Origin of the sequence: Dongia sp., from assembly GCF_041909655.1 — a bacterium.
Taxonomy (GTDB): Bacteria; Pseudomonadota; Alphaproteobacteria; order Dongiales; family Dongiaceae; genus Dongia.
Genome location: NZ_JAYRDA010000007.1, coordinates 137,285 through 193,925, shown reverse-complemented (window position 1 = coordinate 193,925; position 56,641 = coordinate 137,285). Strand labels below are relative to the sequence as shown.

51 protein-coding genes, 1 pseudogene and 1 riboswitch (1 of these 53 only partly in view) are annotated in these 56,641 nt (G+C 63.1%); of the genes and pseudogenes, 16 read left to right on the top strand and 36 right to left on the bottom strand.

Features of this window, described 5'->3' with window-relative positions:
* From ACE3PR_RS15970 to ACE3PR_RS15960, 3 genes are all read right to left on the bottom strand, one after another.
* On the bottom strand, window positions 1–762 hold the 5' portion of the coding sequence (locus ACE3PR_RS15970; RefSeq protein WP_374373893.1) for an ABC transporter permease. It extends 9 nt beyond the left edge of the window; only the first 762 of its 771 coding nucleotides appear in the window; it begins with the start codon at window positions 760–762; the stop codon falls past the left edge of the window.
* Window positions 759–1,607: an ABC transporter permease gene (locus ACE3PR_RS15965; RefSeq protein ID WP_374373891.1), complete on the bottom strand. Its 849-nt coding sequence runs from the start codon at window positions 1,605–1,607 to the stop codon at window positions 759–761. The genes ACE3PR_RS15970 and ACE3PR_RS15965 overlap by 4 nt, the downstream gene beginning before the upstream one ends.
* 111 nt (window positions 1,608–1,718) lie before the next feature.
* The gene (locus tag ACE3PR_RS15960; RefSeq protein ID WP_374373889.1) at window positions 1,719–2,762 is read right to left on the bottom strand and encodes a spermidine/putrescine ABC transporter substrate-binding protein; all 1,044 of its coding nucleotides are present in this window, start codon (window positions 2,760–2,762) and stop codon (window positions 1,719–1,721) included.
* Between the two features lie 197 nt (window positions 2,763–2,959).
* Between ACE3PR_RS15960 and ACE3PR_RS15955 the strand changes: the two genes are divergently transcribed.
* From ACE3PR_RS15955 to ACE3PR_RS15940, 4 genes are all read left to right on the top strand, one after another.
* Window positions 2,960–3,601 carry a cupin domain-containing protein gene (locus tag ACE3PR_RS15955; RefSeq protein ID WP_374373887.1) on the top strand — a complete coding sequence of 214 codons (642 nt, stop codon included), beginning with the start codon at window positions 2,960–2,962 and terminating at the stop codon, window positions 3,599–3,601.
* A 156-nt stretch (window positions 3,602–3,757) separates the two neighbouring features.
* Complete coding sequence (locus ACE3PR_RS15950; protein ID WP_374373884.1) at window positions 3,758–5,002, top strand: flavin monoamine oxidase family protein; 1,245 nt, start codon at window positions 3,758–3,760, stop codon at window positions 5,000–5,002.
* A gap of 96 nt (window positions 5,003–5,098) precedes the next feature.
* Window positions 5,099–5,479, top strand: coding sequence for a cupin domain-containing protein (locus ACE3PR_RS15945; protein WP_374373882.1), 381 nt, complete (start codon window positions 5,099–5,101; stop codon window positions 5,477–5,479).
* 115 nt (window positions 5,480–5,594) lie between these two features.
* A complete protein-coding gene (locus ACE3PR_RS15940) occupies window positions 5,595–7,838 on the top strand; it encodes a CHASE2 domain-containing protein (RefSeq protein ID WP_374373880.1) in 2,244 nt (747 codons plus the stop codon).
* A gap of 6 nt (window positions 7,839–7,844) precedes the next feature.
* Here ACE3PR_RS15940 and phoB read toward each other — a convergent pair whose 3' ends face one another.
* From phoB to ACE3PR_RS15910, 6 genes and pseudogenes are all read right to left on the bottom strand, one after another.
* Window positions 7,845–8,549 (bottom strand): phosphate regulon transcriptional regulator PhoB, encoded by a 705-nt coding sequence (phoB, locus tag ACE3PR_RS15935; protein ID WP_374373876.1) that lies wholly within the window; start codon window positions 8,547–8,549, stop codon window positions 7,845–7,847.
* 52 nt (window positions 8,550–8,601) lie between these two features.
* Window positions 8,602–9,315, bottom strand: a complete 714-nt coding sequence (gene phoU / locus ACE3PR_RS15930; RefSeq protein ID WP_374373874.1) for a phosphate signaling complex protein PhoU — start codon at window positions 9,313–9,315, stop codon at window positions 8,602–8,604.
* A 14-nt stretch (window positions 9,316–9,329) separates the two neighbouring features.
* Window positions 9,330–10,106 (bottom strand): phosphate ABC transporter ATP-binding protein PstB, encoded by a 777-nt coding sequence (pstB, locus tag ACE3PR_RS15925; protein ID WP_374373872.1) that lies wholly within the window; start codon window positions 10,104–10,106, stop codon window positions 9,330–9,332.
* Between the two features lie 11 nt (window positions 10,107–10,117).
* On the bottom strand, window positions 10,118–11,449 hold the full coding sequence (gene pstA, locus ACE3PR_RS15920; RefSeq protein WP_374373870.1) for a phosphate ABC transporter permease PstA: 1,332 nt from the start codon (window positions 11,447–11,449) through the stop codon (window positions 10,118–10,120).
* The gene (gene pstC, locus ACE3PR_RS15915; protein ID WP_374374018.1) at window positions 11,442–12,674 is read right to left on the bottom strand and encodes a phosphate ABC transporter permease subunit PstC; all 1,233 of its coding nucleotides are present in this window, start codon (window positions 12,672–12,674) and stop codon (window positions 11,442–11,444) included. Before pstC ends, pstA begins: the two co-directional genes overlap by 8 nt.
* Before the next feature lie 159 nt (window positions 12,675–12,833).
* Window positions 12,834–13,805 (bottom strand): annotated as a pseudogene (locus tag ACE3PR_RS15910) (substrate-binding domain-containing protein); the annotation flags it as partial.
* A gap of 182 nt (window positions 13,806–13,987) precedes the next feature.
* Here ACE3PR_RS15910 and ACE3PR_RS15905 point away from each other — a divergent pair.
* On the top strand, window positions 13,988–14,353 hold the full coding sequence (locus ACE3PR_RS15905) for a histidine triad nucleotide-binding protein (RefSeq protein ID WP_374373868.1): 366 nt from the start codon (window positions 13,988–13,990) through the stop codon (window positions 14,351–14,353).
* Window positions 14,354–14,484: 131 nt separating this feature from the next.
* On the top strand, window positions 14,485–15,087 hold the full coding sequence (locus tag ACE3PR_RS15900; protein ID WP_374373862.1) for a glutathione S-transferase family protein: 603 nt from the start codon (window positions 14,485–14,487) through the stop codon (window positions 15,085–15,087).
* Here the strand turns inward: ACE3PR_RS15900 and ACE3PR_RS15895 are convergent.
* From ACE3PR_RS15895 to ACE3PR_RS15835, 13 genes are all read right to left on the bottom strand, one after another.
* Window positions 15,077–15,601, bottom strand: coding sequence for a hypothetical protein (locus ACE3PR_RS15895; protein ID WP_374373860.1), 525 nt, complete (start codon window positions 15,599–15,601; stop codon window positions 15,077–15,079). The two genes, ACE3PR_RS15900 and ACE3PR_RS15895, sit on opposite strands and share 11 nt — an antisense overlap.
* Window positions 15,602–15,603: 2 nt before the next feature.
* Window positions 15,604–15,960: a hypothetical protein gene (locus tag ACE3PR_RS15890; protein WP_374373858.1), complete on the bottom strand. Its 357-nt coding sequence runs from the start codon at window positions 15,958–15,960 to the stop codon at window positions 15,604–15,606.
* A gap of 78 nt (window positions 15,961–16,038) precedes the next feature.
* Window positions 16,039–17,229: an ABC transporter permease gene (locus ACE3PR_RS15885; protein ID WP_374373856.1), complete on the bottom strand. Its 1,191-nt coding sequence runs from the start codon at window positions 17,227–17,229 to the stop codon at window positions 16,039–16,041.
* Entirely contained in the window at window positions 17,226–18,257 is a 1,032-nt protein-coding gene (locus ACE3PR_RS15880; protein ID WP_374373854.1) for an ABC transporter permease, read from the bottom strand. The genes ACE3PR_RS15885 and ACE3PR_RS15880 overlap by 4 nt, the downstream gene beginning before the upstream one ends.
* A 17-nt stretch (window positions 18,258–18,274) precedes the next feature.
* Window positions 18,275–20,224: an ABC transporter substrate-binding protein gene (locus ACE3PR_RS15875; protein ID WP_374373851.1), complete on the bottom strand. Its 1,950-nt coding sequence runs from the start codon at window positions 20,222–20,224 to the stop codon at window positions 18,275–18,277.
* Window positions 20,221–22,125 carry a dipeptide ABC transporter ATP-binding protein gene (locus ACE3PR_RS15870; protein ID WP_374373848.1) on the bottom strand — a complete coding sequence of 635 codons (1,905 nt, stop codon included), beginning with the start codon at window positions 22,123–22,125 and terminating at the stop codon, window positions 20,221–20,223. Before ACE3PR_RS15870 ends, ACE3PR_RS15875 begins: the two co-directional genes overlap by 4 nt.
* Window positions 22,122–22,628 (bottom strand): hypothetical protein, encoded by a 507-nt coding sequence (locus ACE3PR_RS15865; protein ID WP_374373846.1) that lies wholly within the window; start codon window positions 22,626–22,628, stop codon window positions 22,122–22,124. Before ACE3PR_RS15865 ends, ACE3PR_RS15870 begins: the two co-directional genes overlap by 4 nt.
* A 7-nt stretch (window positions 22,629–22,635) precedes the next feature.
* On the bottom strand, window positions 22,636–23,424 hold the full coding sequence (locus tag ACE3PR_RS15860) for a polysaccharide deacetylase family protein (protein ID WP_374373844.1): 789 nt from the start codon (window positions 23,422–23,424) through the stop codon (window positions 22,636–22,638).
* Entirely contained in the window at window positions 23,417–24,568 is a 1,152-nt protein-coding gene (locus ACE3PR_RS15855) for a glycosyltransferase family protein (protein WP_374373842.1), read from the bottom strand. The genes ACE3PR_RS15860 and ACE3PR_RS15855 overlap by 8 nt, the downstream gene beginning before the upstream one ends.
* Window positions 24,561–25,172: a histidine phosphatase family protein gene (locus ACE3PR_RS15850; RefSeq protein WP_374373840.1), complete on the bottom strand. Its 612-nt coding sequence runs from the start codon at window positions 25,170–25,172 to the stop codon at window positions 24,561–24,563. The genes ACE3PR_RS15855 and ACE3PR_RS15850 overlap by 8 nt, the downstream gene beginning before the upstream one ends.
* Entirely contained in the window at window positions 25,169–26,314 is a 1,146-nt protein-coding gene (locus ACE3PR_RS15845) for a glycosyltransferase family 4 protein (protein ID WP_374373838.1), read from the bottom strand. Before ACE3PR_RS15845 ends, ACE3PR_RS15850 begins: the two co-directional genes overlap by 4 nt.
* Before the next feature lie 16 nt (window positions 26,315–26,330).
* On the bottom strand, window positions 26,331–27,335 hold the full coding sequence (locus tag ACE3PR_RS15840) for a Gfo/Idh/MocA family protein (protein WP_374373836.1): 1,005 nt from the start codon (window positions 27,333–27,335) through the stop codon (window positions 26,331–26,333).
* A 169-nt stretch (window positions 27,336–27,504) separates the two neighbouring features.
* The gene (locus ACE3PR_RS15835; protein WP_374373833.1) at window positions 27,505–28,374 is read right to left on the bottom strand and encodes a LysR substrate-binding domain-containing protein; all 870 of its coding nucleotides are present in this window, start codon (window positions 28,372–28,374) and stop codon (window positions 27,505–27,507) included.
* Window positions 28,375–28,480: 106 nt separating this feature from the next.
* Here ACE3PR_RS15835 and ACE3PR_RS15830 point away from each other — a divergent pair, with 106 nt between their 5' ends.
* Window positions 28,481–29,596 (top strand): aromatic ring-hydroxylating dioxygenase subunit alpha, encoded by a 1,116-nt coding sequence (locus ACE3PR_RS15830; RefSeq protein WP_374373831.1) that lies wholly within the window; start codon window positions 28,481–28,483, stop codon window positions 29,594–29,596.
* Window positions 29,597–29,745: 149 nt separating this feature from the next.
* Window positions 29,746–32,358: a DNA mismatch repair protein MutS gene (gene mutS, locus ACE3PR_RS15825; protein WP_374374015.1), complete on the top strand. Its 2,613-nt coding sequence runs from the start codon at window positions 29,746–29,748 to the stop codon at window positions 32,356–32,358.
* A 784-nt stretch (window positions 32,359–33,142) separates the two neighbouring features.
* Here mutS and ACE3PR_RS15820 read toward each other — a convergent pair.
* Window positions 33,143–33,541 (bottom strand): type II toxin-antitoxin system VapC family toxin, encoded by a 399-nt coding sequence (locus ACE3PR_RS15820; protein WP_374373829.1) that lies wholly within the window; start codon window positions 33,539–33,541, stop codon window positions 33,143–33,145.
* 4 nt (window positions 33,542–33,545) lie between these two features.
* The gene (locus ACE3PR_RS15815) at window positions 33,546–33,779 is read right to left on the bottom strand and encodes an antitoxin (RefSeq protein ID WP_374373827.1); all 234 of its coding nucleotides are present in this window, start codon (window positions 33,777–33,779) and stop codon (window positions 33,546–33,548) included.
* A 372-nt stretch (window positions 33,780–34,151) separates the two neighbouring features.
* Between ACE3PR_RS15815 and cysP the strand changes: the two genes are divergently transcribed.
* The 6 genes from cysP (at window position 34,152) to ACE3PR_RS15785 (ending at window position 40,054) form a co-directional block, all read left to right on the top strand.
* A complete protein-coding gene (gene cysP / locus ACE3PR_RS15810) occupies window positions 34,152–35,177 on the top strand; it encodes a thiosulfate ABC transporter substrate-binding protein CysP (protein ID WP_374373825.1) in 1,026 nt (341 codons plus the stop codon).
* A 10-nt stretch (window positions 35,178–35,187) separates the two neighbouring features.
* Window positions 35,188–36,063, top strand: coding sequence for a sulfate ABC transporter permease subunit CysT (gene cysT / locus ACE3PR_RS15805; protein WP_374373823.1), 876 nt, complete (start codon window positions 35,188–35,190; stop codon window positions 36,061–36,063).
* Window positions 36,060–36,911 carry a sulfate ABC transporter permease subunit CysW gene (cysW, locus tag ACE3PR_RS15800; protein ID WP_374373821.1) on the top strand — a complete coding sequence of 284 codons (852 nt, stop codon included), beginning with the start codon at window positions 36,060–36,062 and terminating at the stop codon, window positions 36,909–36,911. The genes cysT and cysW overlap by 4 nt, the downstream gene beginning before the upstream one ends.
* 173 nt (window positions 36,912–37,084) lie before the next feature.
* Window positions 37,085–38,068, top strand: coding sequence for a Bug family tripartite tricarboxylate transporter substrate binding protein (locus ACE3PR_RS15795; protein WP_374373819.1), 984 nt, complete (start codon window positions 37,085–37,087; stop codon window positions 38,066–38,068).
* Window positions 38,065–38,565, top strand: a complete 501-nt coding sequence (locus ACE3PR_RS15790; RefSeq protein ID WP_374373816.1) for a tripartite tricarboxylate transporter TctB family protein — start codon at window positions 38,065–38,067, stop codon at window positions 38,563–38,565. Before ACE3PR_RS15795 ends, ACE3PR_RS15790 begins: the two co-directional genes overlap by 4 nt.
* A gap of 4 nt (window positions 38,566–38,569) precedes the next feature.
* A complete protein-coding gene (locus tag ACE3PR_RS15785; protein ID WP_374373813.1) occupies window positions 38,570–40,054 on the top strand; it encodes a tripartite tricarboxylate transporter permease in 1,485 nt (494 codons plus the stop codon).
* Window positions 40,055–40,056: 2 nt separating this feature from the next.
* On the opposite strand, the gene ACE3PR_RS15780 is transcribed toward ACE3PR_RS15785, so the two are convergent.
* The 6 genes from ACE3PR_RS15780 to ACE3PR_RS15755 all read right to left on the bottom strand — a co-directional run bounded on the left by ACE3PR_RS15780 (window position 40,057) and on the right by ACE3PR_RS15755 (window position 45,786).
* Window positions 40,057–40,629 carry a hypothetical protein gene (locus ACE3PR_RS15780; protein WP_374373810.1) on the bottom strand — a complete coding sequence of 191 codons (573 nt, stop codon included), beginning with the start codon at window positions 40,627–40,629 and terminating at the stop codon, window positions 40,057–40,059.
* 59 nt (window positions 40,630–40,688) lie between these two features.
* Window positions 40,689–41,519, bottom strand: a complete 831-nt coding sequence (locus ACE3PR_RS15775; RefSeq protein ID WP_374373807.1) for an ABC transporter permease — start codon at window positions 41,517–41,519, stop codon at window positions 40,689–40,691.
* On the bottom strand, window positions 41,519–42,391 hold the full coding sequence (locus tag ACE3PR_RS15770) for an ABC transporter permease (RefSeq protein ID WP_374373804.1): 873 nt from the start codon (window positions 42,389–42,391) through the stop codon (window positions 41,519–41,521). Before ACE3PR_RS15770 ends, ACE3PR_RS15775 begins: the two co-directional genes overlap by 1 nt.
* Window positions 42,388–43,488, bottom strand: a complete 1,101-nt coding sequence (locus ACE3PR_RS15765) for an ABC transporter ATP-binding protein (RefSeq protein ID WP_374373801.1) — start codon at window positions 43,486–43,488, stop codon at window positions 42,388–42,390. Before ACE3PR_RS15765 ends, ACE3PR_RS15770 begins: the two co-directional genes overlap by 4 nt.
* Window positions 43,489–43,670: 182 nt before the next feature.
* On the bottom strand, window positions 43,671–44,861 hold the full coding sequence (locus ACE3PR_RS15760; RefSeq protein ID WP_374373799.1) for a PotD/PotF family extracellular solute-binding protein: 1,191 nt from the start codon (window positions 44,859–44,861) through the stop codon (window positions 43,671–43,673).
* Between the two features lie 142 nt (window positions 44,862–45,003).
* Window positions 45,004–45,786 carry a LuxR C-terminal-related transcriptional regulator gene (locus tag ACE3PR_RS15755; RefSeq protein WP_374373797.1) on the bottom strand — a complete coding sequence of 261 codons (783 nt, stop codon included), beginning with the start codon at window positions 45,784–45,786 and terminating at the stop codon, window positions 45,004–45,006.
* A gap of 189 nt (window positions 45,787–45,975) precedes the next feature.
* Here ACE3PR_RS15755 and ACE3PR_RS15750 point away from each other — a divergent pair, with 189 nt between their 5' ends.
* Window positions 45,976–47,010: a zinc-dependent alcohol dehydrogenase gene (locus ACE3PR_RS15750; RefSeq protein ID WP_374373795.1), complete on the top strand. Its 1,035-nt coding sequence runs from the start codon at window positions 45,976–45,978 to the stop codon at window positions 47,008–47,010.
* 251 nt (window positions 47,011–47,261) lie between these two features.
* Here ACE3PR_RS15750 and ACE3PR_RS15745 read toward each other — a convergent pair whose 3' ends face one another.
* From ACE3PR_RS15745 to cobU, 5 genes are read right to left on the bottom strand one after another with little or no spacing between them, the layout of a single operon-like run.
* On the bottom strand, window positions 47,262–48,725 hold the full coding sequence (locus ACE3PR_RS15745; protein ID WP_374373793.1) for a cobyric acid synthase: 1,464 nt from the start codon (window positions 48,723–48,725) through the stop codon (window positions 47,262–47,264).
* Between the two features lie 15 nt (window positions 48,726–48,740).
* Entirely contained in the window at window positions 48,741–49,361 is a 621-nt protein-coding gene (gene cobO, locus ACE3PR_RS15740; RefSeq protein WP_374373790.1) for a cob(I)yrinic acid a,c-diamide adenosyltransferase, read from the bottom strand.
* Window positions 49,358–53,095: a cobaltochelatase subunit CobN gene (gene cobN / locus ACE3PR_RS15735; protein WP_374373788.1), complete on the bottom strand. Its 3,738-nt coding sequence runs from the start codon at window positions 53,093–53,095 to the stop codon at window positions 49,358–49,360. Before cobN ends, cobO begins: the two co-directional genes overlap by 4 nt.
* A gap of 3 nt (window positions 53,096–53,098) precedes the next feature.
* On the bottom strand, window positions 53,099–54,151 hold the full coding sequence (gene cobW / locus ACE3PR_RS15730; protein ID WP_374373786.1) for a cobalamin biosynthesis protein CobW: 1,053 nt from the start codon (window positions 54,149–54,151) through the stop codon (window positions 53,099–53,101).
* Between the two features lie 24 nt (window positions 54,152–54,175).
* Entirely contained in the window at window positions 54,176–54,739 is a 564-nt protein-coding gene (gene cobU, locus ACE3PR_RS15725) for a bifunctional adenosylcobinamide kinase/adenosylcobinamide-phosphate guanylyltransferase (protein ID WP_374373783.1), read from the bottom strand.
* 30 nt (window positions 54,740–54,769) lie between these two features.
* Window positions 54,770–55,018, bottom strand: a riboswitch (cobalamin riboswitch).
* 207 nt (window positions 55,019–55,225) lie between these two features.
* On the opposite strand from cobU, the gene ACE3PR_RS15720 reads away from it, so the two are divergent.
* Window positions 55,226–56,380, top strand: coding sequence for a sensor histidine kinase (locus ACE3PR_RS15720; protein ID WP_374373781.1), 1,155 nt, complete (start codon window positions 55,226–55,228; stop codon window positions 56,378–56,380).
* A gap of 57 nt (window positions 56,381–56,437) precedes the next feature.
* On the opposite strand, the gene ACE3PR_RS15715 is transcribed toward ACE3PR_RS15720, so the two are convergent.
* Window positions 56,438–56,641 (bottom strand): hypothetical protein (locus tag ACE3PR_RS15715; RefSeq protein WP_374373779.1); only part of this gene is annotated, 204 nt, incomplete at its 5' end.

The following is a 56,641-nucleotide window of genomic DNA, read 5'->3' as shown; positions in this document are numbered from 1 at the left end:
CACCTCACGATTCAAGCGCTGCGACAGGAAGATGAGAAAGAACGAGACGAGCAGCACGATGGTGGCCACCGCATTGACGTCCGGCGTCACGCCGAATCGGATCATGGCATAAATCTGCATGGGAAAGGTGATGGAGGAGGCGCTGGGGCCGGCGGTGAAATAGGAGATGATGAATTCGTCGAAGGAGAGCGTGAAACCGAGCAAGGCCGCCGCGATGACGCCGGGGGCGATCACCGGCAGAGTGACGCGGCGAAAGGTGGTGATTTCGCTGGCACCGAGATCGATCGAGGCCTCGATGATCGAGCGGTCGAAATGCTTGAAACGAGTCCGCACGACCACGCAGACGAAGGAAATCATGAAGGCCGTATGGCTGAGGATCACCGAATGCGCACCCAGGGTCAGCTTGATCAGCGAATAGAAACTGAGGAGCGATATCGCCATGACGATGTCGGGAATGATCATCGGCGCCGAGATCAATGCCTCGGTCACGATGCGCGGCCGGCGCTCTTCCAGCCCCATGGCGAGCAGGGTGCCGATTACGGTCGAGATGATTGTGGCCACCGCCGCGATGAAGAGCGAATTGCCGACCGCCGAGAGGATCTTCTCATTGGCCAGCAGCTTTCCGTACCATTCGAAGGAGAAGCCGGTCCAGACCGTGGGCAGACCCGCCTTGTTGAAGGAAAGCCCGACCAGCACCAGGATCGGCACATAGAGGAACACATAGACCAGGACCAGATGTGCGCCCAGCCAGCGGCGGATCATGACTGTTCCTCCCGCTCGCGCCGGTTGATGAGGATCGCCTGGCCGGTGAGGAGCGCCATCATGATGAAGATGACGATGGCGGCGATGGCCGAACCGAAGGGCCAGTCGCGGGCGGTGAGGAATTGATCGTAGATGAGATTCCCCAGCATGGTGCGCTTGCCGCCGCCCAGGAGATCGGGTGTCACGAAATTGCCGACCGAGAGCACGAAGACGAAGACCGACCCCGCCGCGATGCCGGGAAGCGTCAGCGGCAAGGTGATGCGGCGGAAGGTGGTGAAGGCGCTCCCCCCCAGATCGGTGGATGCTTCGCGCAGATCCGGCCCCAGTTTCGAGATCGAGCTGAACAGCGCCAGAATCATGAACGGCATATAGCCATAGGTGAGGCCGACGATGATGGCAAAATCGTTGTAGAGCAGCGGCAGCGGCGCATCGATAATGCCGGCACCCATCAGCATCCGGTTGATGAGGCCCTCATTGTTGAGCATCACCATCCAGGCATAGGTGCGGATGAGGTAATTGCTCCAGAGCGGCAGCATCACCAGGATGAGGAGCGCCATCTGCCGGCGCTTGGGGCTGAGGGCGATGCAATAGGCGGCGGGATAACCGATCAGCAGCGAAAGCAGCGTGGTGATGCCGGCGACCCGGGCTGAGTTCCAGAAGACCGCGGCATAAAGCGGGTCGGCGGCGCGGAGATAATTCTCGAGCGTGAAGATATAATCGATGCCGCCGTAAACGCCGCGCTCAAAGACGCTGTTGGCGAGAATCAGCAGGCAGGGGATCACCAGCAGCAGAACGATCCAGGCAATGCCCGGACCGGTCAGGATGATGCGTCGCGAAAGAACCATGATGATCCCAAATCAAGCACAGGTATGGCGGAACCGACGCGCCGCGCGTCCGGGCCCCGTCCCCACAGGCCCCATAACGGGCGCGCAGGTTCCGCCAAACTGATGCCATCGTCAGTTGGTGGTGATTTCCGTCACCGTCTTCGACCACAATTTCTGGCCGTCGCCGAGATCGCGCAACTGTTCGAATTTCAACAGTTCCGCGGGCGTGATGCCCATATTCGGATACTGCGCGACAAGTGCCGGATCAACGCCGTCCATGGCGGCCTTGTTCGGCACTTTGTAGAAGAAGCTCTCGGCAACCCAACGATGATTCTCTGTCTTCAGGACATAGTTGATAAACGCCTGGGCCGCTTCCTTGTTCTCGGAAGCCGCGGTCACGACCATGGTGTCAACCCACATGTCGCTGCCTTCCTTCGGGACCACGTATTTGATCGCCGGGTTCTCGGCGATGCCAAAATTGCACCAGCCGTCCCAGGCCTCGACCAGCGAGGCTTCGCCCGAGACCAGCTTGGTATAGAAGGTGGTATCGTCATAGGCCAAGAGCGTCTTCTTGGTCTCGATCAGCAGATCCTTGGCCTTGGCCAATTCGCCTTCATCCACCGTATTGATGGAATAGCCCAACGACAACAGAGCCGGCATCATCAGCCAGCGATCGGTCGCCAGCATGGTGGTCTTGCCCTTCAAGGCGTCGGCCGGCTTCAGCAAATCGTTCCAGCTGGTAGGCGCTGTGGTGACAATGTCGCTCCGATAGCAGAGGCCGGTGGTGCCCCAGGCATAGGGGACCGAATATTTGAGGCCGACGTCAAAGCTGAGCTTCATGGCCTCGGGATAGAGATTGGCAAGATTGGGGATCTTGGCATGATCCAATTCGGCGGCGAGGCCGAGATTGTAGAGCGCCTCGCCGAACTGGCTCGACACGAACAGCACGTCATAGCCCTTGCCGCCCGAGGCGACGACCTTGCCCATGATTTCTTCATTGGTGGCATGAACCGTCATTTCGGCCTCGATGCCGGTCTCCTTGGTGAAATTCGCCAGGAGATCAGCCGGCATGTAGCCGTCCCAATTGGAAATGACGATCTTGCCCTCGGCGCTGGCGGCGCCGGCGAGCGATACCAAGAGCGCACAGGTCGCTGTGCCCAGCATCTTCTGGATCATGATATGAAGTCTCCCTGTTTGGCCTACTGTTTTGCCTTGAGCAGAGCTTTCCCGCCCCTTGGCTCGGCAGGCCAGTAGCATCGGGGGTCGGCCTCCGGGCCGTCAAGCGGGAAAATGAAAAATGGGTTGACTATTTTCACTGAAATGATCTGAACTCAGTCCCGCATTCACCCAAAAGGCGTCGGTCGATCGCAGGCATGCCCAGAAATACCCAGGCGACCAAACCCACGGAAAAATCGGCCAAGGCTCGGCACGGCAAGGTTGATGTGCCGCCCACCAAGATCGCGGATCTGTGGCTGGGCCAGCATCTGCGCGGCCTCCGCAAGATGCACGATCTGTCGCTGGAACAACTGGCGGAACGCTGCGGCCTTTCCGTGGGCGCCCTCAGCCAGATCGAGCGCGGCATCACCTCGCCCACCATGCGCTCGCTGCGGCGGCTTTCCGAGGTCTTCAACGTGCCGATGTCGCAGCTCTTCCACGAAGGCGATCTGCCGCCGGTCGAGGAACTGGGCCGCATCGTGCGCGCGCAGGGCCGCCGCGTGCTCAGCCTCAACACCAGCGGCGTGCAGAAGGAATTGCTGACACCGGCTGCCAATGGCGCCCTTGAAATCTATCTCGTCACCATTTCCCCCGGCGGTTCCTCGGGCCCGGAGCTTTACACCCACAAGGGCGAGGAAGGTGGCTATGTCATGAGCGGCGAGATGCTGCTGGAGATCGAATCCCGCGAATTCCACCTGAAGACCGGCGATTCCTTCCGCTTCAAAAGCCAGACCCCGCACCGCTTCGCCAACGTGACCGATGAGGAAACGGTGGTGGTCTGGACCAACGTGGTCGGCTAGCACCGCCCCTCACCCCAACCCCTCTCCCCATTTCATGGGGCGAGGGGCTTAAGAGCAAGCTCGGTGGAGACTCCCTCGCCCCGCTTGCGGGGAGAGGGCAGGGGTGAGGGGCCTTCCAGGCTTCCATCTCATTTTGAGAGAGTCTAATCTCGCGCCATGCAATCCTCATGCGATCTTGTCATCATCGGTGCCGGCGCCGCCGGTCTTTCTGCGGCCCGCGCCGCAACCCAAGCCGGGCTCAGCGTCGAGCTGGTGGAGGCGATGGACCGCATCGGCGGCCGCGCCTATACCGACCAGGCGAGCCTGCCGGCCCCCTTCGACCATGGCTGCCAATGGCTGCATTCGGCCGGCATCAACCCCTTCACCAGGGAAGCGGACCGGCTCGGCTTCCGCTATTGGACCGATCCCTTCGTGATCCGCATCCATGACGGGAAATGGTGGCTCAACGATCAAATCGTCGAGGAATACAGCGCCTTTATGGAGGCCACCTACGACCGCATCGAAGAAGCGGCCAAGGCCGGTGACGACCGCGCGGCCAGCAACTTCATCGATCGGACGAGTCCCTGGGCGGCACTCTTCGCCCGCAATTACTGCGGCTATGTGGCGGCCGCCCCCGAGCATTCCTCGACCTACGATACCGGTCGCTTCCGCAACACCCATGAGGATTGGCCGGTCGAGAACGGCTATGGCGCGCTCATCGCCGCCACCCATGCGGATGTGGACGTCAATCTCGCCTGCCCGGTGAAATCGGTGGATTGGGGCGGCGACGAGATCATGGTCGGCACCAGCAAGGGCATGATCTTCTGCCGCGCGGTGCTGGTCACCTCCTCGATCACCACCTTGCGCGAAGAGCGCATCAAGTTCTTCCCGCAGCTCCCGGCCTGGAAACGCGATGCCATCGGCCGGATCGAGATGGGCTATGCCGAGAAAGTGGCGTTCTGGTTCAAGCGCGATCCTTTTCCCGGTCTCGGCATGCATTTCGCCATGTTGAACTGGCCGGATGCCCCCGATGCCGCCTTCCAGGTAAAACCCTATGGCCGACCGATGGCGACCATGTTCGCCGGCGGCCATTTCGCCCGCGATCTCTTCGCGCAAGGCGAGGAAGCCGCCATCGCCGAGGCAAAAACGCTGCTGGCCAAGGTCTTCGGCCCCGAGATCCTGCGCGAGATCGCTGGCGTCAAAGCCACGCAATGGGTCGCCAATCCCTGGATCGGCGGCGGTTATTCGGTGCTCGCCCCCGGCGGCGGCGAGGCGCGGGCGGAACTCGCCCAGCCCATCGACGGCAAGATCTTCTTCGCCGGCGAAGCCACCTCGCGCGACGCCTTCTCCACCGCGCATGGCGCCCGTCAGAGCGGCATCGATGCCGTGACCGCGATCGCGAACGCCTTGCGCGCGGTTTAAACCGCGTCCTGCTGGACAGGAATGGCGCCGCTGCCGTATCAACGGCGCGGGAAATCCATATCGACCCAATCACCTCTTTCAAGGGAAAGCAGCAACATGGCTTCGAAGAAACTCGTCCGCATGACCCAGGACGGCCCGGCAGGCAAAGGCTTGAAAAAGGGCGGCGTCACCACCCTCGGCAAGGTCGTGGCCGGCAACCCGGTCGAATCGTCCCATAACTATTTCACCGACAAGAGCGGCAAGTTCATGACCGGCGTCTGGGAATGCGAAAAGGGCACGCTGAAGCTCAGCTCCTATCCCTTCGACGAATATTGCCACATCCTCAAGGGCGAGGTGCATATCACCGACCAGAAGGGCAATACCGAGATCTTCAAGAAGAGCGATCACTTCTCCATCGCCAAGGGCTTCAAGGGCACCTGGCACATGCCCAAGACCGTGCGGAAGTTCTACACCATCTATCTCGACAAGACCGCCTGAGCCTCGGTCCTCGCGGCTGAATTCAAGGGCGCGGGTCCTGAACCCGCGCCCTTTTGCCATCCGCGCCGACGGAATGTTAGGATGGCGTCATGGGGGCAGGGGAAACGCGGCAGCCATGAAGAAATTCTACGGCATCTTGATACCGCTGGCACTGCTCCTGGCGGCCCTGGTTCTGCGCCAGCAGGATCCCTATGCCATCCAGCAATTGCGCAACCTGGTCTTCGACAATTACCAGCGCCTCAGCCCCCGCCCCTACGATCCGACCCTTCCCATCCGCATCGGCGATATCGACGAGAAAAGTCTCAATCACTTTGGCCAGTGGCCATGGTCGCGCGCGCAAATAGCGGCGGTCGTCGACCGCCTGCGGGAATTGGGAGCCGCCACCATTGCTCTCGACATCATTTTCGGCGAAACCGACCGCACCAGCCCGCGCGCCATTGCCGCCACCCTGCCCGCAGATGCCCGCTTCGACAACGCCCGGCAAATGATGGCGGGCCTGCCCGATCCCGATCAAATTCTGGCGGATGCCATCGCCCGCGTACCGACCGTTGTTTCGTTCGCCGCGATGCATTCCGATCCGTTGCGGGTGCAATCTCCTCCCCTCACCAAGTTCGGCTATTCCTTTTCCGGCGACGATCCCCACGGCGTCGTGCCCTCCTATCCGTTCTGGATATCGACTCTGCCCATCCTGCAAAAGGCGGCGGCGGGGGTGGGTGCGGTCAATTCCGATCCGGACAGGGACAGCATTGTGCGTCGCGTTCCGATCTTCGTGAATCTACCGATACCGGAAGAACCGATACCGTTCCGGCCTACGCTCGCGGTGGAAGCTCTGCGCGTCGCGCAAGGGCAGACGACCTACCAGGTAAAGGCAAGTAGCGGCAGCGGCGAGAGTGTCCTCGGCAATATCGCGGGAATCAGCCGGATCCGCATCGGCCAGGCCATTGTGCCGACCAATACCAACGGGTCGATCCTGCTCTATGACACTGGCCATGAACCGCAGCGCTATTTCTCTCTTGCCGATCTCTGGAACGACAATTTCGATCCCGGCATCGTTGCCGGGCGCATTATTTTCGTCGGCTCGACCGTGCATGGGTTACGCGATTTCAAGGCAACGCCACTTGCCGGTGACATGGCCGGCGTTGAGATTCACGCCCAGATCGCCGAGCAGATTGTAAGCGGATCCTATCTGCAGCGCCCCGTCTGGGCTGGCGATCTCGAATTCCTGGCCCTGCTGCTGCTGGGCCTGGTTTTGGTCGCTCTCGCCCAATTGCGTTTCGCGCTGCTTGGCTTTGGCGTCGCGATTGTCGCCATCGCCGGTGCCTTCGGAACATCCTACTATTTCTTCGTCACGAAAGGCTTCCTGCTTGACCCGCTTTACCCGGCCGGCACCGCCTTCCTGATCTTCGTTGCCGCCACGCTGATCGGCTTCATCCGAACCGAACGCGAGAAAGCACAGGTACGCGGTGCCTTCTCGCTCTATCTCTCGCCGGTGCTGGTCGACCGGGTCTCGGAGAATCGCGAGAAGCTGAAGCTGGGCGGCGAGAACCGCCCTCTCACCGTGATGTTCTGCGACATCCGCGGCTTCACCAAAATGTCGGAAGGGCTCGACCCGCAGCAGCTCACCCATGTCATCAACCAGTTCCTGACGCCGATGACCGGCATCATCCACCGCCACAGCGGCACCATCGATAAATATATCGGCGATTGCATCATGGCGTTCTGGAATGCACCCCTGGACATCGCCGCGCATGAGCGCAAGGCCGTCATGGCGGCCTATGACATGCGGGCGGAACTGATCCGCCTCAATGAAACCCTGGCCGCGGAAGCAAGAACCACCGACGCCAGGCCGGTCACGATCCGGGTCGGCATAGGCCTCAATACCGGCATCGCCTGCGTCGGCAATATGGGCTCGGAGCAACGTTTCAATTATTCGGCCCTGGGCGATACCGTCAACATCGCCTCGCGCCTCGAATCACTCTCGCCCGCTTACGGCCTCGATCTGGTGATCGGCGAGGAGACGGCGGAGGCGGTGCCGGATTTCGCCCTCCTCGAAATCGACCAGGTGCGCGTCAAGGGCAAGAACCGGCCGGTGCGGATCTACACCGGGTTGGGCAACGAAGAGGTCGCGGCCACCAACTCCTATCTCGTCTTGAAGCCGCTCCACGAGAAGATGCTCGCAGCCTACCGCGCGCAGGATTGGGACGCGGCGGAGATGGCTTTGACAGCCGCGCGCGAAGCGGCACCCGAGCAGCTCAGCGCACTCTACGATCTATACGCCGAGCGCATCACCGCTTACCGCGCGGCACCGCCACCGGAAGATTGGGACGGCGTCTTCGAGGCGCGCTCGAAGGCGGGGTGAACCGCGTCAGCCCTCGATGTCGAGCGCATACCCCGCCGAGCGGACGGTGCGGATGAGATCCGGCATGCCTTCGAGGTTGATCGCCTTGCGGAGGCGTCGGATATGGACGTCGACCGTGCGCGGCTCGACATAGATATCCCGGCCCCAGACATGATCCAGGAGCTGTTCGCGCGAAAAGACGCGGCCCTGGTTTTCCATCAGGAACTTCAGCAGCCGGAATTCGGTCGGTCCCAGATGCAGATCGCGGTTGGCGCGGCGCACGCGATGGGTCGCGAGATCCATCGAGAGATCGGCATAGGTGAGGTTCTCTTCGCCGGATTGCGGCCGGGCGCGGCGCAGGGCCGCCTTGGCCCGGGCCATCAGCTCGGAGGGGCTGAAGGGCTTGGTCACGTAATCGTCGGCGCCGGTCTCCAAGCCGCGAATCTTGTCCGCCTCCTCGCCCTTGGCGGTCAGCATGATGATGGCAGCACCCTTCAAATCCGGCATGCGGCGGATCTGGCGGCAAACCTCGATCCCGGAAACCAGCGGCAGCATCCAGTCGAGGAGAACTAGATCGGGTGTCTCTTCCCGCGCCTTCACCAGGGCTTCCTCGCCATTCACGGCTTCCACGACCCGGTAGCCCTCGGCTTCCAGGTTGTAGCGCAGCAAGGTGAGCAAGGCTGGCTCGTCCTCGACCACGAGGACCACGGGCTTGGCACGCTGATCACTCATCGGTTCGCCTCGCAGGACGTCCGCGCGCCGGGATCTTTCGGAGATGGCGCGCTCAGGCATTGATCGCAACATTGGTCGTATCTCCCTTCGGGCGCGTTTCGTCAATGGGTTTGCCATGGACGAGGAAATGCACCGTTTCGGCGATATTGGTCGCGTGATCGCCGATGCGTTCGATGTTCTTGGCGATAAACAAGAGATGGGTCGAGGCGCCGATATTGCGCGGATCTTCCATCATGTAGGTCAGCAATTCGCGGAACAGCGAATTATACATCTCGTCGATGCTCTCATCCGACCGCCAGGCGGCGATGAGGCCTTCCGCGTCGTCATCGGCATAGGCCGAGAGCACGGCGTTGATGAGTTTCACCGCGAGATCGCCCATGCGCGGGATCGAGCTGGTGGGCTTCAGGGGCGCCTGCTGGTTCAATTGCAGCGCGCGCTTGGCGATGTTCTTGGCGTAATCGCCGATCCGTTCGATATCCGCCGAGATCTTGATGGCGGCGATCACTTCGCGGAGATCCTTGGCCATCGGCTGGCGCAAAGCGAGAACCTTGAGGGAATCCTGTGCCACCTGCATCTCGAGGGCGTCGATACCCTTGTCGCTCTCGATCACCCGGACCGCTTTTTCCGAATCGCGCTTGGCAAGGGCCGAGATCGCGTCAACGAGCTGCGCCTCGGCACGGCCGCCCATGGCCAGGATCTGTTCGCGGAGGCGCCGCAATTCCTCGTCGAAGCTCTTAACGATATGGTCGGTGGCTTTGCTTGGCATGGTCTTCTTGCTCCTCAGCCGAACCGGCCGGTGATGTAGCCCTGGGTCCGTTCGTCCTTCGGGCTGGTAAAGATCTGCTCAGTATCGCCCCATTCGATCAATTGGCCGAGATGGAAAAACGCGGTCTTCTGGCTGACGCGGGCGGCCTGCTGCATGGAATGGGTGACGATGACGATGGTGAAATTCTCGCGCAATTCGTCGATCAGTTCCTCGATCTTCGCGGTAGCGATGGGATCGAGCGCCGAACAGGGCTCGTCCATCAGAATGACCTCGGGGCTGACCGCGATGGCGCGGGCGATGCAGAGACGCTGCTGCTGGCCGCCGGAAAGGCCGGTACCGGGCTGGTCGAGCCGGTCCTTGGCCTCGTTCCAGAGACCGGCGCGCGTCAGGCTCCATTGCACGATCTCGTCCAATTCAGCCTTGCCCGCCCCCATGCCGTGGATGCGCGGGCCATAGGCCACGTTGTCATAGATCGATTTCGGGAACGGGTTCGGCTTCTGGAACACCATGCCGATCCTGGCCCGGAGCATCACGACGTCGAGGCTGGGATCGTAGATGTCCTGGCCGTCGAGCGCGATCTCGCCGCCCACGCGGCAGCCCTCGATCACGTCGTTCATGCGGTTGAGGCAGCGCAGGAAGGTCGACTTGCCGCAGCCCGACGGGCCGATCAGCGCCGTCACCATGCGTTCCGGAATCTCCAGATTGACGTCGAACAAGGCCTGCTTCTGGCCGTAATGGACCGTGACCTTGCGGCCGGACATTTTGGAAAGGCTGGGCGAGATGGCGTTCATGGGTCTAGTCCTTACCAGCGCCGCTCGAAGCGGCGGCGAACGAAGATGGCGATGGCATTCATGGCGATGAGGAAGGCCAGCAGCACCATGATGCCGGCGCTGGTCTTCTCGATGAAGGCGCGTTCCGGGCTGTCCGCCCAAAGATAGATCTGGACCGGCAGCACGGTCGAGGGATCGGTGATGCCGCCCGGCACGTCGACGATGAAGGCGACCATGCCGATCATGAGCAGCGGCGCCGATTCACCCAAAGCGCGGGCAAGACCGATGATGGCGCCGGTCATGATGCCGGGTGTCGCCAGCGGCAGGACGTGGTGCAGCACCACCTGCAAGGGCGATGCGCCGATACCATAGGCCGCCTCGCGGATCGAGGGCGGCACGGCTTTCAAGGCGGCGCGGGTGGCGATGATGACCGTGGGCAGCGTCATCAGCGACAGCACCAGGCCACCCACCAGAGGCGCCGAGCGCGGCATGCCGAAGACGCCGAGCAGAACCGCAAGGCCCAGCAGGCCAAAGACGATCGAGGGCACCGCGGCGAGGTTGTTGATATTGACCTCGATGAGTTCGGTCGCCCGGTTCTTCGGCGCGAATTCCTCGAGATAGATGGCGCTCATGACACCCAGCGGCAGTGCCAGCACCACCGTCACCAGCATGGTGAAGACGGTGCCCATGAAGGCGCCCAGGATGCCGGCCTGTTCGGGTTCCCGCGAATCGCCGCTGCTGAGGAAGGTGGTGTTGATGCCGGCACTCAGGCGGTCTTCCGCCACCAGCTTGTCATACCAGGCGATTTCCTGATCGGTCACCACGCGTTCGGATTCAGGGAGGTTCCGGTCGATGAAACCCTTGTGCAGCATGTCGATATTGTCGTCGGCAGCGACCGTGAAGCGCTGTGTCGTGCCGATGAGAGCCGGATCGGCGAGCACCGCCTGGCGGATGACGTCGCCGGCGCTGTTCGAGACCAGGGCATAGAGGTTGCGGCGGTCGCCGCGGCTGGTCACATCCGGGAACATGTCCTTCAGGCTGTCTTTGACCAGGCCCTGGTAATCCGCGGCCATCAGCGTCTCGGGATCGGTCTTGCCGTCGACCGCGATCTTCGCTGGATCGAGCATGACGTCGAGCGAGATCGAGGTCTGATAGAAGGCGGTATAGCCGCGCCCGATGATCGAGACCAGCAGCACCGCCAGCATGGCGATCGCCGCCAGCACGGCCAATTGGCCATAGAGCTTGAAGCGGCGCTCGGCGGCATAGCGACGCCGGATCCAGGTCTGGCTCAAATTCGGCCGCCGGTTCGGCGAGGCTTGATCGTTGACGGGCATGGCGCCGGCCTTGCGGGATGCGTCACTCATATTGCTCTCGGTATTTTTTGACGATGTGGAGGGCGACGATGTTGAGGATCAGCGTGACCACGAACAGCACCAAACCGAGCGCGAAAGCCGCCAGGGTCTTGGGGCTGTCGAATTCCTGATCGCCCACCAGCAGGGTGACGATCTGCACGGTGACCGTGGTCACCGCTTCCAATGGATTGGCGGTAAGGCGCGCGGTGAGACCCGCCGCCATGACGACGATCATCGTCTCGCCGATGGCGCGGCTGACCGCGAGCAGGACGCCGCCCATGATGCCGGGCAGGGCCGCCGGCACCACCACCTGGCGGATGGTTTCGGATTTGGTGGCGCCCAAGGCATAGGCGCCGTCGCGCAGGGATTGCGGCACGGCATTCATGACGTCGTCGGAGAGCGACGAGATGAAGGGAATAATCATGACGCCCATGACGAGCCCGGCGGCCAGGGCCGATTCGGAGGCGACATCGAGGCCGATTGCGGCACCGGCGCCGCGCACCAGCGGCGCCACGGTCAAGGCCGCGAAGAAGCCGTAGACCACGGTCGGGATGCCGGCCAGGATTTCAATGAGCGGCTTGGCCCAATTGCGCACGCGCTTGCCGGCGTAATCGGAGAGATAGATCGCCGCCATGAGGCCGATCGGCACCGCCACCACCATGGCGATGACGGTGATGAGGAGCGTGCCGGCGAAGACCGGGACCGCGCCGAAGGCACCGGTCTGGCCGACCTGATCGGCGCGGATCGCCATCTGCGGCGACCATTGCAGGCCAAAGAGGAACTCGATCGGCGAAACCTTGGCGAAGAAACGCAAAGCCTCGAAGACCAGCGACAGCACAATGCCGACCGTGGTGAGGATCGACAGCAGCGAACAGACGATGAGCAGCACCATCACCGCCCGCTCGACCGCGTTCCTGGCACGGAACTGGGCGCTGATATGGCGCTGCGCCCAGGCAAGGCCGATGGCAGCTGCCGCGAAGGTAGCGGCGGCGATGGCCGCCCAGATGACGTCGCGGCTGGTATCGCTGGGCATGCTGCGCACGACGAAGATGCCGACCAGCAGGGCGACGGCACCCGGCAGAAAGGCGCCGAGGCCGACGAAGAGGCCGTGATAGCCCGGCAGCGAATGCAATTGCCGCGTCTGGCCGCCGACACTGACGAAGGCGCGGCGCCGGCCGAGCTGGAAACCGATCGAGCTCAGCGCGAGGAGCAAGGCCGCCGCGGCCCAGGGCAGCAAGGCGGCCGCCGGCCCCAGATCGAGTCCGGCGCCCAGCGAACTTGCAATGGGAAGAGCGGCCAAAGCGGCGGCTTCCATGGCGTCGTGTTCCGGGGCGGGCATCGGGATCATGCCCTTGTCGGCGAGATAGCCTTGCGGGCCGGAGGCGCGGTCGGACATGAATTCGGCGACGAATTCGCCGAGGCCCGGCACGATTTCGAGATGCTGCTTCTTCACATAGATGAAGAGCTTCCGCGCGACCTTGTACTGGCCGCCGATGATGTTCTCTTCGGCCGGCGCGACGCCGTCGATGGCGCTGCCCTGCAGCCGGTCGAGATTGTCGGCAAGGAAGGAATAGCCGAGGATGCCGAAGGCCGCCGGATTGCCGCTCAGCTTCTGGACGATGAGGTTGTCATTCTCGCCGGCATCGACATAGGCGCCATCCTCACGGAGCGATTGGCAGGCGGCCTTCTGCGCATCCTTGTCGGCGATCGCCGCGATTTCCGGGAAAGCGTGGCAGGCCGGTTCCATCACCAGTTCCAGGAACGCATCGCGCGTGCCGGAGGTGGGCGGCGGGCCGAGAACTTCGATACGGTCGGCCGGCAGGGCCGGGTTGATCTCGTTCCAGTTCCGGTAGGGATTGGGCACCAGCACGCCATCCACCGGCACGTTCTTGGCCAAGGCGAGATAAAGATCGCGCAAGCCGAGCGCGCGGGCGGGCGCTTCCCGGGAACTGGCCAGCACGATGCCGTCATAGCCGATCTCGACCGGGACGATCTCGGTGACGCCATTCGCCTTGCAGGTCTCGATTTCGCTGTCCTTGATCGGGCGCGAGGCATTGGCGATGTCGGGATAGCCGTCACCCACGCCGGCGCAGAACAGCTTGAAGCCGCCGCCGGTGCCCGAAGCTTCCACGACAGGCGATTTGAATGCGCCTTCGCCGAAATGCTCGGCCACCGCGGTCGAGAAGGGATAGACGGTCGAGGAACCGACGATATGGATCTGGTCGCGGGCATCGGCCTGGGCGGCTGGCCCCAGAAGCAGGGCGAAAACCAGGGCGAAGGCCCCCGGCAGGCTCAACTTGGCCACCCGCTTCGCGGGATGCGACACAATCTGTTCCGAAGCTGGGTTCCGGCTGCCGTATCGGGCCATGGTCGATCTCTCTTGCCTGTCTTGACCGGCTAAGTACGACACTAATGTTACAGCTTGATGAACCTCAAAAACACGATCTTTATCAATCGGTTAATTACGATTGAAGCCGTCCGGCGCTTGACTTCCTGCCCCGGATTCGGCGACTTTGCCGACCAATGTCAGCACCCGGAGGGAAAGGCGCCATGGCTTACGACACCAACAATATCTTTGCGAAGATCCTGCGGGGCGAGATCCCCAATCAGACCGTCTATGAGGACGATCATGTCCTGGCCTTCCGCGACATTCATCCCAAGGCCAAGGTGCATGTGCTGGTCATTCCCAAGGGCGCCTATGAATCCTACGAGGATTTTTCCGCCAAGGCTTCGGATGCCGAGATCGTCGCCTTCACCCGCGCCATCGCCAAGGTCAGCAAGCTGGCCGGCATCGGTGTGACCGGCTACCGCGCCATCGCCAATACCGGCGCCGATGGCATGCAGGAAGTGCCGCATTTCCATATCCACCTGTTGGGTGGGCAGCGCATCGGCGGCATGATCACCCTGCCGGAATGAAACACCTGTGAGCGCAGCTCACGCGCGACACCTGTGAGCGCAGCTCACGCGGCGCGCTAGAAATCGTCGATTGTCGGCGGGCAAGATAGCTGGCACCAAGCGCCTGCGTTCCGTTCCTTTGGAGTTCCGCCATGCTGACCCTTTATGACAGTGCGATTTCCGGCAATGCCTACAAGGTGCGGCTGCTGCTCTCCCAGCTTGGCCTCTCCTTCCGGCGCGTCGAGAAGAATGTCGATGACGGTTCGACGCGCACGCCGGAATTCCTGAAGGTCAACCCCATCGGCAAGGTGCCGGCGATCGTGCTGGAGGACGGCACGCCGCTCGCTGAATCGGACGCCATTCTCTATTACTTCGCCGAAGGGACTCCCTTCTGGCCGGCGCAGAAACTGGAACGCGCCCAGGTCCTGCAATGGATGTTCTTCGAGCAATACAGCCACGAGCCCACCATCGCCGTGGTGCGGCATTGGGTGGCTCATCTTGGGAAGACGGCGGAGACCGAGCCCTTGCTGCCGGTCAAGACAGCCGGCGGCTACCGCGCCCTCGACGTGATGGAGGGCCATCTCGCCCGGCATGAGTATTTTGTCGGCCATCGCTACACGATCGCCGACATCGCCCTCTACGCCTATACCCATGTGGCGCATGAAGGCGGCTTCGATCTTGGGCGCTATCCAGCGATCCAGGCCTGGCTCGCGCGCGTGGCCGCACAGCCCGGCCATATCCGCATCACGGATTGATCAAATTGACGATGTCGAAACTGACGACGATCGCATTGTCTCTGGCGAAGACGACGCATTTGTCGCCTTCTGCTTCGCACAATCGCAAGGCGCGACGAACGTAGTATTCGGTACTAAAACAATGGCGAACGTCCGCACACACTGAATATCCTCCGGGAAGTCCGGTCTGGCTTACGACATAAGCGCCAGGCTTCACGATTTCCAACAATTCAACATAAGCAAGATAATCCGACCAAGTTGTCTGGCTGATCAACAACGTCTCATCAGGCCCTAATTCGATGCCGGTCGGTTGCGGCAGGGTCTCTTCTGGTTCCAATTCGATGCCGGTCGGTTGCAGCAGCGTCTCATCCGATTCCCATTCGATGCCCGTCGGTTGCGGAAATAGCTCAACCGGCCAAGTTTCGGTGCCCGTTGGTTGCGGCAACGGCTGGCAGCCGAACGTCATGATGCTGGCGATAAGCGTAGCAGCCGATCTTCGGCTGATGAGACGGTTACGCTTTGCCGACGCGGCCATTCTCAATCGACGATTTCGTAATCGACCTGGATCGAAGTGCCCTGGGCGAAGACGACGCATTTCATGCCGGCACTCTCGCACAATTCGATCGCCCGCTGGGTCGAGCTGCCCGGGCGGCAGCGGTCATCCGGGCAATAGGAATAGCCCGAGGTGAGGCCGTTCTCCGAGACCACGAAGGCGCCGCCGCCCAATCCCATCACGCGCTTATATTCCAGGAAATTGTCCCAGACGTTCTGCGTGATCTGGATTTTCTCGTCGGATGCCATATGGGTCCGGCCGACCTGCGGCTGGCAGGCGGTGAGAGAAAGCACGGTGAAAACAAGGAAAGACAATGCCGGAAACGGCATCTTGCTCGACATATTGCGCCCCCAATAAGTCTATCGAGGGAAAAATAGTCGCATATTCCGATTACAAGACCAAGCCTTGATGCAGCCCCGTCAGCGATAGGGATCGGCCGCGTCGCGCAAACCGTCGCCGAGGAAGTTGAACGCGAGCACCACCACGATCACCGGCACGATCGGCAGCATCAGCCAGGGATAGAGGGCCACCACATTGATGTTCTGCGCCTCGTTGAGGAGCACGCCCCAGGAGGTGATCGGCGGCCGGATGCCGAGGCCGAGGAACGAGAGCGCGGTTTCGCCCAGGATCATGCTGGGAATGGCGAGTGTCGCCGAGGCGATGAGATGGCTCATGAAGCTCGGCATCAGATGGCGGAAGATGATGCGCGAGGGTTTGGCGCCCATCAATTGCGCGGCAACGCAGAAATCCTCCTCGCGCAGCGAGAGGAGTCGCGAGCGCACGGCGCGCGCAAGGCCGGTCCAATCGATGAGGCCGAGGATGATGGTGATGCCGAAGAAGACCAGCATCGGCGACCAGTGGACCGGCAGGATCGCGGCGAGGGCCAGCCAGAGCGGCAGATGCGGGATCGAGCGCAGAACCTCGATCGTGCGCTGCAGCAGATCGTCGACCCAGCCGCCGTAATAACCGGCAAGGCCGCCGAAGACGATGCCGAGGAAAAAGCTCACCGCGACGCCGAAGAGGCCGATGGTGAGCGAGATGCGCATGCCGTAGAGAATGCGCGAAAGCATGTCGCGGCCCAACCGGTCCGAGCCCAGCAGGAAGAACGGCGTCTCGGCATCGGGCGGACAGACCAGATGGGAATCGGCCTCGATCAGATTCCAGAACTTGTAGGAATCGCCCTTGCAGAAAAAGCGGATCGGCCGCGGATCGTCGGTCTTTTCGGTATAGATCCGCTGCAGATCCTCCATGTCGAGCCGGTAATCCAGCGCATAGACGAAGGGCCCGACGAATTCGCCTTCATGGAACCAGTGCACGTCCTGCGGCGGGGTATAGATGTAATCGACATTGCGCGAATGCTGCCCATAGGGCGCCAGGAATTCGACGCAGAGGATCGCCCCATACATGGCGAGGAGCACGATGCCGCAGAAGATCGCGACCTTGTGGCGGCGGAAGCGCAGCCACATCATGCGCCATTGCGACGCCATGTAGATCTTCTCGAGCGCCGGATTGAGGCGCTCGACGTCATAGGGATCGAACGGTTTCTGGCTGACGAAATGCGGCAGCGTGCTGCCGCGGGTCGCCGGCTGGCCTTGCGTGGTATCGGTCATTTCTCGGCTCCCGCGCCCAGCCGGATCCGGGGATCGAGCAGCGCCAGCAGAATATCGGAGATGAAAACGCCGATCACGGTGAGAAAGGCCATGAACATCAGGAACGAACCCGCCAGATACATATCCTGCGACCGCAGCGCCGAGAGCAGCATCGGCCCGGTGATGGGCAGCGACATGACCACCGAGACGATGACCGAGCCGGAGATGAGCTCGGGCAGCAGACTGCCGATATCGGCGATGAAGGGATTGAGCGAGATGCGCAGGGGATAGCGCACCAGCAATTTCATCGGCGGCAGGCCCTTGGCTCGCCCCGTGGTCACATATTGCTTGTTGAGCTCGTCGAGGAGATTGGCGCGCAGGCGCCGGATCATGCCGGCGGTGCCGGGCAGGCCGATCACCAGAACCGGCACCCACATATGCTCCATGATGCTCCAGAACTTCGCCAGCGACCAGGGCTGGCCGACATAGGCCGCGTCCATCAGCCCGCCGATCGAGGTACCGAACCAGATATTGGCGAAATAGAGCAGGATGAGCGCGATGAGGAAGCTGGGTGTCGCAAGGCCCAGATAGCCGATGAGCGTGAAGAAATAGTCGAAGAAGCTGTATTGATGGGTGGCCGAATAGACCGCGATCGGAAACGAGACGATCCACACGAAGAGAATCGAGGCAATCGACACGATCACGGTCAAGGCGAGACGGTCACCGACGATATCCGAGACCGGCTGGTTGTATTCGAAGGAATAGCCGAGATCGCCGAAGATGAGCCCGCCCTTGATATGGGTAAGGCCGTCCCATTGCCCGAACAGCCAGCGCAGATATTGGACGTGAAAGGGCTGATCGAGGCCGTAGAGGGCGCGCAGATTCTCGATCTGGTTCTGGTCCATGTTCTCGCCGCGCGCCTGCAATTCGGCGAGCGTCGTTTCCAGGAAGTCGCCGGGCGGCGCCTGGATGATGACGAAGATCAGGAAGCTGATGATCAGGAGCGTCGGCACCATGACCAGCACGCGCTGAATGAGATAGCGAAGCATGTTGGGTTACCGACTTCCTATTGCAGGCGATCTTCGACCGGGCTCAGCGCCACGACGACATCTTGGGGAAAATCGCGCCAGATCGTATCGATCCGGTAGTGACCGAAATGTCCACCGGGATCCCAGGCCCACATCCCCTTCTCCGGTATGTTGCGGATGGATTTATCGACGATCACCGGCTGCGGGATATTGGTGACGGTCCCGATCGAATAGACCTGTTCCGACCAGATTTCCAGGATCTGGTCCCAGATGGCGCGCCGGGCCGCGGGATCGGCATTGCTGCGCCAATCGGCCAGCAAGCCGGCAAGCTGCCTGGCTTCAGGGAGATCGATCTCGGTCCCGTTGGTGCCGCTGGTCTCGATGAACTGACCCCATTTCGGCCACATATATTGCTGCTGGGTCGAGGGGGCGAATTCCTGGGGGCTCATATCCGGCGTGGGGATGCCGTTATCTACGCCGTAGGAAACCGACATGATCGTCTCGCCGGCGAAGATGCGGTCGCGCAGCACTTCGCGCTGCGAGGGCTTGGTGAAAAGATCGATGCCGAGCTGCGCCCAGGAATCCTTGATCAATTGCAGGATGTCGGTTTCCTCGGTCGATTCCCCCGCCGTCTCGATGACGATGACCATGCGCCTTCCGTCGGGCAGCAGGCGGAACCCGTCCTCGTCACGCGCGGTCAGGCCGATTTCATCGAGCAGCCGATTGGCGGTCGAGAGATCGAAGATCGACCAGGCCAGGCGGTATTGCGATTTGAAGAGCGGGCTCATCTCCTGGATCGTGTTGGCGCCTTCGCGCCCCAGCCCATAATAGATCGCCTGGTTGATCTCGTGCCGGTTGACACCCAGCGAGAGCGCGCGGCGGAAGCGGACGTCGCGGTTGAGATTACGCCAGGCCTCGTCATTGCAATTGAGGTTGGGAAAGAGGGCGAAATTGGAACCGCGGCTGTCATCCCAGAGATAGAGGTTGAAGCGGCCCTGCTTCTCGGCCTTCTTGAGGAAGGTATAATTGTCGAAGCGCAGATAACGCGCCTGCAGATCGCTTTCGCCCGATGCCGCTTTCGCGGGGATGAGCTTGCCATCCGCCACATCCATCACGATCTGGTCGAGATAGGGAAGCTGCTGCCCCTTGGTGTCGACGCGGTGATAATAGGGATTGCGCACGAAGACCAGGCGATCGGCCGGCGGCTTGATGCGGAGCACCCAGGGATCAAGGGTGGGGAGCTTGGGATTGTCGTTGCGGTACTGATTGCCGCGCCGGTTGAAGAGCGCTGCCCAGCTCGGCTGGCCGCTATCCTTTACCGCCGCTTCGAGTTCCGCCGCATCGGCATATTTCTTGTGGAACTTCTTCATGTATTTGGAGGGCTGATAGATATAGAGCGGCGCAGCACCCGCGAGTGCCGGCAGGAAATCGGTGTTGGGTTTCGACCAGCTATAGCGGATGGTGACCTCGTCGATCACCTCGACCTTGGGCTTCTCGCCATCCACCAGCAGGATCGTGGGCGGGCCGACCGGAAAGAGCTCGTCGTTATTGGCGACGTCTTCCCACCAGAAGCGGAAATCCTCGGTGGTGAAAGCCTTGCCGTTCGACCATTTATGGCCGGGACGCAGATGGAAGGTGAAGATGCGCCCTTCCTCGACCTCATAGCTTTCGAGAATGTCGGCCGTCAGTTTGTAGTCGCGGTCATAACCGACCAGCCGGGAATAGGAATAGGCCACCAGGATACGGCTGTCCTTGGGGCTCGCCATCAGCGTGCGGATCTCGCCGCCATGCCGGCCGATCTCGGCCATCTCGGTCACCAGGGGAACATTCGGCAGGCGCTCCTCGACCGGCGGCAGATCGCCGGCCTTTTCTTCGGCGGCGAAGAACGCCGAGCCGGTATAGGGCTTGCCCTCGGCTGCCCAGCTAGCAGTGCCCGACGACAGCACGAGGCCCAGGACAAGGGCGCCGATTACATTGCGGAATGTCATGCCGCCGCCCTCCGGATCGACAAGGCAGCCCGGACCCAATGCTCGTTGCCGATATCGATGAGCGTGGGCTGGTTGTCGCCATCGATGGTGAAGGGCGCCGGCCAGAAAGCAGGCTGCGAGGCCTTCCCTTCCATGACGCGCCCGAAATCCAGGCAATCGTCGAGCGATGGATTGGGCACCGCCGCCAGCAGCGCCTTGGTATAGGGGTGCTGCGGATTGCGGAACAATTCCTGCGTCGGCGCCATTTCCACCACACGGCCCGCGCACATCACCATGATCCGGTCGGCGACGTAATCCACCACCGCGAGATTGTGCGAGATGAAGATATAGGTGAGGCCGAGCTTGGCCTTGAGATCCTTGAGGAGGTTGAGGATCTGCGCCTGGATGGAGACGTCGAGCGCCGAGACCGGCTCGTCGCAGATGACGAGATCGGGCCGGAGGGCCAGCGCGCGGGCGATGCCGATGCGCTGGCGCTGGCCGCCGGAGAAACTGTGCGGATAGCGCCGCAGATGCCGGATATCCAGGCCCACCAGCGCCATCAATTCCTTGACCATCTCGGCCCGCGTCGCCGCGTCGCCGATCTTGTGGATGATCAGCGGCTCGCTGATGATGTCGAACACGGTCATGCGCGGATTGAGGGATCCGATCGGATCCTGGAACACGAACTGCACGCGCTTGCGATATTCGTTGAGATCGGCGCCGGTCATGTTGCGCACGTCGATCTGGCGGCCGCGATCGTTGAACAGGATCTCGCCGCTATCGGGCGACAATGCCTTCATGACGATCTTGGAAAGCGTGGTCTTGCCGCAGCCGGATTCGCCCACCAGCCCCAGGCATTCGCCGCGTTTGACGTCGAAGCTGACATCGGAAACCGCCATCACCTTCTTCTGCGCCTTCAACGACCAGAAGCCGCCCTTCCTGATGGTGAAGCCTTTCTGGATGTTGCGCACGGAAAGCAGCGGCCCGGCGGAATCGCCCCCTTCCGGCCAGGCCTGCTTCTGCTTGAACAGCGGGCCGGCCTCGCTCTTGATTTCGCGGATCGGCACCAGCCTTTCGTCATCGGCCATGCCGAAACGCGGCACCGCCTGCATCAGGGCCTTGAGATAGGGATGTTCCGGCGCCCGGAAGATCGCCTCGACCGGGCCGGATTCCATCACCTCGCCCTGATACATGACGACGACCTCGTCGGCGATATTGGCGACGACGCCGAGATCATGGGTGATCATCAGCATCGCCATGCCGAGATCCTTCTGCAGATCGGCCATCAATTTCAGGATCTGCGCCTGGATGGTGACGTCGAGGGCCGTCGTCGGTTCGTCGGCGATGAGCAGCGCCGGCTTGCAGACCAGCGCCATCGCGATCATGGCGCGCTGCCGCAGGCCGCCCGACAATTCGAAAGGATAGATTCTGAGCGCCCGCTCGGGATCGGGAAAACCCACCGCATGCAAGGTGGCGAGGACGCGCTCGCGCCCTTCCGCCTCGCCGACATTAAAATGGAGATGCAGCGCCTCGCCGATCTGGTCGCCGATGGTATGGACCGGCGACAGTGAGGTCATCGGTTCCTGGAAGATGATCGAAATGGCGCGGCCGCGGATGGCGCGCATCTCGGCCCCGTCGCGCTCCAGCTTCGCAATGTCGACGATGCCGCCCTTGTCGCCCCAATCGCCGCCGCCGCAGGCACGGCGGTCGAGCAGGATCTCGCCCGAACGGATCGTCGCCGAACGCGGCAGCAGGCCCATGATGGCCTGGGCGCAGACCGATTTCCCGGAGCCGGATTCACCCACCAGCGCCACCGTCTTGCCCGCCGGCACGCGGAAGGAAACCCCTTTGACGGCGGAAACCGCGCCACCTTCGAGGGCGAAATCGATTGCCAGATTGTTGACTTTGAGAAGGTCGGTCATTGCGGCACACCCTCGCCGTCCAGGGGGATGCCCAGAGATTGGAGATTGTGCGCCGTATAGGCGTCGACCAGGACCGCATTGGCCTTGGCCGCCAGCGCCGCCTTGGTGACAACGCTCTGGAAATGCGGCAAATCGGAATCGATGGCGATGCTGGCCCCGTCCGATCTCAGCTTCAACGACATCCACCCCCCCTTATTCCGCCCGAACCAGGATCGTACCGTGTAGAAGCGTAAACTCAACCCTTTGAGATCGCTCCAGGCAATGAAGCGGCGATTCCAGGGGCCGGTCGCGATGCCATCTTCACTGAGTGTGACGCGCGTCACATGGCGCTGGGCCGCATTGAGAATGACAACCAGAAAGAAGATCGCCAGTGCCCCGAAGAACCAGAATAAACCGCTGCCGGATTCCAGTGTGGCCATGATGTTGACGATGGCGGCGAGGCCCAGGATACCCAGCAGGTAATCCTTCACGAGACTGCCGAGCGGGTAACGAACCTCGAACATGCGTACTCTATCCAGGTGACCAAATCGCGGCAGGGCTCGAAAAAATATGCAATTTCCGACGCCGCGCGAGCCAATCTTGCAGGTTCTCGAGGAATCGCCAAGTGGCGGCGTCATGTACCAAATGGTGTGTGAGGATGCCGGTGGGCTTGAGCGGGTCCGTGGCCCCCGCGCGGCGGGCGGCCAGATGCGCCACGAGACGCCCCAGACAGGCGGATTCGCCGGCAAATCCGCGGCTGCCGCGCCAATCGATCACGTCGACCTGGGTATTCACCTCAAGCAAGCCTTTGATCGGGGTAGGATTTTGATAGGGCGGCTCGGCAAAGCGCGAGATGCCGCGATAGCCCTGCCGCGCCAGCACGGGCAGAAACGCGGCGGCAATGCGGTTCCAGGGCGGCGTCAGCACCGGGATGAATTGCGCGCCGAAGCTTTGTTGCAGATGCGCGCGGGCGGCGGCGAGGCCGCTATCGATCTCGGCCATCGCCCGGTCCGCCGGGAACTCGCTCTTCTTGGCGCTGGGGGCGGCGGCGTTCCGATGCTGGATTCCGTGTTGCAACACAATGGCCGCCGGCCAATCCGCTAGTGCCACCGCGAGTGAATTCTGCAAGGGCCGGTCGGGCGCCAGGGGGATGACGGCCAGCGCCAGTGGCACCCCCGCCACACGGCGCAATTCCCGCAAGGCGGGCGAATCCGCTACCGCATCGTCGTCGCGCCACCACAGGCTCGGCTCGGATCCGGCGGCCTCCCAGAGATCGATTTCCCGTGCCAGTTGATCCCAATCCGCTGCCAACTCAACCATGCGCCGCGCGCTCCAGCAGAATTTCGGCGGAACGCTCGGCACCGTTCATCGCGACCTTGAAGGCGGGGCTGCCCAATCGGGCGCGGTGATCGAGCCGCGCCGCCAGTTCGCGCGGCGCCAGCGCATCTGCGCCGAGGCAATCGAGCGCCCCCCGTTCGGCGAGGATCGTCGCACGCAAGGTTTGTTCGCTTTCCGCCCCTTCCGCGAACGGCACGACCAAGGCCGGTGTCTGCAAGGCGAGAATCTCCATCACGGTATTGTAGCCGCCTTGCGAGAGAGAGACATGACAGGACGCCAGAAGTTCCGTGAAATCGGTGCGGTGCCGTTCCAGCACGACACCGGGATCCAGCGCGGCGGCGGCCGCGAGGGCCGCGTAATCGGCTGCGGGCAAATTCTGTCCGGCGATGAGGCGCCAGGGGCGGTCGCGCAGGCCCGAATATGCCCGCGCCGCCAGCGCTGCGTGCAACAAGGGCGCCCCCACCGCGCCGCCGCCGGCCGAGACCAGCACGTCACCCTTCGTCCGGTCGCGGGGCGGAAGATCCGGCACCTGGACCACATAGCCGGTATAGACCAGCCGGTCGGCGATGGCGGCGGCTTCGGGAAAGGTGCGGCCGAAGGGCACCAGATCCGCGTCGCCATGAACCAGGACGAGGTCGAAGCAATCCTTCACCAATTGGGCGATTTCCGCGGCCCGGCCGGGCTTGCCCTTCTCGACCAGGATGTCGCGCACGGAGCTCGCGACGAGGGGCCGCGGGTTCTGCGCACGCGCCCAATCGAGCAGCGGCAGCAGCTCGAAACGGAAGGGCCGCCTGCCGAAGGGAAACATTTCGATGAGCAGGATGTCGGGCCGGAAAGCGGCCACGGCCTGCAACAGATGCGAGCGCCGCATCGCCTTCCAGTCATCGTCGATCGGCCGGCCCTCGGAATCGAGAAGATGCGAAAAATCGGTATCCGCCGTCACCGCCGCCGGCAATTGATGGAGCGTGGCACCGCCGAAATCGATGCCCGGCACCGGCACGCCGCCGGAGAGCACCAGCACCTCGGCCCCTTGCGCCGAAAGCGCCCGCGCCAAGGCGGCGGCGCGGCGCAGATGGCCGATGCCCAGCAGATGCTGGACGTGAAGGGCGACGCGCGGCCTAGCCATGGGTCGAAGTGTCCATCGATCCCAGCAGAATATTGAGCTCGGCCACTTCGGGCGTGCCGTCGGCGGCAAGGCGGAAGAGATGCGCGCGGCCGTCCTTCAGTTTCACCGGCGGCTTCTCCAGCATCTGCCAGCCGGTCGCCAGGGCATAGAGCGCGCGCGCCACCGCCTTGTGGCTGACGGCCACAATATCGCGCTCTTCGGCGGCGAGGCGTTGCAGCAAGGGAGTAAGGCGCGCTTGCACCTGGCGCGGGCTTTCCCCTTTGGGTGCTCGGAAATCGAGGCCGAGGGCTTCGCGTTCCTCCGCCTCGGCGCCGGCATCGGCGCGCAGATCAGCGAGCGAGCGCCCCTCCCACTCGCCGAAGCTCATCTCGCGCAAGGCCGGTTCGATCTCGGGGATCGTTTGCGGAAAGAGCACCGCCGCGGTTTCGCGCGCACGGGACAGCGGGCTCACCAGCAGGCGCCAATTCTGCCAGGCCGCCGGCACCTGCCAGCTCGCGGCGACGATGCGCCCTTCCGGCCCCAGCCCGATATCGGTATGACCCTGCAGCCGCTTCTCGCGGTTCCACGCGGTGGGCGCATGGCGGATGATCGCCAGAAGCGTCACGGATGCACCAGCTTGCCGACCAGCTTTTCAAGCCGCGCAGCGGCGGCACCGATGTCGTGGAATTTGAGCGCATGGGCGCGGGCGGCGAGGCGCATGGCGGCAAGATCGTGTTCCAGCGCGAAATCGATATCGGCGGCGAAGGCCGCCATGTCGCCCGGCGCCGAGAGCCAGCCGGTTTCGCCATCGGCGATGATCGCCGGCACGCCGCCGCTGGCCCCGGCGATCACGGGACAGCCACAGGCCTGCGCTTCCAGAAGCGCCATGCCGAAGGCTTCGTTGATGGCTGGCCAGACCAGGAGATCGGCGGCGGCGTAAATATCGGGCAGCTCCTGCACGGGCTTGAGGCCCAGCCAGACGATCTTGGCGCGCAAGGCATGAAAGGCATGCTCGACCTGCGGCCGCGCCGCGCCATCACCCACCACCAGCAGGCGATAGGGCCGTTTTACGTGACGCAGCGATTCCGCCAGCATCTCGTAGGAAGCAAGTTTGTCGCCCGGCCGCATCATGGCGACGGCGAGCAGCCAGGGGAGTGACGGATCGAGACTGTAATGCGTCGCCAGTTTGAGCCGCGCCAGATTGCGGTCCGGCCGCTGGCGCGCGAAGGCGCTCATGTCGAGGAAGGGCGGCAGATCGATGAGGCGTTTCTTGGCCACGATGCCGGCGAGGCATTCCTTGTCGGCGGGATTGAGGCAGAGGATCGCCGCCGCCTGTTTGATCGCCCGCTCCGCCGCCGCATGCGAGAGCGCATAGGGACCGGATGCCCGCTTGGGCGCATGGCTGGCTTCGGCAACCACATAGGGAATATCGAGCGCCGCCGCCACGCGCGGGCCGATCCAATCCACCGCCTTGTAGTAAAGGTGATAGGTGAACCAGAGCTGCGGCCGCTTGCCCTTGGGCAGCTTGCGGTATTTCGCAATGAGCTTGTCGGCGAGCGCATGGCCCTTCGCGGCCAGGCGCCGCTGCTCCGATTCCGTATTTCCGGAGAGGCGGGCGCGGAAGCGCGAGGCAATCGTGACCTCGGCCCCCGTCTGCCGCAGCGCCTGCGCCAGCAGCCGCGCCACCGTGCGATCGCCCGAAGGATCGGGATGATCGGGCGCCTTCAGCGGTGCGTAGAAGGCGATACGGATGGCGCGCGCCGTCATGTTTCCGACCTGCGCCTCACACCGTCTGCCAGGTGCCGCCGGCGGCGGCCCGGAACATGGCATCGATCACGCGCATATTGCAGACGGCATCCTGCAGGTTGAATTCCAGCGGCGGCCCGCCGCGGATCGCGGCCGAGAAGACTTCGCCCTGCAGCGTGTATTGATCGCAAGCGGGAATCGTCTCGGTTTTGATGTTGGCACCGGAGAGATCGCTGCCGTCGTCGATGCGGATGATGGTCGTCTGGCCCGGGGGCGCGTTGAAGGGAATCATCACTTCGGCCCGCGCCTTGGTGCCCAGGATCTGCACATGCTGGCGCGGGACCAATTGCGTGGCGCAGCCGAAAACCAGATGCCGGCCGCCGGGAAATTCGGCGATCGCCGAGGTCAGGCGGTCGGTCTTGAAAGTGGGGTCGCGATCCATCGCCGCGGTGACGCGGAAAGGTTCGGCGCCGAACAGATAGCGCGCAATCACGATCGGGTAGCAGCCGATATCGTAGAGGCCCCCGCCGCCGATTTCCGCCTGGTTACGCACATTAGTGGGATCATCCAGAAAATAGGTAAAGACCGAGCTCACCAGCCTCACCTCGCCCAGGGTGCCAGAACGCACCAACTCGCGGGCACGCTGCCATTGCGGGTGGAAGCGGACCATGAAGGCCTCGGCCACCAATTTGTTGGTCTTCGCCGCCGCCCGGGTCAATTGATTCGCTTCCGGCGCGTCCAGCGCGATCGGCTTTTCACAGAGCACATGCTTGCCGGCGGCAAGCGCCTGCAAGGTCACCGGCACATGGAGATGATTGGGCAGCGGATTGTACACAGCTTCAATGCTGGGATCGGCGAGCAATGCCTCGTAGGAGCCATAAGCCTGCGGAATACCCAGCTTTTGCGCGGCTTCCTGCGCCCTACCAAGATCGCGCGAAGCGATCGCCGCGATCTCCATTCCCTTCCCGCGCAACATCGCGGGAATCACTTTCTTAACACCGATATCCGCGGTGCTGATCACACCCCATCTAACTGGTTTCATCCTTAACCAACCTCTACGCAAACGAGACGAAGCGCGCATAGGACCATAGGGTCCCCGCGGGAGCAAGCAAATGGGCTGTTCTTGTGACGCAGATTGCAACCGGCGACCGATCATCTTTCCACCTGTGTGATCGATTTTCGCCGTTCGGTTGTGGCGCGCGCAAATTCAGTTAACTCCGCTCCAGTTGTTCAACGATCAACTCGGCAAAAGCGTCCGCTATTTCTTGATTGTCGTCGCGCGGCCGGATCACGAAATAGGGATGCGGCGCCGGAATCTCCAGATCGAGGCATTTCAACAGCGTGCCGCGCCGGAGATCCTCGGCGGAGAGGAGGGTGCTGCCCACGGCGAGGCCGCAGCCTTCCTTGGCGGCTTCCAGCGCCAAATGCGAATTGGGCAGATAGACATGCTGGCGCGGGGCTATCTCGCCCCGCCCGCCGGCGCGGAAGAGGCGCGGCCAATCCTCCTCGCTATCGCCATGCAATAGGACGTGATCCCTGAGATCGTCCAGAGACCGAATCGGTGCCTTGTAGAGAAGTTCGGGGCTGCACAGCGGAAAATAGGTCTCGTTGCGCAGGATCGCGACGCGCCGGCCCGGAATCGCGCGCTCGCCGAAGGAGAGGATGACGTCCATGGTCTCGTCGGCCTCTTCGATCGGAAACTGGCGCACAATGATCGAGGGGAAGCGGCGCAGAAACAATTCGAGGATGGACATCAGCCGGAGGGCCGCGAAGGCGGGCGCGCTGGCAAAGCGCAATTCGCCCTTCACCACGGCGTTCTGCGCCGTGCGGCAGGCGAGATGGATCTCCTCAAAGGCCTTGCCGAGCTTCTGGTAGAGATCCGCCCCGGCCGCCGTCAGGGTGAGGTCGCGCCGGCTCCGCAGAATAAGCTGGCTGCCCAGTTCCTTCTCCAATTCGCGGATCTGGTAGCGGATCGCCCCGGTGGTGACGTTGAGCGCACGGGCCGCCTCGGTGATGCCGCTTTCCCGGGCGACGGCGTAAAAGGTCCGCAGCCCCGTCAGATGTGTCAGGCTTTGCAGCATGCCGCCTCCAAACGACAATTTTTTTGACGAAAACCGGGAAAAGTATTCGCTTGCGTCAATCCATTTGTCGAGCAGATGATTTGAGTCAAACTAGGACGGCACCCAAATGGCACCCGACACAGGCACCGAGACCACCGGATTTGCGACCGCCAGCACCACTCTTGGCGGCAATCCGGTCGACGGCAAATCGACCCCGCTCTTCACCCTGCCGGCACACTGGTATCACGACCCGGCCGTCTACGAGGCCGAGCGCTGGGGGATTTTCGCGGCCACTTGGCAATTCGTGTCGCGCGAGAGCGACCTGCCTCAGCCCGGGGATTACGTCGCCGTGGAATTCACCGGCTTCAAGGTGTTCATCCTCCGCGACCGCGACGGCAAGCTGAAGGCCTTCCACAACATGTGCCCGCACCGCGCCGCCCCCCTTTTCGCCGAGGGCGAGGGACATTGCGACGTGCTGCGATGCCGCTATCACGGCTGGGCCTTCGACCATGACGGCAAGTTGAAAGCGGCACCCCATTTCGGCGAGGCGGATTGGTTCCGGAAAGAAGAGCATGGATTGAAGCCCGTGCGCCTCGATACCTGGCGCGGCTTCATCTTCGTCAATCTCGACGGCAAGGCCGTGCCGCTCATCGATTTCCTGGGCGATGTCCCGGCGCTGGTCGCGCCTTACCCGATCGAAAGCTTCATGAAGCGCGACGTCGCGGATTTCGCGGTCAAAAGCAATTGGAAGACCTATACCGACAATTTCGTCGAGGGCTACCACATCCCCGGCATCCATCCTGGCCTCATCCAGGCGATCGATTTCAACAAATTCGAGACCACCTATGGCCGCAATGTGGTGATCATGAAGGCGCCGCAGAAGGAGGGCTCGATCTATGGCGGGCTCTGGCTGTGGATCTGGCCCAACATGACCTTGTCGGTCTATCCCGACGGCATGAATGCGTCCCGCATCGTGCCCCATGGGACGCGTTCGACGACGCTCCATTACAATTTCTATTTCCAATCCTTGGCCCCCGAGCTCGAGGCCGGCCAGCGCCACACGATCGAGACCAATTGCCAGATCGTGCGCGAAGATTTCGGCATCTGCGAGGACGCCCAGAGCAACCTCGAATCGGGCCTCTTCAAAAACGGCCCGATGAGCCCGCGCCATGAAATGGGTGTGCGGTATTTCCATGACGAAATCCGCGCCGCGCTGAAGCCCCAGGGTGTCACTGAACCCTAGCCGATTCCGCATTTGGCGAATCCGGGCGGGCGGTGCTAAGCCTGCCGGCCATGCATGATGATTCCAGCCATAGTTCCCTAGAAACACCTTCGGACTTGCCCTCCCCGGAAAAACCCTCCTGGGCAAAGGAATCGGCGGATGCGACGCCGATGATGGCGCAGTATCTCGCCGCCAAGCGCCAGCATCCCGATGCGCTGCTGTTCTACCGCATGGGCGATTTCTACGAGATGTTCTTCGAGGATGCGGTCAAAGCCTCGGCCGCCCTCGATATCGCGCTGACCAAGCGCGGCAAGCATGCCGGCGACGATATCCCCATGTGCGGGGTCCCCGCCCATGCCCATGAAGCCTATCTCTCGAAGCTGGTGCGCCAGGGCTTCAAGGTCGCCGTCTGCGAGCAGATGGAGGACCCGGCGGAGGCCAAGAAACGCGGCGCGAAATCGGTGGTGCGGCGCGATGTGACGCGGATCGTGACGCCGGGTACGCTCACCGAGGATGCGCTCCTGGAAGCGCGGCGGCACAATTTCCTCTGCGCCCTCGCCGAGGCCGGCGGCGAGATGGGCCTCGCTTGGGTCGACATTTCGACCGGGAGCTTCTTCATCCAGAAGGTGGGCGAGCGGGATCTTGCCGCCAACCTCGCCAGGCTCGATCCGACCGAGATCCTGCTGCCCGACCGGCTGCTGGCCAAGCCCGCTCTCTTCGAGATCTTCGCCGATTACAAACTGAAACTCTCGCCGCTCCCTTCCGCGCGTTTCGACAGCGACAACGCAAAGAAGCGCCTGCAGAACTTCCTCGGCACCGCGACCCTTGATTCCTTCGGGAGTTTCACCCGCGCCGAAGTGGCGGCGGCCGGCGCGGTCCTTGACTATGTCGAGCTTACGCAACAGGGCCGTATCCCGCGCCTCTCGGCACCGCGTCAGGTGCTCGACGGCGCGCTGATGGAGATTGATGCGGCGACGCGGCGCAATCTGGAACTCGCGCGCAATCTTTCGGGCGAGCGGGCGGACAGCCTCCTTGCCACGATCGACCGCAGCTTGACCGGTGGTGGTGGGCGCTTGCTGGGCGATTGGCTGGCCGCCCCTTTGACCGCGCGGGATGCCATCAATGCGCGGCTCGATTTCGTGGGCCTCCTTTTTGCGGAAGACGATCTCCGCAAGGATCTCCGCGAGGCCTTGCGCCGCGTCCCCGATCTCGAACGCGCCCTCTCGCGCCTCACGGCAGGTCGCGGTGGCCCCCGCGACCTGGCGGCGATCCGCGACGGGCTTGCCGCCACCGCCGATTTCCGCGCGCTTGTCGATTCCCTGGGCGCTGCCGCGCTGCCCGATCTGCTGCGCGCGGCGGTGAGCGATCTCGGCCATCACGACGAACTGGTGGCGCGCCTCGCCCGCGCGCTCAAGCAGGAATTGCCGCTCCTCACCCGCGATGGCGGTTTTATTGCACCCGGCTATCTGGCCGAGCTGGATGAGCTGCGCGGCCTCAAGGAAGATTCGCGCTCGCTGATCGTGGCATTGGAAACGCGGCTCAAAGCCGAGACCGGCATTTCCGCGCTCAAGATCCGGCACAACAACGTCATCGGCTATTACATCGAAATCGCCCCGCAGCATGCCGAGAAGCTGAAAGGGGATGCGCGCTTCATTCACCGCCAGAGCATGGCCAATGCCATGCGCTTCTCGACCGGGGAACTCGCGGAACTGGAAAGCAAGATCGTCCATGCCGGCGACCGCGCCTTGGCGCTTGAGCTGAAGCTGTTCGAGGATCTGGTCGCCGAGACCGTGCAGCGTCAGGAACCGATCGCCAAAGCCGCTGCCGCCCTCGCCCTCATCGATGTCGGAACCGCTCTGGCCGAGCGCGCCCGCGAAGGGGATTGGGTACGGCCCGAGATCGACGAGGGCGTGGATTTCGTCATTGAAGGCGGCCGCCATCCGGTGGTGGAAGCGGCCCTCGCGCGCGCGCAAGGTGGCGGCTTCGTCGCCAATGATTGCGACCTCTCGAATGAGCGGCGCCTGTGGCTGGTGACCGGCCCCAACATGGCCGGTAAATCGACCTTTCTCAGGCAGAACGCGCTCATCGCGATCCTCGCGCAGATGGGGAGTTTCGTGCCGGCGAGGCGCGCAAGGATCGGCATCGTCGACCGGTTGTTCAGCCGGGTGGGTGCAGCCGACGATCTCGCGCGCGGGCGCTCGACCTTCATGGTCGAGATGGTGGAGACGGCGGCGATCCTCAACCGGGCAACACCGCGCTCGCTGGTCATCCTCGATGAAATCGGCCGCGGTACCGCGACCTTCGACGGTCTTTCCATCGCCTGGGCGTGCCTGGAGCATCTCCATGAAGTGAATGCCTGCCGCGCGCTTTTCGCCACCCATTACCATGAGCTCACCCATCTCTCGGCGCGCCTTCAGTCGTTGAAGCCCTATACGATGCGGGTGATGGAATGGCAGGGCGAGGTGAAGTTCCTCCACGAGATCGGCCCGGGTGCGGCCGACCGTTCCTACGGCATCCATGTGGCGAAACTGGCCGGCCTTCCCGCCGCCGCGATCCACCGCGCCGAGGAAGTGCTTTCGACGCTGGAACGCGGCGACCAAGCCAGTGCCCTCGCCCGCCTCACCGACGATTTGCCGCTCTTCTCGGTGCAGGCCCCGGCGGCGGCCGCGATCCAGGCGGAGAGTGTCGTCGAGGATGCCTTGAAGGCGCTCAACCCCGATGAGCTCTCGCCGAAAGAGGCGCTGGAACAGCTCTACCGATTGCGCGGGTTGTTGAAGGAATAGGCGCGCCGCTCAGTTTGTCTTTCGCTCAGGCGTGCGCACCTCACTGTCATCCCCGCGAAAGCGGGGATCCATGGATCGAGTTGCTGGATAGATGGATTCCCGCTTTCGCGGGAATGACAGAGAAGAGATTGAGTGTTCCATCGCGTCGTTTCTCCGCTTCTTTTCATTCCCCTCTCCGTCTCACTCTCGTCTCACTTGCCGCTCATCTGGAATCGCTCGGGCAGGTTGACCGGCCCCGTCCGGTCTCGGGGATTCCGTGACCCTGGAATCCGGGGGGCGCGTTGACCCGACGCGCCGGGGGAAGCCGCTCACCGGCCACGGCTTCAAGGCATCCGCTGACCACCGCGGATCTGGGGACACCCGTTATCCTTCACAGCCGTAACTGCCGCGGGCATCACAAGGAGCCGGTCGCCTGACCGGCCAGGGGGGAGCGCTCAGACCTGCATCTCCGAGGGAGCCCTCTACCGCTCAGGCCCGTGGGGGATCGGTGTTCGTCGCCGATCCGGCGAGGATGGCTTACCGCCAACCGGGTGTGTTTTTAACCTGCCACGCGCAGGCTTCCGGCCCTGCGCCAACCCGAAACCGCCGTCAGGAGACGCACGGCACAGGTCGACTTGCGGCCAGGGAAACAACCAAGCGATTCCAGATGACCGGCCCAAAGGACGGTCAGGGGTTTAGTTCAGGTAAGGGGGTAATCTCGACCTGCAGATCGGCGCGCAATTCTCATAGTACGATATTCCTGGCACTTTTGTCAAGAACAAAATAGGAACTTATGCTTCGCGCCTCACCGCAGCCAGTTCTCCAGCCGCAGCCGGGTCACGCGGGCGAATTCGCGGTGGTTGTCGGTGACGAGGACATAATCGAGGGCGAGGGCCTGGGCAGCGATGAGGAGATCGTTGGCGCCGATCGGCATGCCGGATTGCTCAAGCTCTGCCCGCAGGCTGCCGTAGACCACATCCATCGGCGTTTCGAAGGGCAGGATGTCGATGGCATGAAGAATGGCATCGAGCTGCGCCGACAAGCGGGGTGAACCCAGTTTCGCGGCACCGAAGCGCAATTCGGCGGCGACGATGATGCTGGTCGCCACCTGATCGGCGCCGATCGCAGCGATGCGGTCGCGCACGATGCCCTGGGGGTTTCGCACGAGATGCGAGAGAATGTTCGTGTCGAGGAGATAGGCCATCCCGCTAGAGGTTCACGTCCTCGGGGGGGCGATCCTCGATCGGTGGAAAGGCCTCGTCGAGCGCCGGGAGCCGATCCAGCAGCGAGAGCAGATTCCGGCTGGGGGCCGCTTCGACGATCAGCCGGTCGCCTTCCTTGTGAATGATCGCGTCCTCGCCCGGCAGTTCGTATTCGCGCGGAATGCGGAGGGCCTGGTTGCGGCCGTTCCGGAAGAGTCTGACATGGCGGCCGGCGGGCATCGGAATCTCCTGCGGTTGCGGGTCATCGGTCACCTATATGGCATAGGCTCAGGCATATGCCAATACGACGCCCATCTTTTGCCGGTGATTAAGAATAACGTTCTTTTCATGTTGAATATATCGCCTTACGTCGTGGCCCGAAGACAAGGGACGTGGCCTCGGCCCCTTCTCTTTTCTAGATGAATTAAATCAGTGAATTAGAGAGAAATTCGTGGATGGTCGGCCTGCGCCGACAATGATAATGGAGGCTGGGGCTGTTAGAAAATTTAACGGCCTGGCCAGTTTAAATCGCCCAATTGCGCAGGTGTTCTGCTTGAATCATTCCCGGCGGATGAATATAGATTGTGTGAATTCAGACACGGAGTATCACACATGTCTTTGCGTAATTTGGCGCGTCTCGGTTTGGTGGCGCTGTTTCTGACCGGGCTGGTCGCGGGCGGGGTCAAGGCGAAGGCCGAGGATGTCAGCGAGATCCTGAACGTTTCCTACGATGTCGGGCGCGAGCTTTTTGCCGAGCTCAATCCGGTGTTCCAGGCCGAGTGGAAGGCGGCGACGGGCGCCGAGATCGCCATCAACCAATCCCATGGCGGCACGTCGAAACAGGCGCGCTCGATCCTGGAAGGGCTGCAGGCGGATGTCGTCACCTTCAACCAGGTGACCGACGTGCAGATCCTCCATGACAAGGGCGGCCTCATCCCCGCCGATTGGCAGGCGAAGTTCCCGAACAAATCCTCGCCCTTCTATTCCCTGCCCTCGTTCCTGGTGCGCGCGGGCAATCCGAAGAACATCAAGGATTGGGACGACCTCATCCGCGAAGATGTGCAGGTGATCTTCCCCAATCCGAAGACCTCGGGCAATGCGCGCTATACATATCTCGCCGCCACGGCCTATGCGCTCGCCAAATTCAACGGCGACCAGGCGCAGGCGACCGAATTCGTGAAGCAGATCTTCGCCCATGTGCCGGTCTTTGATGCCGGCGGCCGCGCTTCGACCACCACCTTCGTCGAGCGCGAGATCGGCGATGTGCTCATCACCTTCGAGGCCGAGGTGCAGGGCATCCGCAAGGAATTCGGCCCTGACAAATATGAAGCGGTGACGCCGAGCCAGAGCCTGCTCGCGGAATTCCCGGTGGCCCTGGTTGACAAGGTGGCGGATGCGCGCGGCAGCCGCGACGTGGCAACCGCCTATCTCGATTTCCTCTACACGCCGGCGGCCCAGGACATCATCGCCAAACACGCCTATCGCGTGACCGACGAGAATGTGATGAAGCAGCATGCGGATAATTTCCCGCCGGTGAAACTGGTCACCGCCGAGGAGGTCTTCGGTGGCTGGGAGAAGATCGCCAAGGAGCATTTCGCCAGCGGTGGATTGCTCGACCAGGCCTTCGTGAACCAGTAAGATCGGGTCCATGAGTATTGTAGCTGATGCGCCGCCGACGTCACGTCGGCGGCACACTTTTTTGAAGCGGGGGGTCATCCCCGGCTTCGGCCTCACTTTCGGCCTCACGATCGCTTATCTCGCGATCATCGTGCTGTTGCCGATTCTGGCGCTGATCCTGAAAGCCGCCAGTCTGACCCTGCCCGAATATTGGGCGATCGTGTCATCACCTCGCGCCATCGCCACCTATCAATTGACATTGAGTTCGGCCCTTTATGCGACGATCATGAACGCGGTGATCGGTTTGCTGCTGGCCTGGGTGCTGGTGAATTACGATTTCCCGGGACGGCGCCTGCTGGACGGCCTGGTCGATTTGCCCTTCGCCTTGCCGACCGCCGTGGCGGGCATCGCGCTCACCGCCCTTCTTGCCCCCAATGGCTGGATCGGCCAGTTCCTGGCGCCGTTCGGCATCAAGGTCGCCTATGCGCAGCCCGGCATCGTCATCGCCATGGCTTTCACCAGCCTGCCCTTTGTCGTGCGCACGGTACAGCCGGTGCTGGAAGACATGGAGCCGGAGGCGGAAGAAGCCGGCATCATGCTGGGGGCCACGGATTTGCAGATCTTCGCCCGCGTGATTTTTCCGACCATCCTGCCGGCCTTCATCGCGGGCAGCGCCCTGGCGTTTGCCCGCAGCCTGGGCGAGTTCGGCGCGGTCATCTTCATCGCCGGCAACTTGCCCATGCAGACCGAGATCACAGCGCTCCTCACCGTCATCCGGGTGGAGGAATTCGAATATCCGGCGGCGGCGGCCTTGGCCTCGGTGATGCTGGCAGCGGCCTTCGTCATGCTGTTCATCGTCAACGGCGTGCAGCTCTGGCATCTCCGTTACGTGCGGGGCAACGCATGAGCGGCGCCGCGATCCCCCTCGACAACGCGCCCACCAAGGCGAAGAAGCGCGTCGGCCAGCAGCCCGGCATCCGCCGTGCGCTGATCGGCCTTGCCTTTCTGCTGGCGGCCCTGCTGCTGGTCCTGCCGGTGATCGTGATTTTCGTCGAGGCGCTGGCGCTTGGAATCGGCGCCTATCTCGACGCCATCCTCGAGCCCTCGACGCTGCACGCGGTCTGGCTCACCTTGCTGGCGGCGATCGTGGTCGTGCCGATCAATATCGCCTTTGGCATTTGTGCCGCCTGGTGCATCACCCGGTTCGATTTCAAGGGCAAGAAGCTGCTCATCACCGTGATCGAGATTCCGTTCTCGATCTCGCCCATCGTCGCCGGTGTCGCCTATCTTTTCCTCTACGGGACGCAAGGATTGCTGGGGCCATTCCTCGGCGCCCACAACATCCAGATCATGTTCAGCCTGCCGGCAATTTTCCTCGCTTCCATGTTCGTGACCTCGCCCTTCGTCGCGCGCGAACTCATCGCGACCATGCAGGTGCAGGGTAACGAATATGAAGAAGCGGCCCTCTCCTTGGGGGCCGGCGGGTTCAAGACCTTCCTGCTGGTGACATTGCCCAACATGAAATGGGGCCTGCTCTATGGCGCCCTTTTGTGCAATGCCCGCGTGATGGGCGAATTCGGCGCCGTCTCGGTGGTTTCGGGCAGCATCCGCGGCCAGACCAATACCCTGCCCTTGCAAATTGAACTGTTGTTCAACGATTATTCGGCCGTGGGCGCCTTCGCGGCTGCAACCTTGCTCACCCTCCTCGCCCTCCTCAGCCTGATCGCGAAATTGTGGCTGGAACGGCAGCGGTAAACGCCCCGGAATCATTGACCCCTGGAATCATTGACCGGGGGGCTTTTGAATGTAATGTGTGCGACAGCAATTCGGGTGGGGGAGCGCCCGGTCTTGCCGTTTCCAATGTCGGGCAGGCATGCCGGTCCAGGGGTGGTCCGGCGACTTTAGCCCATCTAAACCGGGAGGATGACATGACGAATTTGACCCGCCGCCAGGCGCTGAAAACCGGCGGCGCGATTGCCGCTTTGGCCGCTGCCGGCACCAGCCTGCTGCCGGCCGTGGCGCTGGCCATCGACGAACTCACCGTGATCGCCCCGGCAGCACCCGGCGGCGGCTGGGACCAGACCGCGCGTTCGATCCAGGAAGTGCTGCAGGCGAGCGGCATCGTGAAAGCCGTGCAGGTCGAGAACGTGCCCGGTGCCGGCGGCACCGTGGGCCTCGCGCAATTTGCCAACAGCAAGGGTGATGCCAGCAAGCTGCTGGTCGGCGGCCTGGTGATGGTGGGCGCCATCCTCACCAACAAATCGCCCGTGACCCTGAAGGACGTGACGCCGCTTGCCCGCCTCACCGGTGAATATGAAGTGGTGGTCGTTCCGGCCAATTCGGAACTGAAGTCGATGGGCGACCTCGCTGCGAAGCTTAAAGCCGATCCGGGCTCGGTCTCCTGGGGCGGCGGTTCGGCCGGCGGTACCGACCATATCCTGTGCGGCCTCATTGCCAAGGCGGCGGGCGCCGATGTCACCAAGGTCAATTACATCGCCTTCTCGGGCGGTGGCGAAGCCTTGGCAGCCATTGTTGGCGGCCATGTCACGGCCGGTGTCTCGGGCCTCGGCGAATTCGAACAGCAGATCAAGGCCGGCGAACTCCGCGCCCTTGCCATCTCCTCGCCGGAACGCCTGCCGGGCCTCGACGCGCCGACGCTGAAGGAACAGGGCCTCGACGTGGAACTGGCCAATTGGCGCGGCGTGTTCGCCGCCGGCGATCTGGAAGCGGCCGACCGCGACGCCCTGTTGGGTGCCATCGACCAGATGGCGAAATCGGATGGCTGGAAACAGATCCTCGCCACCCGCGGCTGGATGGACGTCTATATGGCGGGCGACGAATTCGCCACCTATCTCACCGCGGAAGACGAGCGCATCACCACCATCCTCAAGGAAATCGGCCTGGTTTCGTGATCTCACTCAACCGATCCCGCTGGCAGGACCTGGTCATCGGCCTGGTCCTGCTGGCGCTCGGCGCGGGGCTTTGCTTCGGCACCTTCGCCGTCACCGCGCTGCCTGGCCAGGATTCGCTCGGCCCGCGCCTCTTTCCGATTCTGATCGGGGGCGGGCTGGTCGTCCTGGGCCTGGCACATCTTTACCAGGTCTGGCGCGGCGGCACGCCCCACAAGGACACCATCATCGACGGCGCGCCCGCGGAATTGCCGCCCGGCCATTTCCCGACACTCGCCTGGGTGCTGGCCGGTGTGGCGATCGGTGCGGCCGCCTATAATTATCTCGGTTTCCTGCTGGCGGCCCTCGCGGTCTTCGTGCTGACGGCGCGGGGCTTTGCCGGGCGTTTCCATTGGCTGCATGTGCTGGTCGGCGCCATTCTCGTCACCATCGTCTATATCGGCTTTACCAAGGGCCTCGGCCTTCGGTTGCCGGCGGGCATCTTCAAGGGCTGGTTCTAATCTCATGGATACACTCGCAGCCCTCCTCGACGGGTTCGCCGTCGCCTTCACGCCGGTCAATCTCCTCTGGTCGCTTCTCGGCGTGACGCTTGGGACCGCGATCGGCGTTCTCCCCGGCATCGGCCCGGCGCTCACCATCGCGCTGCTGCTGCCGGTCACCTATCACCTCGATCCGACCGCCGCCTTCATCATCTTCGGCGGGCTCTATTATGGTGCCATGTACGGGAGTTCGACCACCTCGATCCTCTTGAACACGCCGGGCGAGACCGGCTCGATCGTGACCGCGATCGACGGGCATATGATGGCGAAGAAGGGCCGCGCGGCACCGGCGCTGGCCACCGCCGCGATCGGTTCCTTCGTCGCCGGCACCATCGCCACAATCGGGTTGAGCTTCGTCTCGCCGCTGATGGTGAAGATCGCCTTGCTGTTCGGCCCGGCCGAATATTTCAGCCTGATGATCCTCGCCTTCGTCACCGTCTCGGCGCTCCTGGGCGATTCCACCTTGCGCGGCATGTCCTCCCTCTTCATCGGTCTTGCCATCGGCCTTATCGGCATCGACACGCAGACCGGCCAGGCGCGCTTCACCTTCGGCCTGCTGCCGCTCTTGGACGGCGTCGACGTGGTGGTGGTCGCCGTGGGATTGTTCGCCCTCGGCGAGGCGTTCCACATCGCCTTCCGCCTGGCGCGGAGCCCCGACGAGCTTTCCAAGGTCACGGGATCGCTGTGGATGTCGAAGAGCGATTGGGCGCGGTCCTGGAAGCCCTGGCTGCGCGGCACCGCGATCGGCTTTCCGCTGGGGAGCCTGCCGGCGGGTGGGACCGAGATCCCGACCTTCCTTTCCTATCTCACCGAAAAGCGCTTTGCGAAGAACCCGAAGGAATTCGGGCAGGGTGCGATCGAGGCGGTGGCGGGACCGGAAGCCGCCAATAACGCGGCGGTGGCGGGTGTCCTCGTGCCGCTCTTGAGCTTCGGCCTCCCCACCTCGGCGACCGCCGCCATCCTGCTGGCGGCCTTCCAGCAATACGGCATCCAGCCGGGGCCGATGCTGTTCTCCGGCAACAGCACTTTGGTCTGGGCACTCATCGCCAGCCTCTATCTCGGCAATTTCATGCTGCTGGTCTTGAATCTGCCGCTGGTGGGATTGTGGGCGAAACTGCTGCTCATCCCGCGGCCCTATCTCTATGGCGGCATCCTGGTCTTCTCGATGCTCGGCGTCTATTCATTGAACAACGCGGTCTTCGATCTGTGGCTGCTGCTGGGCGTCGGTGTCATCGGCTTCCTGATGCGGCAATTCGATTATCCGGTGGCGCCGATGGTGGTGGGATTGATCCTGGGGCCGATGGCCGAAGGCCAGTTCCGCCGCGCCTATGCGATCGCGCAAGGCGATGTCAGCGTGTTCTTCACCCAGCCGATTTCACTGGGCCTGCTGCTGCTGGCCGCCGCCTGTGTCATCGGCCCCATTCTGCTGCGGCGCCGGAAGGCAGCGTAGCGTCAGGGCGAAGGCGGGGCCGGCGGCAGCATCTGGAAGGTGCGGCGGTTGACGCCGTCATCAAGATCGACGGCGATCGCATAACGCTGCCAGTCGCGCCGGTATTCCGCCGGGTCGGGCAGACGGAAGGTGATGCGGCTTTCGGTGACGCTATAGGTCCGGGTCTCGCCCGCGCCGAAGAGCGGGAAGCCAATACCGATCCCGGTCGAAAGATTGCTGCTGGAGCCGCCGGCGACACCGACACCGATACTGGGGCGCAGACCGTTATCCTCATGCGCCATGTGGCGCTCGGTATCGATGGCGATGGCTTGCGTGACCTGGCCATCGGGTGCCATGAGCCGCGCCGCTTTCGCCGGCAGGGGATCGCTTACGGTCACGGTGATGACGTCGTTCGCGATGGTGGCTTGCGTGCCGTCATATTCGGGCATCGAATCCGAAACCGGCGGCGTGGCGACAGGTGCCGGTTCGCTGGCGCGTGGGCTGGCGAGATCCGGATTGGGCATGTGCTGCACCGGCGGCAAATCGGACGAACAGGCGGCAAGCCAGGGCAACAGCAGAAGAGCATGGATGCGCATGCCCCATTCTGCGCCGGATCTGCGCCTGGAGCCTAGCCCGTAAACGAAAATGTGATCGGCTAGGCCACCCGGCGCCGCATCCGGTCAGCAAGGATCACCAGCAGGATGCCCGGCACGAAGACCACCGTGGCAATTGCCGGATAAAGCGGTGAGGAACCGGTGGCGATGCCCGAGAAGACGAAGGTGGGGAGCGTCCGCGTCGAGCCGGCGAGGCTGTAGGTGAGATAGAAATTCCCCCAGGACAAGAGGAAGGAAAAGATCGCCGCCGAGAAGATGCCGGGCCAGAGCAAGGGCAAGGTGACGTAGCGATAGACGTCCCAGGTGGAGGCGCCGCAATCCCGCGCCGCATCCTCGAGGGTTGAGTCGAAATTGAACACCTGAACGGCGACGATCACCATCGCAAAGGGCGCGATATAGACGACATGGCCGATGATCGCCGTGACGATGCCGGTATTGAAATTGAAGGCGCGCCCCAGAACCGAGAACCAGAGCAGCAGCACGATCCCCAGCAGCAATTGCGGAAAGGCGAGCGGTGCCGCCGAAAGGCCGGTGAAGGGGATACGGAAGCGGAAGCGATAGCGTACGGCGACGATGGCGGCCAGGGCCCCGATCGCGGTCGCGAAGATCATCGACACCACGGCAATGAGCGTCGAGTTCCAGAGCGCGTTGCCGGCATTGCCGTTGCGGAAAAGTTCGCCATACCAGCGCAGCGAGAAGCCTTCAAAAGGCAATGTCAGATAGCGCCCCTCCTGGAAGGAGAAGGCGATCAAGGTGAAAATCGGGATATAGAAGAAGACCAGCACCGCCGCCGTCGCGCCATAGAGCAGGACATTGGCGAGGCGGGCTTCGGCGCGGGCATCGAGCCAGGGTTTGATTGCGGGATAAGCCATCACGCCGGCCCCATATGGCGCTTGAGGTTGTAGACCCGGTTGAAGAGCAGCACGACGAAGACCGCGACCGACATCAGGACCATGGTGAGGGCGGCACCCAGGGGCCAGTTGACGCGGGTCTCGAAGGTCTGGCGGATCAGTTCAGCCGACATCGGCGATTTGCCGCCGCCCAGCACCTTGGGTTCCAGGAACACACCGACCGCGAGCAGGAAGATGAGCACGGCACCGGCCCAGATACCGGGCCGCGCCAAGGGCAGGGTCACTTCCCAGAAGGCCCGGAACTTGGAGGCGCCGGCATCATAGGCGGCCAGAATGAGCGAGCGGTCGATCTCGTCGATCGAGAGATAGATGGTGAAAATGGCGAAGGCCAAGAGATTGTAGACCATGCCCAGCAGGGTGGCCCAATCGGTGAAGAGGATGTTGACCATTTCACCCTCGAAGCCCAGCCCGCGCGCGAGATAATTGGCAGCACCGTTCTTGTCGAGAAAGAGCACCCAGCCGAAGGTCTTCAGCGTCGCATCGGTCAGAAACGCAAAGGTGATGAGGATCTTCACATGGTTCTGGAAGGTGCGGAGCCGGGTTGCCAAGGCATAGGCGACCGGGAAGGCGATGAGGAGGCAAAGCGCAACGCAGATCGCCGCCATCAGCAGCGTATGGCCGAGGATGGTCCAGTAATGCGGCTTCGAAAAGATGTCGATCCAGACAGTGAGCGACCAGGTCCAGTTGAGCTGGTAATTTTTGGTCTGCTGGAAGGTGAGTGCCACGGTCATCAAGAGCGGCGCCAGGAAGCAGCCGGTCTGCAGCAGCACCGAAGGGAGCGCCTTGGCAAGGAGCTCGGGATCGCGCCAGGAGCGATCGATCACGGCGCTCATGGGCGGCCCTGGAAGAGATAGATGTCGCGGGCATCGAAACCCAGGCTGAGCGTCTCGCCCAGATGCGCCGGCTGGCTGGAAGCGCCGGCCAGTTCGAAGACCAGCGGCGACTGATCAGCCAGTTCGGCGCGGTATTGCACCGTGCCGCCCTTGGAGAAGATCTCGGTGACCCTGGCGGTGAGGGTGAAATCGGCCTGCGCGCCAGGTGCCAAGGGTACCAGCAATTCAGGCCGCACCATGAGAAGGGCGTTCTCCGGCTTGAGATCGCTGGCGACGAGGTTCGCCGGCAGGCGGCCGTCGCGCGCGACAAGCTGGGGCGAGGTGATGGCGGCGCCATTGCCATCCAGGCTGGTCACCGTCACGGGCAGCAGATTGGTATCGCCGATGAAGCCCGCGACGAATTCGTCCGCCGGGCGGTAATAGATGTCGTTGGGCTGGCCCACCTGCAGAATCTCGCCGGCCCGCATCACGCAGATGCGATCGGCCAGCATCATCGCCTCTTCGAGATCATGGGTCACATGGACGAAAGTAACGCCGACGCTGCGGTGGAGGCGCTTCAATTCCGCCTGCAGCACCTTCTTGAGTTTTACGTCGAGGGCCGAAAGCGGTTCGTCGAGGAGGAGGAGCTTGGGTTCCGAGATCATCGAGCGCGCGAGCGCCACGCGCTGCTGCTCGCCACCCGAAAGTTGGCGCGGGTAACGCGTGAGATATTCCGGCTTCAGCTGCATGAGCTCGATCATGTCGCGGACACGCTTTGCGATGGTGCCCGCATCGACCTTCCGCAATTTCAGCGGAAAGCCGATATTGTCGGCGACACTCATATGCGGAAAGAGGGCGAGCTTCTGGAACACCATCGAGGTCGGCCGCGCCGCCGCCGGGACACCCAGCATGTCCTGGCCGTCAATGGCGAGGGCGCCTGCATCCGGGTCTTCGAAACCGGCGATGTGTTTCAGAAGCGTGGTCTTGCCGCAGCCGGAGGGGCCGACCAGCGCGATGAACTCGCCCTGGGCCACCTTCAGCGAAACCCCTTTCAGTGCCTGATAGGCACCGAAATTCTTGCGAAGATCGCGGATGTCGAGGATCGTATCGCCAGTCATGTCCGTGTTTTCATTCATTCTTGTCATGCCCCGGCTTGGCCGGGGCATCCACGAGTGTCTTCTTCACTTGTCAACAAACTCGTGGATGGCCCGCCTGCGCGGGCCACGACAACAGGGGCCGTTCAGAGAATAAGCGCCCCCGGTCGACCCGCAAAGGGCCGATCGGGGGCATTACCAAGGCCTCAACCCGCGTTGGCGAGTTCTTCCTGCCAGATGGCCAGCATCTCGTCGATATTGGGGGCGATGCGGTGCATCTGGGAATTGTCCCAGGCATGCCACATGTAATCGGTCTGCAGGATGCTCTTTTCCTCATCCGTGTAGAGCTCTTCCACCGCCTTGTTGGTGACCACGTTGCAGGTGGTCTCCAAAAGCGAGAGGACGTGGCCGGCATCCTTGGAGACGACGTGCTTCAGGAGCTTCTGCGCCAGTTCCGGCTGGTCGGTTTCCTTGAGGATCGCGGTCGCCTCGACCCAGATGATGCCTTGTTTGAGGTCATTCTTCGGATCCGGAACAAGTCCGACGATGTTCTTGTGGCCCTGCTTGCGGACGGCCGAGGTGAGATAGGAGCCGGCGCCGATGCATCCCAGCAGCGAGCCGTCGAGGAGGCCCTTCTGCGCCTGGGTGAGGTCGGCCACCAGGGTGCGCGTGTTCTTGAACATGGCGCGCAGCACCTTGCGGATTTCCTCGAGCTGGGCGGCATCCAGTTCCTGATAGGGATCGATGCCGGCATGGAGCGCCATGGGGAGGATCGGCCAATCGCCCCAATCCATGACGCAGATCTTGTCCTTGTTCTTCGCATCGAAGACCGGATCGTAAGACTTCCACTCGTCGGGATCGGTGATGTCGGTGTTGACGCAAGGTCCGACCCAGCCCCAGCGCGTGGCGACGCCGATGGTCTTGCCCTCATTGAGCAGCGGCTCGAAAGGCGGCTTGAACTGGTCGTAGAAGCTGGCATAGACCTCGGCGTAATCGTCGGGATTGAGTTCCATGGCGAGGCCGGCCGGGCCCATGCGGGTGATCCAGGGCATGTCGGAGGAGACGAGATCCACCTCGCGCGAGGCGCCGGCCTGGAGCTTGGCGAAGCCGCCCGGGGAATCGACGATGAGGTCGAAGGAGATGTCGGTATCGTTGGCGGCGTTGAAGGGATCGATGATGCGGGGATCGTTATAGCCTTCCCAGCACATATAGCTCATCGAGGTGGCGGCCTGGGCCTGCTTGCCGAAGGAAAGGCCGCTCATCGCGGCGACACCCGCGGCGGCACCGGCCGATTTCAGCAGGCGGCGGCGGCTCATGCCGGCATCGTCGAGACCCATCGCTCGAATTTGGCGCTGATAGAATTGGGGTAGATCGCTGTACCAGGATTTCTGCGACATGGTTGAAGCCTCCCTTTGGATTTGGCGGCCGATCGGCAAGAGAAGGCGCACAAGCGCGCATGCCCGCGACCGCAGGACCGGGAGGATCATTGCGCAATCGATGGGGACTGGCGATATCCCCGGGGAGATAGGGGGGAGTTAGCTACCCCACGAAGCTCAAAAACGCGGCGAAGAGTTCGGCCTGGGTGGAGAGGTTCAACTTCCGATAGATGTTTTTGCGGTGCACCTTGACCGTGCCGGGACTGATGTCGAGAAGATGGGCGACCGAGCCGGTGGAATGGCCCTGGAGGATGAGCGAGACGATCTGGCGCTCGCGTTCCGAGAGATGTTCGGCGCCGAATTCGTGATAGGCGGCCTTCACCTGGTTGGCGTCGCGGTGCTTCGCGCCACCCAAAGGTTGAACGATATCCGCATATTGCCGCGAGCAGAGACCCGCGATGGCGGGGGCCAAAGCCTGCAGCAGATCCATATCGGCACGGCCCAGAATCGGCGAGGTCTCCCAACGGGCCAGCGACAGGACCCCCGTCATGGAGCCATGGGCACCCAGGCCCAGCGGGAAATAGAAGCCTACTTCCTCGCGGATGCCGGTGAGGCCGTAATGGCTGCGGTAATATTCGCTCTGCCGGAAGCGGTCGGGGGCGATGTCGCGGAGGCGGAAACAGCCCTGCTGCACCCCCGCCGCCACGCGCTGATAGAAGGGATCGAGCACGTAAGGGGCGGCGCAATAGGCACGGATCACCACCTCGCGCTGCGCCTCAGGCAGGGTATCGCCCAGCGCCAAGGGCCGCCCGTCCCCCTGATAGGCAAAGACCATCAGGAAATCGAAATCGATGAGGCGCCTGACCGAGCGCAAGAGGATGGGTCCGAAATCGGGTTCACCCAGGATGCCCAGCAGATCGGCAAGGCCCCGGTTCCATTGCTCCAAGACCTGGGTCGAGCGGGTGAGCGGAATCTGGCGCCGCGAATCCGGGCCGGCCTCGCTGGTGGCTATCGCTTTGGAGATATGGGGGCGGGTGAGATTCAGGGTCTATACTCCGAGGATGAGAGGGCCGGCGGAGCATGCCGATTCGTCTTCAATTCTGTCAAATCGATCCATGCGGGGAGCAGAGAACACATGCAAGGCAAGATGAAGGCCGCCATCGTGCGGAAACTCGGCACGCCACTTAAAATCGAGACGTTGCCGATTCCGCAACCCAAAGCCGGCGAGATCCTGATCAAGGTCGCGGCCTGCGGCGTGTGCCATTCCGACGTGCATGCGGTGGATGGCGACTGGAATCCGGGCCCGGTCCTGCCGCTCATCCCCGGCCATGAAGTGGCGGGGCATGTGGCGGCGATCGGCGCCGGGGTCAAAGGCTTCCGCCTCGGCGATACCGTGGGCGTGCCCTGGATGTACAGCGCCTGCGGCACCTGCGAATTCTGCCTTGCCGGCATGGAGACGATCTGCAAATCGGCCGAGGCCACGGGCTACAGCAAGCCCGGCGGCTATGCCGAATTCATGGTGGCGGATGCGGCCTTCGTGGCGCGCCTCCCCAAGAAGGCGGATCTTTATGCCATCGCGCCGATCCTTTGCGCCGGCGTCACCACCTATCGCGGGTTGAAACGCACCAAAGTGCGGCCCGGCCAATGGATGACGGTGATCGGCATCGGCGGCCTGGGGCATATCGCGGTCCAATACGCGGTCGCCATGGGCATGCGCGTGGCGGCGGTCGATGTCGACGACGAGAAGCTGAAGCTTGCGAAGAAGCTGGGCGCCGAAGTGATCGTCAACGCGAAGAAGGTCGATCCGGTGGCGGAGATCCAGGCGAGGATCGGCGGCAGCCATGGCGCCGTCGTCACCGCCGTCGCCACCCAAGCCTTCGAGCAGGCGATCGGCATGCTGCGCCCGGCGGGGACCGTTGCCTATATCGGCCTCCCCGGCGGCAAGGCGGATCAGGTGCGCGCCTCGATCGCCGCCATCTCGGCCTGGGAACTCACCATCACCGGGTCGAATGTGGGCACCCGCGCGGATCTCGCCGAAGCGGTCGATTTCGCCATTCGCGGCGCGGTCAAGGCCAAGATCCAGAAGGCGCCCCTCACCCAGATCAACAGGATCTTCAACGACATGCGCCGCGGCAAGATCGTCGGCCGCATGGTGCTGGATCTGGCGTAGGGGATAGCCAACACCACCCTTGTCATCCCCCGGCTTGGCCGGGGGATCCACGAGTGACTTTCTTCATTCGCCGGCAAACTCGTGGATGGCCCGCCTAAAGCGGGCCATGACAACAGGGGGCGTGGTGCTCTTTCGCATACGACGTCATGCCCGGGCCCAGCGTTGATCCCATTTGGCCGGGCATCCACTCCCTCAACTGCACCAGTGGATCCCCGGGTCTTCGCCCGGGGATGACGTTTTAAGAACGATACCTATCGCGCTCTTGCGATCTCCAGAATCCGGTCGAGATCGGCGTGTTTTTCGAGATGGGCGGCGAGATCGTCGAGGGCGGTTTCCACACCTTGCTCATAGGCGAGGCCGCTGGTTTCGCGCGCCTTCAGGGAATTGAGGAAGGCGTGGCGGAAGGGATCGTCGGCGAAGAAACCGTGGAGATAGCAGCCGAGGATGTTGCCATCCTGTGAGATGGCGCCATCCGCCCGGTTGCCGATCATGAGCAGGGGCCGGTCCGTGTCCGGACCGTCGCTGCGGCCGACATGCATTTCATAACCGCGGATGGTGGTGTCGAAGGATGGAACCATCGCCGTCACTTCAACCAATGTCTTGTCTGATGTGAGCGTGGTGACGATGTCGAGGAGGCCCAAGCCGTCGATACCGCCCGCCGGGCCTTCGATGCCGTCCGGGTCCTCAATGCGCTTGCCCAGCATCTGATAGCCGCCGCAGAGACCCAGCACCTTGCCGCCGCGGCGGTGATGGGCGCGGATGTCGATATCCCAGCCGGTATCATAAAGGGCGCGGAGATCGGCGATGGTGGCTTTCGAGCCGGGGAGCAGGATGAGATCGGCATCGCCCGGCAGCGCACGGCCGGGGCGCACCATTTCCAGGGTCACGTCGGGCTCGGCGCGCAGGGGATCGAGATCGTCGAAATTCGAGATGCGCGGCAATTGCGGCACCACGATCTTGATCGCGCGGCCGGCTTGCACCTGGAACGAGTCGAGCGCCACGGCATCTTCCGGCGGCAGGCGGTCGGCGCCTGCGAACCAGGGGACGAGACCGAGCGCGGGCTTGCCGGTCTTCTCGGCGATGAGTTTCATGCCATCTTCAAAGAGCGCCGGGTCGCCGCGGAATTTATTGATGAGGAAGCCTTTGATGCGCGCGGCTTCGGTCGCGGGCAGGAGTGCCAGCGTGCCGATAATCGAGGCGATGACGCCGCCGCGATCGATATCGCCCACCAGCACGACCGGCACGTCGGCCGCCTCGGCAAAGCCCATATTGGCGATGTCGCCGGCGCGTAAGTTCACTTCCGCCGGCGAGCCGGCCCCTTCCACCAGCACGAGATCGGCCTCGGCTTCGAGGCGTTGGAAACTCTCCAGCACGGCGCCGAGGAGTGTCGGTTTGAGGCGATGGTAATCCTGCGCCTTGGCGTTGCCGAAGATCTTGCCCTGGACGATGACCTGGGAGCCGACATCGCTTTGCGGCTTGAGGAGCACCGGATTCATGTGGACGCTCAAGGGGACGCGGGCCGCGCGCGCCTGCAGCGCCTGGGCGCGGCCGATCTCGCCGCCATCGGCCGTCACCGCGGCATTGTTCGACATGTTCTGCGGCTTGAACGGACGGACGTTGAGACCCCGCAAGGTGAAAGCGCGGGCGAGGCCCGCGACGATCAGCGACTTCCCGACATCCGAGCCGGTGCCCTGGAACATGATGGCGGGAGTCATGGCTGGATACTCTACCTAGAACTCGACCCCCGCTTGGGCTTTGACACCGTCGCGGAAGGGGTGTTTCACCATTTCCATCTCGGTCACCAGATCGGCGATGGCGATGAGCTCGTCCTTGGCGTTGCGGCCGGTAAGGACAACATGGAGATTCGGGCGCTTGGCTTTCAGGAAATCCAGCACCTCATCGATGGGGAGATAATCGTAGCGCAAGGCGATGTTGATTTCGTCCAGCAGCACGAAATCGAAGCTCTCGTCATTCATCATGCGCTTCGATTCATCCCAGGCGGCACGGGCGAAGGCGATGTCGCGGGCGCGATCCTGGGTTTCCCAGGTGAAGCCTTCGCCCAGGGCCTTGATCTCGATGAGGTCGGGAAATTTCTCGAGCACGACGCGTTCGCCGGTATCCCATTTCCCCTTGATGTATTGGACGACGCCCACCTTCTTGCCATGGCCGAGGCACCGGAGGACCATGCCGAAAGCCGCCGTCGACTTGCCCTTGCCCTTCCCCGTATGGACGATGATGAGGCCCTTTTCCTGGGTCTTCGAGGCCATCATGCGGTCGCGCGCTTCCTTGCGCCGCGCGGCTTTCTCATTGGCCTTCAAGTTGAGATCGTCGCTCTCGGTTTCCGTGTTCATGCCGCTTCGCTCCCTTGCGACCAGGCCTGCAATTTGAGGCCGGCCGAGTTTGATTTTGCCTGCCAGAGGCCGCGTGTCTGCGCCTCCAGCATCCGATCGGCGATCTCGCGGAGCGCCGCCGGGTTGTGTCGTTCCAGAAAGCCGCGCACGTTCTCGTCATCGAGATAGGCGGCGTAGACCGCGTCGAAATGATGGTCGGCCACGCAATGGGCGGTGGCGGCGAAGGCGAAGAGATAATCGACGGTCGCCGCCATTTCCGAGCCGCCTTTGTAGCCGTGGCGCATCACGCCGCTGAGCCATTTCGGATTGACCACGCGAGCCCGCACGATGCGCGCGATTTCCTCGTCGAGGGCGCGCACTTTCACGGCTTCGGGGCGGGCATGATCGTTATGCCAGACCACGGCGCGCTTGCCGGTCAAATGCGTCACCGCCGCGGCGAGGCCACCTTCGAACTGCCAGTAATTGTCGCTGTCGAGAAGATCGTGTTCGGCATTATCCTGGTTGTGCAGCACCGCTTCGACACCGGTCAATCGCTGGGCGAAGCTTTGCTGTTGTGCCTCGCCCTCCGTCCCGCCGCCATAGGCATAGCCGCCCCAGGCGAGATAGGCGCGCGCCAGATCGCCGGTTTCCTGCCAGCCCTTTTCGTCGATCAATGATTGGAGACCGGCGCCATAGGCCCCGGGCTTCGAGCCGAAGACGCGGTAGCCGGCACGGCGCGCGGCTTCCGGCGCACTCACACCCTCGGCGATGAGGGCCGCGCGCTCGGCGCGGACACGGGCGGCCAAGGGATTGAGATGATCCGGCTCGTCGAGATCGGCGACCGCGCGTGACGCGGAATCGAAGAGATCGATCTGGGCCGGGAAGGCATCGCGGAAGAAGCCGGAGACGCGCAAGGTCACATCGACGCGCGGGCGGCCGAGCACGGTCTGCGGCAGGATCTCGAAGCCGGCAACGCGGCCCGATCCACCAGGATCCCAAGTGGGTTTGACACCCATCAAGGCCAAAGCCTGAGCGATGTCGTCGCCGCCCGTGCGCATATTGGCGGTCCCCCAGGCGGAAAGCACGATCGCCTTGGGCCAGGCGCCGTGTTCCTGGAGATGACGTTCGAGGACGAGGAGCGCCGATTGCCAGCCAAGCGCCCAGGCGGTCTGGGTCGGCACCGAACGGGTATCGACCGAGAAGAAATTGCGCCCCGTGGGCAGCACATCAAGGCGACCGCGCGTGGGGGCACCCGAGGGTCCCGGCGGCACGAAGCGGCCATCGAGCCCGCGCAGCAGATTGGCGATCTCGGATGCGCCGCAGCCTTGCACGCGCAAGCGAAGGTCGTCGGCGATGAAAGCGAGAACGGCGCGGGTATTGGTCCAGGCGGGGTCGGGCGATTGTTTGCCGGAGACCAGCGCCAGAGCGAGCAGTTCCAGACGCTCGACCGTGTCGCCGGCGAGGCGCCAGAGATCGGACGAGATCGCGGCGAGTGCCGCTGGTTTGGGGCCGCGCCAGGTTTCGCCCAATACCGTATTGAGGGGATCGAAATCGATCCCGAGGGCGAGATCACTTGCCAGCGCGCGGATGAGGGACTGACCGCCGCCCTCGCCCTTCCCGCGCGGCAGACGTGTGAGCGCCACCAGCAATTCGTCGAGCATGGCGCCATCGGGGGGGCGGCCGAAAATGTGGAGGCCGTCGCGGATCTGCGCCTCTTTCAACTCGCAGAGATGGTTGTCGAGCTTGGCAAGCGCCGTATCGGTATCGTCGGTCGGCAGCACACCGCAATCGGCGGCAAGACCCGATGATTGTGCAAGCTCCAGGATCTGGCGCTTCAAATCCAGACAGCGCCGGGGATCGACCTGGCTGGCTTCGAAATATTCGTCGACCAGGCGTTCGAGGTCGCGCAAGGGGCCGTAGCTTTCGGCACGCGTCAGCGGCGGCGTCATGTGATCGATGATGACCGCCTGCGCACGGCGCTTCGCCTGCGCGCCCTCGCCGGGATCGTTGACGATGAAGGGATAGAGATGCGGCATCGGGCCGAAGATAGCTTCCGGATAGCATTGCGCGGAAAGGGCGAGCGCCTTCCCCGGCAGCCATTCCATATTGCCGTGCTTGCCCATATGGATGAAGGCATGGGCGCCGAAGCTTTCGCGCAAATAGGCATAGAACGCGAAATAGTAATGCGGCGGCACGAGATCGGGATCGTGATAGGTCGAGACCGGATCGATGCCGTAACCGCGCGAGGGCTGGATGCCGACCAGGATTCCACCGAGATCAAGGAGCGGCACTTGAAAGGCGTCGTTGCTGAAATGTGGATCCGCCTCGGCCACGCCCCAGCGCGCGGTGACGTCCTGCTGGATCTTTGCCGGCAATGTCGCGAAGAAGGATTCGTAAGCGGCGCGCGTGAGACGGTGCTGGCCGGTGGCGCGGGCGAGCAGGCTCTGCATCAACGCATCGCCATCGGCCGGGATGTTGCTGAGGACATAGCCCGCCTGTTGCAGCGCCCGGAGGATTCCAATCGTGCCGGCGGGCGTGTCGAGGCCGACGCCGGCGCCGACACGGCCATCCTTGTTGGGATAATTCGCCAGCACGAGGGCGATCTTGCGCGCGGCCGGCTCGGCACGGCGCAGCTTCACCCAATTGGCGGCAAGATCGGCGGTGAAGGCGACACGGTCGGCGCGCGGCATCGGCGCCACGATGGTGCATTGCGTCGCTTCGTCATAGCGCGCGGCCGATTTCCACGAGATGGCACGCGCAAGGATGCGCCCGTCGAGTTCCGGAAGAGCCACCTGCATGGCGAGATCGCGCGGGCTGAGGCCCCGCGTGCCCTCTTCCCATTGCGTTTCGGATTCGCTGGAGAGCGCCACCTGCAGGACCGGGTGATCGGCACCGTCGAAGGGCGTCGAGAAATGAGCGGCACCCGGCTGCGAGATCGCAAAGCCGGTGCAATTGAGGGTGATGTCGGGCGCGGCTGCTGCATAGAGATCGCGAATGAGATCGGCAGCGGCCGCTTCCTTCAGCGAATTGACGAAAACAGGGAGCGGGTTGAGCCCGCGCGCCTGCAGTGATGTGATGAGCGCGTCGATGGGGGCGAGTGTCCCCGCCTGTAGGAGCGCGCGGTAGAAGACGATGCCGGCCACGGGGGCGCCTGCCAGCCAATGTGACGCCAGATCCTCCAGCCCCAGAACGGACGCACCCGGCCAGTAGAGGCCGGCGCGCAAGAGCGGGCGCGGCTCGGCCCAGACCATGTCGTAGCCGATGAGGCTTGCAGCGTAGCGCAGGAATTCCTGCGCATTCCCCTGGCCGCCATGGACCTGGTATTGCCACAGGCGATGGGCTGCGTCCTCGGCAATCGTCGAATGGCGCGCGAGCTCCGAATCAGGTTGGTCATCGCCGGAGAGGCAGGCGAATTGGATGCCGCGCGCCACGCTGACCGACCGCAATTGCTCGACGCCATAGGGCCAGTAGCGCTCGCCGCCGATGAGGCGGAGGATGACCAGCTTTGCCGGGGCCTTGGGATCGGCGATCACCTGATCGAGATAGAGATCGACCGACATGTGATGCTGCAATTGCAGCAGATTGACGAGGCGCAAGCTCGGCTTGGGTTCGGGGAGATTGGCATAGGCGGCGGCCAGTGCCGCGAGTTCGGTATCCGCCGCGCTCAGCACCACGATCTCGGCCGGTGACTGGCCGAGATCGACGGCCTCGCCGCCATCGCTGATGGTCCCGGGTTTGGCGGCGAGGAGATGCATATCTTAGGCTGCGATCGGCGCTTTGAGCGAAGCAGTGATGGCGGCGCGGTCGAGGCCCTTGAGGCCGATGATGACGATCTGGCCGCGGCGGCCTTCGCGGCTTTCCCAGGGGCGGTCGTAATAATGCTGCAGGCGGTTGCCGACACCCTGGAGCACCAGGCGCATATCCTTGCCGGCGACGGCGAGGAAGCCTTTGACGCGCAGAATGTCGTGGCGCTCGATCGTGGGGGCGAGCAGGGCCAGCAGATCCTGCGGCGCGCCGAGTTCCGGCACGTCGATATGGAAGCTTTCGAAATCGTCGTGATTGTGATCCTCGCCTTCCAATTCGTGATGCGAGGGACGGGCCGCGAGATCGTCCTCGGCCTTGGCATCAAGACCCAGCAGCACGCGCGGATCCACTTCACCGAAGCGGGCGGTAATCATCTTGGCCGGGCGCTGCAATTCCTTGATGATATGGGCCTGGGCCAGTTCGTGCTCGGCACCCGACATCTGGTCGGCCTTGTTGACGATGATGAGATCGGCGCAATTGATCTGGTCTTCGAAAAGCTCGGCCAGGGGACTGTCGTGATCGAGCCCGTCATCCAGCTTGCGCATCGCATCCACGGCCAGCGGATCATCGGCGAAGCGGCCGGCGGCGACCGCCGGGCCATCCACCACGGCGATGACGCCGTCCACCGTGACGCGGGTGCGGATCTCCGGCCAGTTGAAGGCCTTCACCAGCGGCTTGGGGAGTGCCAGGCCCGAGGTCTCGATGACGATGTGATCGGGCGGCAAAGCGCGGTCGAGCAGCGCCTTCATGGTGGGGAGGAAATCGTCGGCCACCGTGCAGCAGATGCAGCCATTGGCCAGTTCGACGATGTTCTCCTCCGGGCAGCCTTCGATCTTGCAGCCCTTGACGATTTCGCCATCGACACCGAGCTCGCCGAATTCGTTGATGATGAGGGCGAGGCGCTTGCCGCCGGCATTCTTGAGGAGATGCTGGATGAGGCTGGTCTTGCCCGCGCCGAGAAAGCCGGTGACGATGGTGGCGGGAATTTTGCCGGTGCTGGCTGACATGATCTGATCCTTATCCTTGAGCTTTCAAGCCTTCAGCGTCAGCGGGAGACCCGCGGCGATGAAGACGACATGGTCGGCCCGGGCCGCCATGCGCTGATTGAGACGGCCGGCATGGTCGCGGAAAGCGCGCGCCAGTTTGTTGTCCGGCACGATACCGAGGCCGACTTCGTTGGCGACCAGAATGACGGGGCCGCCGCATTGGCCGAGGGCCGCGTCGAGGGCGGCACATGCCTCATCGACGTCGCGTTCCGCCAACATCACATTGCTGAGCCAGAGTGTCAGACAATCCACCAGGACCGCCGCTCCCTTCTCTGTTTCCGCCACAAGCCGATCGGGAAGCGCCAGAGGCTCCTCTACCAGGCCCCAATCGGGATCGCGCCGGTCGCGGTGCAGCTTCACGCGCGCCGCCATCTCGTCGTCGCGGATTTCGGCCGTGGCGAGGTAGACCCGCCGCCCGGTATGGGTGTCGAGGAGGGATTCGGCGTGAACGCTTTTGCCCGAACGCGCGCCGCCCAGCACCAGCGTTACCGCCGGCAGAGGCGTGATCAAGCCGGATAGGCCGGTGCCTGTAGACAAGGGTCGAGCCATGATGGCGCGAAACCTCCCTCCGAGGTCGTTGCCGAAAAATCGATGACCGCCGAGGTTTCCTGGCTCGACCGATGCAGACCGGATCGCCTTCCCAGCCGCACGCGGCCAGTGGCATGATGATCCGGCAAGCCGATCCCGAAGACGATTTGGGATCACGGTCCTACAGTTGCGGGGGCAGCGCCGGAATGATCACTCACCTTATCATGGCGAGACGAGGCACCGGCTTCCCTCCTTGCGATCGGGCGTCAACCTATCGAAAGCGGCCGGGCATTTCCAGCACCGGTTTAGACTGCGTCACATGCGCACTATTTCTCAAACTCACATATTGGTATGATTTTAGAATAACTTATTTCGGACTCCGGACCCGACAAAAATCTAACTTCGTCTGCGATGAAGGCAGCCACACAATCTTGCCAGGCGGCATTGACCGCGCAGGGCCCCAGTGAGCCGGCGAGCGCATCACCCAGCAAGCGCGCGGTGGCGAGCATGACGCGCGCCGATGCTGTGCTGCTGGAAAGCGTCGCTTCGCCGATCGCGATCACGACCCGCGACCGCGGCGCAGTGTTGTTCTTCAATTCGGCGGCGCGCAAATTCTTCGACCTGCCAGGCGAGGCGACCGACCTGCCGCTGTTCGCCCGGGCCTTTTATGCCGATCAACGCGCCCGCGAGGGCATGCTCAAGGAACTGGATGAGACCGGCGCCGTCGTCAACCGCGAGATCGAATTCGTCTCACTGAGCGGTCGCCGTTTCTGGGGCCTGCTCTCCGCGACGCCGATCCTGATGGAGGACGAGCCCTCGCTGCTCTCCTCCATCGTCGACATCACGCAGCAGAAATCGCGTGAGGCGCAGATCGCGCAGGCGACGGATCAATTGCGCGCGCAGGCGGCCGAAACGCAGCTCCTCAATCGCGAACTCCAGCGCCAGCAACAGGTGGCGATCGCCGCCAACCGCGCCAAGAGCGATTTCCTGGCCCGGATGAGCCACGAATTGCGTTCGCCCTTGAATGCCATTCTCGGTTTCTCGGAAATCATCGCCGACGATCTCTTCGGCGCCGCGGGCACGCAACGTTATCAGAACTATGCCCAGAACATTCACGACGCAGGTGCGCATTTGCTGGCTCTCATCAATGATATTCTCGATCTTTCGAAAGTCGAAGCCGGGCGCATGGAATTGAAGACCGAGCCGGTCGACGTGAAGGAATTGGTGCGTTCCTGCCTGCCGCTGGTGGCACCGCTTGCGGAACGGCGCGGCGTGCAGGTGACGGTCGATCTCGGCCATCACGATCTCACCATCGATGCCGACCGCCTGCGCCTGCGCCAGATCGTGCTCAACATCCTCACCAATGCGGTGAAGTTCACGTTGGCCGGCGGCTCCGTCGTCGCCACCGCCGAGATTCAGGGAGATGAACTGGTGCTCGATGTCGCCGATTCCGGCATCGGCATGTCGCAGGAACAGCTTGAGGTGGCCCTGCAGCCCTTCGGCCAGGTGGTGACCGAAAGCCCCTATGCCCAGGTGGGCACCGGCCTCGGCCTCCCCATCGTCGTCTCGCTGGTGGAACTCCATGGCGGCGAATTCGAAATCGATTCCACCCCCAACATCGGCACCCGCGTCACCATCCGCCTGCCGCGGCAGCAGCCCTAGCCACAGCCCCAAGATATCCGCGGTCAGTCTCTGGTCAGTCAGCTTGACGCCAATTCGTTACCTAGGTACATTGGTAATGACTGGAACCGGAAAATCATGCGCCAAAATAAAGATCCCAGGGAAACCAAGACTGCGGAAACCAAGACTGCGGAAACCAAGACTGCGGAAACCAAGACTGCGGAAACCAAGACTGCGGAAACCAAGACTGCGGAAACCAAGACTGCGGAAACCAAGACTGCGGAAACCAAGACTGCGGAAACC

Bases quoted from the DNA above. Each gene is read 5' to 3' on its own strand.
- ACE3PR_RS15965 (WP_374373891.1), bottom strand. From the start codon at position 1,607: ATGGTTCTTTCGCGACGCATCATCCTGACCGGTCCGGGCATTGCCTGG.
- ACE3PR_RS15960 (WP_374373889.1), bottom strand. From the start codon at position 2,762: ATGATCCAGAAGATGCTGGGCACAGCGACCTGTGCGCTCTTGGTATCG.
- ACE3PR_RS15955 (WP_374373887.1), top strand. From the start codon at position 2,960: ATGCCCAGAAATACCCAGGCGACCAAACCCACGGAAAAATCGGCCAAG.
- ACE3PR_RS15950 (WP_374373884.1), top strand. From the start codon at position 3,758: ATGCAATCCTCATGCGATCTTGTCATCATCGGTGCCGGCGCCGCCGGT.
- ACE3PR_RS15945 (WP_374373882.1), top strand. From the start codon at position 5,099: ATGGCTTCGAAGAAACTCGTCCGCATGACCCAGGACGGCCCGGCAGGC.
- ACE3PR_RS15940 (WP_374373880.1), top strand. From the start codon at position 5,595: ATGAAGAAATTCTACGGCATCTTGATACCGCTGGCACTGCTCCTGGCG.
- phoB (WP_374373876.1), bottom strand. From the start codon at position 8,549: ATGAGTGATCAGCGTGCCAAGCCCGTGGTCCTCGTGGTCGAGGACGAG.
- phoU (WP_374373874.1), bottom strand. From the start codon at position 9,315: ATGCCAAGCAAAGCCACCGACCATATCGTTAAGAGCTTCGACGAGGAA.
- pstB (WP_374373872.1), bottom strand. From the start codon at position 10,106: ATGAACGCCATCTCGCCCAGCCTTTCCAAAATGTCCGGCCGCAAGGTC.
- pstA (WP_374373870.1), bottom strand. From the start codon at position 11,449: ATGAGTGACGCATCCCGCAAGGCCGGCGCCATGCCCGTCAACGATCAA.
- ACE3PR_RS15905 (WP_374373868.1), top strand. From the start codon at position 13,988: ATGGCTTACGACACCAACAATATCTTTGCGAAGATCCTGCGGGGCGAG.
- ACE3PR_RS15900 (WP_374373862.1), top strand. From the start codon at position 14,485: ATGCTGACCCTTTATGACAGTGCGATTTCCGGCAATGCCTACAAGGTG.
- ACE3PR_RS15895 (WP_374373860.1), bottom strand. From the start codon at position 15,601: ATGGCCGCGTCGGCAAAGCGTAACCGTCTCATCAGCCGAAGATCGGCT.
- ACE3PR_RS15890 (WP_374373858.1), bottom strand. From the start codon at position 15,960: ATGTCGAGCAAGATGCCGTTTCCGGCATTGTCTTTCCTTGTTTTCACC.
- ACE3PR_RS15885 (WP_374373856.1), bottom strand. From the start codon at position 17,229: ATGACCGATACCACGCAAGGCCAGCCGGCGACCCGCGGCAGCACGCTG.
- ACE3PR_RS15880 (WP_374373854.1), bottom strand. From the start codon at position 18,257: ATGCTTCGCTATCTCATTCAGCGCGTGCTGGTCATGGTGCCGACGCTC.
- ACE3PR_RS15875 (WP_374373851.1), bottom strand. From the start codon at position 20,224: ATGACATTCCGCAATGTAATCGGCGCCCTTGTCCTGGGCCTCGTGCTG.
- ACE3PR_RS15870 (WP_374373848.1), bottom strand. From the start codon at position 22,125: ATGACCGACCTTCTCAAAGTCAACAATCTGGCAATCGATTTCGCCCTC.
- ACE3PR_RS15865 (WP_374373846.1), bottom strand. From the start codon at position 22,628: ATGTTCGAGGTTCGTTACCCGCTCGGCAGTCTCGTGAAGGATTACCTG.
- ACE3PR_RS15860 (WP_374373844.1), bottom strand. From the start codon at position 23,424: ATGGTTGAGTTGGCAGCGGATTGGGATCAACTGGCACGGGAAATCGAT.
- ACE3PR_RS15855 (WP_374373842.1), bottom strand. From the start codon at position 24,568: ATGGCTAGGCCGCGCGTCGCCCTTCACGTCCAGCATCTGCTGGGCATC.
- ACE3PR_RS15845 (WP_374373838.1), bottom strand. From the start codon at position 26,314: ATGACGGCGCGCGCCATCCGTATCGCCTTCTACGCACCGCTGAAGGCG.
- ACE3PR_RS15840 (WP_374373836.1), bottom strand. From the start codon at position 27,335: ATGAAACCAGTTAGATGGGGTGTGATCAGCACCGCGGATATCGGTGTT.
- ACE3PR_RS15835 (WP_374373833.1), bottom strand. From the start codon at position 28,374: ATGCTGCAAAGCCTGACACATCTGACGGGGCTGCGGACCTTTTACGCC.
- ACE3PR_RS15830 (WP_374373831.1), top strand. From the start codon at position 28,481: ATGGCACCCGACACAGGCACCGAGACCACCGGATTTGCGACCGCCAGC.
- mutS (WP_374374015.1), top strand. From the start codon at position 29,746: ATGATGGCGCAGTATCTCGCCGCCAAGCGCCAGCATCCCGATGCGCTG.
- ACE3PR_RS15820 (WP_374373829.1), bottom strand. From the start codon at position 33,541: ATGGCCTATCTCCTCGACACGAACATTCTCTCGCATCTCGTGCGAAAC.
- ACE3PR_RS15815 (WP_374373827.1), bottom strand. From the start codon at position 33,779: ATGCCCGCCGGCCGCCATGTCAGACTCTTCCGGAACGGCCGCAACCAG.
- cysP (WP_374373825.1), top strand. From the start codon at position 34,152: ATGTCTTTGCGTAATTTGGCGCGTCTCGGTTTGGTGGCGCTGTTTCTG.
- cysT (WP_374373823.1), top strand. From the start codon at position 35,188: ATGAGTATTGTAGCTGATGCGCCGCCGACGTCACGTCGGCGGCACACT.
- cysW (WP_374373821.1), top strand. From the start codon at position 36,060: ATGAGCGGCGCCGCGATCCCCCTCGACAACGCGCCCACCAAGGCGAAG.
- ACE3PR_RS15795 (WP_374373819.1), top strand. From the start codon at position 37,085: ATGACGAATTTGACCCGCCGCCAGGCGCTGAAAACCGGCGGCGCGATT.
- ACE3PR_RS15785 (WP_374373813.1), top strand. From the start codon at position 38,570: ATGGATACACTCGCAGCCCTCCTCGACGGGTTCGCCGTCGCCTTCACG.
- ACE3PR_RS15780 (WP_374373810.1), bottom strand. From the start codon at position 40,629: ATGCGCATCCATGCTCTTCTGCTGTTGCCCTGGCTTGCCGCCTGTTCG.
- ACE3PR_RS15775 (WP_374373807.1), bottom strand. From the start codon at position 41,519: ATGGCTTATCCCGCAATCAAACCCTGGCTCGATGCCCGCGCCGAAGCC.
- ACE3PR_RS15770 (WP_374373804.1), bottom strand. From the start codon at position 42,391: ATGAGCGCCGTGATCGATCGCTCCTGGCGCGATCCCGAGCTCCTTGCC.
- ACE3PR_RS15765 (WP_374373801.1), bottom strand. From the start codon at position 43,488: ATGACTGGCGATACGATCCTCGACATCCGCGATCTTCGCAAGAATTTC.
- ACE3PR_RS15760 (WP_374373799.1), bottom strand. From the start codon at position 44,861: ATGTCGCAGAAATCCTGGTACAGCGATCTACCCCAATTCTATCAGCGC.
- ACE3PR_RS15750 (WP_374373795.1), top strand. From the start codon at position 45,976: ATGCAAGGCAAGATGAAGGCCGCCATCGTGCGGAAACTCGGCACGCCA.
- ACE3PR_RS15745 (WP_374373793.1), bottom strand. From the start codon at position 48,725: ATGACTCCCGCCATCATGTTCCAGGGCACCGGCTCGGATGTCGGGAAG.
- cobO (WP_374373790.1), bottom strand. From the start codon at position 49,361: ATGAACACGGAAACCGAGAGCGACGATCTCAACTTGAAGGCCAATGAG.
- cobN (WP_374373788.1), bottom strand. From the start codon at position 53,095: ATGCATCTCCTCGCCGCCAAACCCGGGACCATCAGCGATGGCGGCGAG.
- cobW (WP_374373786.1), bottom strand. From the start codon at position 54,151: ATGTCAGCCAGCACCGGCAAAATTCCCGCCACCATCGTCACCGGCTTT.
- cobU (WP_374373783.1), bottom strand. From the start codon at position 54,739: ATGGCTCGACCCTTGTCTACAGGCACCGGCCTATCCGGCTTGATCACG.
- ACE3PR_RS15720 (WP_374373781.1), top strand. From the start codon at position 55,226: ATGACGCGCGCCGATGCTGTGCTGCTGGAAAGCGTCGCTTCGCCGATC.